This is a genomic window from Marivita sp., from assembly GCF_020055635.1.
Lineage (GTDB): Bacteria > Pseudomonadota > Alphaproteobacteria > Rhodobacterales > Rhodobacteraceae > Marivita.
In genome coordinates this window covers 1-48,093 of the sequence record NZ_JAIPUT010000034.1, presented here as the reverse complement: position 1 = coordinate 48,093, position 48,093 = coordinate 1, and the positions used below count along the sequence as shown (strand labels likewise).

Annotated in this window: 50 protein-coding genes, 2 tRNA genes and 3 pseudogenes; 20 read left to right on the top strand and 35 right to left on the bottom strand. The window is 64.2% G+C overall.

Features of this window, described 5'->3' with window-relative positions; translation table 11 throughout:
* Positions 1-128, bottom strand: a pseudogene (locus LCF60_RS15575) (IS5/IS1182 family transposase); the annotation flags it as partial.
* 377 nt (positions 129-505) lie between these two features.
* On the opposite strand from LCF60_RS15575, the gene LCF60_RS15570 reads away from it, so the two are divergent.
* Together LCF60_RS15570 and LCF60_RS15565 are read left to right on the top strand one after the other, a co-directional pair.
* On the top strand, positions 506-718 hold the full coding sequence (locus LCF60_RS15570; RefSeq protein WP_292292995.1) for a hypothetical protein: 213 nt from the start codon (positions 506-508) through the stop codon (positions 716-718).
* Positions 699-1,790: a hypothetical protein gene (locus LCF60_RS15565; RefSeq protein ID WP_292292994.1), complete on the top strand. Its 1,092-nt coding sequence runs from the start codon at positions 699-701 to the stop codon at positions 1,788-1,790. The genes LCF60_RS15570 and LCF60_RS15565 overlap by 20 nt, the downstream gene beginning before the upstream one ends.
* A gap of 115 nt (positions 1,791-1,905) precedes the next feature.
* On the opposite strand, the pseudogene LCF60_RS15560 reads toward LCF60_RS15565, so the two are convergent.
* Together LCF60_RS15560 and LCF60_RS15555 are read right to left on the bottom strand one after the other, a co-directional pair.
* A pseudogene (locus tag LCF60_RS15560) lies at positions 1,906-2,447 on the bottom strand (transposase); the annotation flags it as partial.
* Positions 2,448-2,633: 186 nt separating this feature from the next.
* A tRNA-Leu gene (locus tag LCF60_RS15555) sits at positions 2,634-2,719 on the bottom strand.
* A gap of 198 nt (positions 2,720-2,917) precedes the next feature.
* Here LCF60_RS15555 and LCF60_RS15550 point away from each other — a divergent pair.
* On the top strand, positions 2,918-3,532 hold the full coding sequence (locus tag LCF60_RS15550) for an exopolysaccharide biosynthesis protein (RefSeq protein WP_292292993.1): 615 nt from the start codon (positions 2,918-2,920) through the stop codon (positions 3,530-3,532).
* A gap of 7 nt (positions 3,533-3,539) precedes the next feature.
* Positions 3,540-4,001, top strand: a complete 462-nt coding sequence (locus tag LCF60_RS15545) for a disulfide bond formation protein B (protein ID WP_292292997.1) — start codon at positions 3,540-3,542, stop codon at positions 3,999-4,001.
* Here LCF60_RS15545 and LCF60_RS15540 read toward each other — a convergent pair.
* Complete coding sequence (locus LCF60_RS15540; protein ID WP_292292991.1) at positions 3,998-4,426, bottom strand: Lrp/AsnC family transcriptional regulator; 429 nt, start codon at positions 4,424-4,426, stop codon at positions 3,998-4,000. The two genes, LCF60_RS15545 and LCF60_RS15540, sit on opposite strands and share 4 nt — an antisense overlap.
* Before the next feature lie 116 nt (positions 4,427-4,542).
* Here LCF60_RS15540 and rocF point away from each other — a divergent pair, with 116 nt between their 5' ends.
* Both rocF and LCF60_RS15530 read left to right on the top strand, forming a co-directional pair.
* Positions 4,543-5,466 carry an arginase gene (gene rocF / locus LCF60_RS15535; RefSeq protein WP_292292990.1) on the top strand — a complete coding sequence of 308 codons (924 nt, stop codon included), beginning with the start codon at positions 4,543-4,545 and terminating at the stop codon, positions 5,464-5,466.
* 12 nt (positions 5,467-5,478) lie between these two features.
* Entirely contained in the window at positions 5,479-6,522 is a 1,044-nt protein-coding gene (locus LCF60_RS15530) for an ornithine cyclodeaminase (protein ID WP_292292989.1), read from the top strand.
* A 79-nt stretch (positions 6,523-6,601) separates the two neighbouring features.
* On the opposite strand, the gene LCF60_RS15525 is transcribed toward LCF60_RS15530, so the two are convergent.
* The 6 genes from LCF60_RS15525 to purC form a co-directional block, all read right to left on the bottom strand.
* A complete protein-coding gene (locus tag LCF60_RS15525; protein WP_292292988.1) occupies positions 6,602-7,936 on the bottom strand; it encodes a sigma-54 dependent transcriptional regulator in 1,335 nt (444 codons plus the stop codon).
* A 4-nt stretch (positions 7,937-7,940) separates the two neighbouring features.
* A complete protein-coding gene (locus LCF60_RS15520; protein ID WP_292292987.1) occupies positions 7,941-9,701 on the bottom strand; it encodes an ATP-binding protein in 1,761 nt (586 codons plus the stop codon).
* A gap of 67 nt (positions 9,702-9,768) precedes the next feature.
* Positions 9,769-10,437 carry a phosphoribosylformylglycinamidine synthase subunit PurQ gene (purQ, locus tag LCF60_RS15515; RefSeq protein WP_292292986.1) on the bottom strand — a complete coding sequence of 223 codons (669 nt, stop codon included), beginning with the start codon at positions 10,435-10,437 and terminating at the stop codon, positions 9,769-9,771.
* 10 nt (positions 10,438-10,447) lie between these two features.
* Entirely contained in the window at positions 10,448-11,485 is a 1,038-nt protein-coding gene (locus tag LCF60_RS15510; RefSeq protein WP_292292984.1) for an alcohol dehydrogenase catalytic domain-containing protein, read from the bottom strand.
* A 66-nt stretch (positions 11,486-11,551) separates the two neighbouring features.
* On the bottom strand, positions 11,552-11,782 hold the full coding sequence (purS, locus tag LCF60_RS15505) for a phosphoribosylformylglycinamidine synthase subunit PurS (protein WP_292292982.1): 231 nt from the start codon (positions 11,780-11,782) through the stop codon (positions 11,552-11,554).
* An 88-nt stretch (positions 11,783-11,870) separates the two neighbouring features.
* A complete protein-coding gene (purC, locus tag LCF60_RS15500) occupies positions 11,871-12,632 on the bottom strand; it encodes a phosphoribosylaminoimidazolesuccinocarboxamide synthase (protein ID WP_085631071.1) in 762 nt (253 codons plus the stop codon).
* Positions 12,633-12,827: 195 nt separating this feature from the next.
* Here purC and LCF60_RS15495 point away from each other — a divergent pair, with 195 nt between their 5' ends.
* The 4 genes from LCF60_RS15495 (at position 12,828) to LCF60_RS15480 (ending at position 16,239) form a co-directional block, all read left to right on the top strand.
* Complete coding sequence (locus LCF60_RS15495; protein WP_292292981.1) at positions 12,828-13,142, top strand: DUF1476 domain-containing protein; 315 nt, start codon at positions 12,828-12,830, stop codon at positions 13,140-13,142.
* Between the two features lie 75 nt (positions 13,143-13,217).
* Complete coding sequence (locus LCF60_RS15490; protein WP_292292980.1) at positions 13,218-13,877, top strand: histidine phosphatase family protein; 660 nt, start codon at positions 13,218-13,220, stop codon at positions 13,875-13,877.
* A 182-nt stretch (positions 13,878-14,059) separates the two neighbouring features.
* A complete protein-coding gene (locus LCF60_RS15485) occupies positions 14,060-15,112 on the top strand; it encodes a saccharopine dehydrogenase (RefSeq protein ID WP_292292979.1) in 1,053 nt (350 codons plus the stop codon).
* Positions 15,109-16,239 (top strand): saccharopine dehydrogenase family protein, encoded by a 1,131-nt coding sequence (locus LCF60_RS15480; protein WP_292292977.1) that lies wholly within the window; start codon positions 15,109-15,111, stop codon positions 16,237-16,239. The genes LCF60_RS15485 and LCF60_RS15480 overlap by 4 nt, the downstream gene beginning before the upstream one ends.
* A 68-nt stretch (positions 16,240-16,307) precedes the next feature.
* Here LCF60_RS15480 and purB read toward each other — a convergent pair whose 3' ends face one another.
* Positions 16,308-17,612 carry an adenylosuccinate lyase gene (gene purB / locus LCF60_RS15475; protein WP_292292976.1) on the bottom strand — a complete coding sequence of 435 codons (1,305 nt, stop codon included), beginning with the start codon at positions 17,610-17,612 and terminating at the stop codon, positions 16,308-16,310.
* A 113-nt stretch (positions 17,613-17,725) separates the two neighbouring features.
* Here purB and LCF60_RS15470 point away from each other — a divergent pair, with 113 nt between their 5' ends.
* The 3 genes from LCF60_RS15470 (at position 17,726) to LCF60_RS15460 (ending at position 19,649) form a co-directional block, all read left to right on the top strand.
* The gene (locus tag LCF60_RS15470) at positions 17,726-18,175 is read left to right on the top strand and encodes a DUF6314 family protein (protein ID WP_292292974.1); all 450 of its coding nucleotides are present in this window, start codon (positions 17,726-17,728) and stop codon (positions 18,173-18,175) included.
* A 61-nt stretch (positions 18,176-18,236) separates the two neighbouring features.
* Positions 18,237-18,398 carry a carbohydrate-binding module family 14 protein gene (locus tag LCF60_RS15465; RefSeq protein ID WP_292292972.1) on the top strand — a complete coding sequence of 54 codons (162 nt, stop codon included), beginning with the start codon at positions 18,237-18,239 and terminating at the stop codon, positions 18,396-18,398.
* 198 nt (positions 18,399-18,596) lie between these two features.
* Positions 18,597-19,649: a FliG C-terminal domain-containing protein gene (locus tag LCF60_RS15460; protein WP_292292970.1), complete on the top strand. Its 1,053-nt coding sequence runs from the start codon at positions 18,597-18,599 to the stop codon at positions 19,647-19,649.
* On the opposite strand, the gene LCF60_RS15455 is transcribed toward LCF60_RS15460, so the two are convergent.
* From LCF60_RS15455 to LCF60_RS15420, 8 genes are all read right to left on the bottom strand, one after another.
* Entirely contained in the window at positions 19,646-20,749 is a 1,104-nt protein-coding gene (locus tag LCF60_RS15455; protein WP_292292968.1) for an ABC transporter ATP-binding protein, read from the bottom strand. The two genes, LCF60_RS15460 and LCF60_RS15455, sit on opposite strands and share 4 nt — an antisense overlap.
* A gap of 80 nt (positions 20,750-20,829) precedes the next feature.
* A complete protein-coding gene (locus LCF60_RS15450; RefSeq protein WP_292292966.1) occupies positions 20,830-22,095 on the bottom strand; it encodes a glutamate-5-semialdehyde dehydrogenase in 1,266 nt (421 codons plus the stop codon).
* Positions 22,096-22,149: 54 nt separating this feature from the next.
* Positions 22,150-23,256 carry a glutamate 5-kinase gene (gene proB / locus LCF60_RS15445; RefSeq protein WP_292292964.1) on the bottom strand — a complete coding sequence of 369 codons (1,107 nt, stop codon included), beginning with the start codon at positions 23,254-23,256 and terminating at the stop codon, positions 22,150-22,152.
* Positions 23,244-24,278, bottom strand: a complete 1,035-nt coding sequence (obgE, locus tag LCF60_RS15440) for a GTPase ObgE (RefSeq protein ID WP_292292962.1) — start codon at positions 24,276-24,278, stop codon at positions 23,244-23,246. Before obgE ends, proB begins: the two co-directional genes overlap by 13 nt.
* 52 nt (positions 24,279-24,330) lie before the next feature.
* The gene (locus LCF60_RS15435; RefSeq protein WP_292292960.1) at positions 24,331-24,876 is read right to left on the bottom strand and encodes a GNAT family N-acetyltransferase; all 546 of its coding nucleotides are present in this window, start codon (positions 24,874-24,876) and stop codon (positions 24,331-24,333) included.
* Positions 24,877-24,982: 106 nt separating this feature from the next.
* On the bottom strand, positions 24,983-25,252 hold the full coding sequence (rpmA, locus tag LCF60_RS15430) for a 50S ribosomal protein L27 (protein ID WP_292292959.1): 270 nt from the start codon (positions 25,250-25,252) through the stop codon (positions 24,983-24,985).
* Between the two features lie 13 nt (positions 25,253-25,265).
* Positions 25,266-25,913 (bottom strand): 50S ribosomal protein L21, encoded by a 648-nt coding sequence (locus tag LCF60_RS15425; RefSeq protein WP_292292958.1) that lies wholly within the window; start codon positions 25,911-25,913, stop codon positions 25,266-25,268.
* 189 nt (positions 25,914-26,102) lie between these two features.
* Positions 26,103-26,924 (bottom strand): DUF2059 domain-containing protein, encoded by an 822-nt coding sequence (locus LCF60_RS15420; protein ID WP_292292957.1) that lies wholly within the window; start codon positions 26,922-26,924, stop codon positions 26,103-26,105.
* Positions 26,925-27,072: 148 nt separating this feature from the next.
* Between LCF60_RS15420 and LCF60_RS15415 the strand changes: the two genes are divergently transcribed.
* A tRNA-Ser gene (locus LCF60_RS15415) sits at positions 27,073-27,162 on the top strand.
* 19 nt (positions 27,163-27,181) lie between these two features.
* Here LCF60_RS15415 and LCF60_RS15410 read toward each other — a convergent pair.
* Both LCF60_RS15410 and LCF60_RS15405 read right to left on the bottom strand, forming a co-directional pair.
* Entirely contained in the window at positions 27,182-27,424 is a 243-nt protein-coding gene (locus LCF60_RS15410; RefSeq protein ID WP_292292956.1) for a hypothetical protein, read from the bottom strand.
* Entirely contained in the window at positions 27,396-28,274 is an 879-nt protein-coding gene (locus tag LCF60_RS15405) for a LysR family transcriptional regulator (protein ID WP_292292955.1), read from the bottom strand. Before LCF60_RS15405 ends, LCF60_RS15410 begins: the two co-directional genes overlap by 29 nt.
* A gap of 104 nt (positions 28,275-28,378) precedes the next feature.
* Between LCF60_RS15405 and LCF60_RS15400 the strand changes: the two genes are divergently transcribed.
* Entirely contained in the window at positions 28,379-29,359 is a 981-nt protein-coding gene (locus LCF60_RS15400; protein ID WP_292292954.1) for an NAD(P)-dependent alcohol dehydrogenase, read from the top strand.
* Positions 29,360-29,407: 48 nt separating this feature from the next.
* The gene (locus LCF60_RS15395; RefSeq protein ID WP_292292952.1) at positions 29,408-30,193 is read left to right on the top strand and encodes an SDR family oxidoreductase; all 786 of its coding nucleotides are present in this window, start codon (positions 29,408-29,410) and stop codon (positions 30,191-30,193) included.
* Here the strand turns inward: LCF60_RS15395 and LCF60_RS15390 are convergent.
* The 6 genes from LCF60_RS15390 to LCF60_RS15365 form a co-directional block, all read right to left on the bottom strand.
* Complete coding sequence (locus LCF60_RS15390; protein ID WP_292292951.1) at positions 30,118-30,891, bottom strand: anthrone oxygenase family protein; 774 nt, start codon at positions 30,889-30,891, stop codon at positions 30,118-30,120. The genes LCF60_RS15395 and LCF60_RS15390 overlap by 76 nt on opposite strands.
* A gap of 57 nt (positions 30,892-30,948) precedes the next feature.
* On the bottom strand, positions 30,949-31,365 hold the full coding sequence (locus LCF60_RS15385) for a DUF4345 domain-containing protein (protein ID WP_292292949.1): 417 nt from the start codon (positions 31,363-31,365) through the stop codon (positions 30,949-30,951).
* Between the two features lie 32 nt (positions 31,366-31,397).
* Positions 31,398-32,225 (bottom strand): NAD(P)H-binding protein, encoded by an 828-nt coding sequence (locus LCF60_RS15380; protein WP_292292948.1) that lies wholly within the window; start codon positions 32,223-32,225, stop codon positions 31,398-31,400.
* 103 nt (positions 32,226-32,328) lie between these two features.
* Positions 32,329-33,300: an AraC family transcriptional regulator gene (locus LCF60_RS15375; protein ID WP_292292947.1), complete on the bottom strand. Its 972-nt coding sequence runs from the start codon at positions 33,298-33,300 to the stop codon at positions 32,329-32,331.
* A gap of 167 nt (positions 33,301-33,467) precedes the next feature.
* Positions 33,468-34,223, bottom strand: a complete 756-nt coding sequence (locus LCF60_RS15370; RefSeq protein ID WP_292292946.1) for a hypothetical protein — start codon at positions 34,221-34,223, stop codon at positions 33,468-33,470.
* A 105-nt stretch (positions 34,224-34,328) separates the two neighbouring features.
* Positions 34,329-34,814 carry a nucleoside deaminase gene (locus LCF60_RS15365; RefSeq protein WP_292292944.1) on the bottom strand — a complete coding sequence of 162 codons (486 nt, stop codon included), beginning with the start codon at positions 34,812-34,814 and terminating at the stop codon, positions 34,329-34,331.
* An 88-nt stretch (positions 34,815-34,902) separates the two neighbouring features.
* On the opposite strand from LCF60_RS15365, the gene LCF60_RS15360 reads away from it, so the two are divergent.
* Complete coding sequence (locus LCF60_RS15360) at positions 34,903-35,319, top strand: VOC family protein (RefSeq protein ID WP_292292942.1); 417 nt, start codon at positions 34,903-34,905, stop codon at positions 35,317-35,319.
* A 101-nt stretch (positions 35,320-35,420) separates the two neighbouring features.
* Here LCF60_RS15360 and LCF60_RS15355 read toward each other — a convergent pair whose 3' ends face one another.
* Positions 35,421-36,167, bottom strand: coding sequence for a PRC-barrel domain-containing protein (locus LCF60_RS15355; RefSeq protein WP_292292941.1), 747 nt, complete (start codon positions 36,165-36,167; stop codon positions 35,421-35,423).
* Positions 36,168-36,404: 237 nt separating this feature from the next.
* Here LCF60_RS15355 and LCF60_RS15350 point away from each other — a divergent pair, with 237 nt between their 5' ends.
* Entirely contained in the window at positions 36,405-36,605 is a 201-nt protein-coding gene (locus tag LCF60_RS15350; RefSeq protein ID WP_292292940.1) for a hypothetical protein, read from the top strand.
* Positions 36,606-36,835: 230 nt separating this feature from the next.
* On the opposite strand, the gene LCF60_RS15345 is transcribed toward LCF60_RS15350, so the two are convergent.
* Positions 36,836-37,210, bottom strand: coding sequence for a response regulator (locus tag LCF60_RS15345; RefSeq protein ID WP_292292938.1), 375 nt, complete (start codon positions 37,208-37,210; stop codon positions 36,836-36,838).
* Positions 37,207-38,361, bottom strand: a complete 1,155-nt coding sequence (locus LCF60_RS15340; RefSeq protein WP_292292937.1) for an HWE histidine kinase domain-containing protein — start codon at positions 38,359-38,361, stop codon at positions 37,207-37,209. Before LCF60_RS15340 ends, LCF60_RS15345 begins: the two co-directional genes overlap by 4 nt.
* A 479-nt stretch (positions 38,362-38,840) precedes the next feature.
* Between LCF60_RS15340 and LCF60_RS15335 the strand changes: the two genes are divergently transcribed.
* Complete coding sequence (locus tag LCF60_RS15335; RefSeq protein ID WP_292292936.1) at positions 38,841-39,527, top strand: hypothetical protein; 687 nt, start codon at positions 38,841-38,843, stop codon at positions 39,525-39,527.
* A 7-nt stretch (positions 39,528-39,534) separates the two neighbouring features.
* Here LCF60_RS15335 and LCF60_RS15330 read toward each other — a convergent pair whose 3' ends face one another.
* The 4 genes from LCF60_RS15330 to LCF60_RS15315 are packed head-to-tail and all read right to left on the bottom strand — an operon-like array spanning position 39,535 to position 46,952.
* Positions 39,535-41,352 (bottom strand): acetyl-CoA hydrolase/transferase C-terminal domain-containing protein, encoded by a 1,818-nt coding sequence (locus LCF60_RS15330; protein WP_292292935.1) that lies wholly within the window; start codon positions 41,350-41,352, stop codon positions 39,535-39,537.
* Positions 41,353-41,359: 7 nt separating this feature from the next.
* Positions 41,360-43,426, bottom strand: a complete 2,067-nt coding sequence (locus tag LCF60_RS15325; protein WP_292292933.1) for a 3-hydroxyacyl-CoA dehydrogenase NAD-binding domain-containing protein — start codon at positions 43,424-43,426, stop codon at positions 41,360-41,362.
* Positions 43,423-44,706 carry an acetyl-CoA C-acetyltransferase gene (locus LCF60_RS15320; RefSeq protein ID WP_292292932.1) on the bottom strand — a complete coding sequence of 428 codons (1,284 nt, stop codon included), beginning with the start codon at positions 44,704-44,706 and terminating at the stop codon, positions 43,423-43,425. The genes LCF60_RS15325 and LCF60_RS15320 overlap by 4 nt, the downstream gene beginning before the upstream one ends.
* On the bottom strand, positions 44,703-46,952 hold the full coding sequence (locus tag LCF60_RS15315) for an acyl-CoA dehydrogenase (RefSeq protein ID WP_292292931.1): 2,250 nt from the start codon (positions 46,950-46,952) through the stop codon (positions 44,703-44,705). The genes LCF60_RS15320 and LCF60_RS15315 overlap by 4 nt, the downstream gene beginning before the upstream one ends.
* A 201-nt stretch (positions 46,953-47,153) precedes the next feature.
* Here LCF60_RS15315 and aroQ point away from each other — a divergent pair, with 201 nt between their 5' ends.
* A complete protein-coding gene (gene aroQ / locus LCF60_RS15310) occupies positions 47,154-47,591 on the top strand; it encodes a type II 3-dehydroquinate dehydratase (protein WP_292292930.1) in 438 nt (145 codons plus the stop codon).
* Positions 47,592-47,595: 4 nt separating this feature from the next.
* Here the strand turns inward: aroQ and LCF60_RS15305 are convergent.
* Positions 47,596-48,093 (bottom strand): annotated as a pseudogene (locus tag LCF60_RS15305) (Ppx/GppA family phosphatase); the annotation flags it as partial.

Sequence of the window (48,093 nt, the reverse complement as noted above, 5' to 3'; positions counted from 1 at the left end):
CCGTCACGCGGCGCGCGCCAGGTCATGTCCATGTCAACCCAGGTCAGCAGCGATCCCCGCTTCCGCAGCGACGCGTTGTAGCTGGACAAGTTCTTCATGCGATAGCGGGCGGGAGATGGCTTGCTCATGCCGCGCGTCTAACGGCATGGATTCGCGATGTGAATCCTCCATCGTCAGACTTTTGCAACAACGCCCACCCAAAATAAAACGGGAAAATACTTCGGCATACGCAAATTAGACCAATCTCATTTTCGAACAACGCTTACGGCGCAACAGATCTTTCTGTCAGCGGTCCAATGTTCGGAGACAACGAACTTGAAGACGATCCAATTTGATTGCTCGAAGCAGACGGACAGCACTGTCGCGCCAGCATCAGCGCTCCGTGAAACAAGTTCTTCACATCACGCAGGGTTGCATCACACAAGATGAAAAAATCAACCTCATCCGATTTCTTTCAGAAAATGAATGAACCTAATTCCTCAACTCCAGAGACCGGAGGTTCAGGATGACTATTCGCACACAACCAATAGCAGTCAAAGAGAGAACTGCTGCCGCCATGTTTGACATGACGCAAACTGAGTTCCGTGAACTCGTTTCCTTGGGAGTATTACCCCCGGCAAAGCCTATCGGAGGTACCAAACGTTGGTCTGTTGCGGAACTCAATGCGATTTTGTCCGGCGCAAAAAGAAGGCCAGAAGATGACGAAGACTTTGAATAAGAAAAAGCCTTCGAAGCCGAGGGTATCTCGGAAGCATCTAAAGTGGGTATGGCCGCGAAATGGAACCAACTGGGTTCCATACTACCGTGTCACGTGGATCGCTTCCACGGGCAAGCGCAAAGAGCGAGCGATAAAACTCAACTGGGAGGGTGACCTAAAGAAGCTCGACCAAGAATATTGGGCAGCGGATGCTGGTCGACACCCAGCACAGCACAAAGAACCGAAATACACTTGGGGAGAGTGTATCAAGGAATGGAAAGCAGACAAAAAAATTCAGATGAAACTCGCCGCCGGAACAATAAAATCATATAATCGCGAATTTAACAAGATACTTTCAAAAAATGCAGACAAACCGATGTCTACGACGACACGCGCCGCAATTCGAAAGAAGCATAACTCAATGGCAGATACACCGCGTGCCGCTGATTGGATGCTACAAGGCGTATCCTTGCTTTGGAACTACGCCAAGAATGAACTTGATTGGCCATTGGGCGACAACCCGGCGTCACGAATGACAAAATACGGAGCTCAACGAGAGTTTCCAGCGTGGCCAGACTGGTTGCTGGATGCCTTGGATGAAGCGCCCGACACCGTGCGCATCGCAGGTGGACTGATTAGATTCACCGGCCAGAGACCTTCAGCAGCGATCGGGATGCTCAAGAGTTCGTTTAAGGGCGATTGGGTCACCGTCGTTGACGAAAAAGGCGATGAGATTTTTCCGATATACTGCCCGGAACGGCTACGCAAGATTGTAGAAGATCTACCGGTGGGGCCGCGACATGTCCTTGCGAAATCGAACACTGCGCCGTTGTCCTATAGCGCAGTCGAAAAGGCGTTCAGCGCTTGGCGCGAAACCCTTACTGAGCTCGCTATGGAGCATGACGATGTTGCTAAGAAGTATAGCTTGCACGGTTTGAGAAAGCGCGCGTGCGTTGAGCTTGCTGAAGCAGGCTGCTCTGACGCAGAGATTCAGGCAGTGACCGGTCAGAGCTTGGAGATCGTGGCGAAATACAGAAAAGAGGCGAGCCGGAAAATGATGTCTCGGGCTGCTCAGATGAAGCGCTCAGAATGACGAGACATGCGCAGAAGTTGGTAACGTTTGATCAGGCGGTGGCTCGCACTTGGCGGAGCCCGTCGCGGAACTCAACCCCTTGGATGATCTCGGACAGGAGGTTCTGGCCGACGAGTTTTTGCCAGAGCCCAGCCGGCCAGACATTGAGAAAGCGCCGGTTGCCGCAGTCGCGTTTCTGCCACGCCCCTTAGTCTTTACACAAGTCGGGCTTGAGCAGGGTGACGGTCTTGGCGGACAGACCCTTGGCATTCGGACCCGGCGCTTCCAGCGCCTCGCTGAAGTCGCCACTGGACACGCCCTTTAGGTGAAGCCAAGGCACCAGCTTCTCGACTGATTTCGTGCGACGCAGATAGCGCGGCAGGATGCTGGGCGTGAAGGTGATCTTGTCATCGCCAACGCCCCGAGCCCGCACGCGCGGCACTTTCACAGGCATTGGACAGAACTCAGTCATAACCTCACGATCGTGTAAGTTACCATCACGCACCAGGCGTGCTCGTCCATCTTCGAGCGTCCCCGGAGAAGGCGTTTTGAGCATGGCCAATTCGGCATGGATCGGCTGTTCGATCAGCCTTCGCGCGCCATCGCGCAGCACTTCGGTGAACGGGTCAGACAAAATCCCAATGGATCGGGCAACTGGGTGATGTTAGTTTCTGGCATGTGGCACATCCCTTCTCAGCAGAGAATTGACGGCGACTCGACACCGCCATGATATGCCACCCCTCAGGGCATCACCAGCTTTCGCGCGTTTCTCTCAGAATGCCCGAGTGGGAGTCGTGAGTGGGAGTCAAGCAGACCTCCGACAACAGAGTTTAAGGCTTACACCCGGTAAGCGATTGAAATCATTGGTACCCAAGGTCGGACTCGAACCGACAAGGCCGTTAAGCCGGGGGATTTTGAATCCCCTGCGTCTACCATTCCGCCACTTGGGCACTGCTGCGGACGTAGCGAACTTGCGCTGAAAGGTCCAGTCCCTATCGTGCGGAATCCGGGGCCTCTGAGCACGGGTTTACGCGGTGCAACGGCGTCGTGACTTGCACCGATCCCGAGGTGCTGGCGCCCGCGCGAGCAATTTGCTACCTCCCGTGCATGACCCGTGCACGATATCGATATTTCAGGAAGAGATCCGGATGACAGCCATACCAGCCGAGGACATGGCGATCTCGGATCGACTTGACATGTTGGCCGCGCAAACCGGCGCCGAGACGGTCACCCTTGGCTGGGTGCTCGAGCAACTGAACGAACGCGCCTTCGGGCTTTTCCTGCTGGTTCTGGCCCTGCCATGCTGCATTCCGTTCCTCTATGGCATTCCGCAGGTCGTCGCATTGCCGCTCATGCTGATTTCCGTCCAGATCCTGATGGGCCGCCATGTGCCCTGGTTGCCCGCAAGACTGGCGGCGCGCACCGTATCCTCCGCCGATCTGCACAACCTTGCGCAGCGCGCCGGCCCTTGGCTGCGGCGGATCGAAACCGTCAGCAGTCCGCGCCTCGGCCTGCTGACCCGCGCGCCGCTGGACCAGGTGGTTGGAGCAGCGCTGGTGCTGTTCAGCGCGTCCATCCTCGTGCCGATTCCCGGGACGAACACGGTTCCCGGCATCGCGGTGGTCGCCATTGCTATGGGCCTCTTGCGGCGCGATGGGATCCTGGTGATCCTCGGCGTGTTCCTGGGCACATCCTGGATCGCGACACTTGTGATCGCCGGGGCGACGCTGGCCAGCCTGGTCAAGACCTGGATCGGACTCTGACATGCAGATGACACGCAGGGCGATGATGGTGGTGGCGGCCTCCGGGTCCTTGGGGTTGTTGCTTGGCGCCTGGGCGTTCCAGTATATCGGCGGGCTGCCGCCCTGTGCGATGTGCATCTGGCAGCGCTACCCGCATGCGGTGGCCGTGGTGATCGGGCTGATCGCGCTGCGTTTCGGAACGGCCACCTTGGCCTGGCTGGGCGCTGCCGCGGCCTTTGCAACCGCCGCCATCGGGGCCTACCACACCGGGGTCGAGCGCGACTGGTGGGAGGGGCCGACCACCTGTTCCTCCGGCCCCATCGGCGGGCTGTCCACGGACGAGCTGTTCGACCAGATCATGGCGGCCCCGCTGGTGCGCTGCGACGAGGTGCCATGGGAGTTGTTCGGCCTGTCGATGGCCAGCTGGAACATGATTGTCTCGCTCGTGCTGATGGGTGTCTGGATCGCAGCGGCGCGGCGGCCTGCCTAGACGCCGCTCTTGCGCGTCGACAGCAGCAGCGAGGTTTCGGATTGCGTGACCCCGTCGAACTTGCGGATGCGGGACAGCACGTCATCGAGCGCATCGAGGGTCTCGGTCCCCAGCTCGGCGATGACATCCCAGCGCCCGTTGGTCGAATGCAGCGCGCGGACCTGAGCCAGCCCCGAAAGCTGACGGATCACCCGGTCGGTTCCGCGCCCCTCGATCCCGATCATCATCAGTGCGCGCACCGGGTCGCGTGCCACGTCGTCCTTGAGCACAACGGTAAAGCCCACCACGTCGCCCGAGCCTTGCAGCCGGTCCAGCCGCGCCCGCACCGTGGCCCGGGAGAGCCCGAGGGTCGCCGCGAGATCCGAGACCGAGGCACGCCCGTTATGGCGCAGCACAGAGATCAGCCGCTTGTCGGTATCGTCCATTTTGATCCTCAGGCTTTGCAATGTGCGCAACTATACCCCGAAATGCGCAATCTGGACAGTTCCATTGCACCCATTCTGGCGCTTATACCGCAGCAACAGCAGAAAGGAGTGTGATCATGTCGTCACAGGAAATCGTCCTCGTCGGTGCGCCGATGGATTGCGGCAAGGCGCGCAAGGGGTGCCTGATGGGGCCCGACGCCTATCGCACCGCCGGCATCGCCCGGGCTCTGACAGACCTTGGGCACAATGTGACCGATCTGGGCAACGTCGCTCCCGACCCCAATGACATCGCCGAACGCGAGGGCCTGGTGAACCTGTCGGAAACAATCGGCTGGACCACCGCCCTGATGCGCAGCGCAGGCGACGCGATGCAGCGCGGTCTGCCGATCTTCCTTGGCGGCGATCATGCGCTGTCGCTGGGCACGGTGCCCGGCGTGGCGGCCCATGCGGCCAACCAGGACCGTCCGCAATTCGTGCTCTGGCTCGATGCGCACAGCGACTTCAACACGCTCGAGACCACGAGTTCGGGCAACCTGCACGGCACACCGCTGGCCTATGCCACCGGGCAGCCCGGCTTTGACGGCTTCCCGCCCCTGCCCGCCATCGTCCCGCCCGGCCAGACCTGCATCATCGGATTGCGGTCGGTGGACCTGCCGGAACGCGCGCTGATGGAGCAGATCGACGTGCGCGGCTTTGACATGCGCTCCATCGATGAATTCGGGGTTGCCGCGCTTCTTGCACCGTTCCTCGACGACGTGGCCAAGGCTGGCGGCGCGCTTCACGTGTCGCTCGACGTGGATTTCCTCGACCCGACCCACGCGCCTGCAGTCGGCACCACGGTGCCCGGCGGGGCCACCGTGCGCGAGGCGCATCTGGTGATGGAGCTCTTGTGCGACAGCGGGCTGATGACGTCGCTCGACCTGGTCGAACTGAACCCGATGCTGGACGAGCGCGGCCGCACGGCGCACCTGATGGTCGATCTTGCCGCTTCGGCCCTTGGCCGCCGGATCTTCGACCGCCCCACCCCGCGGATGATGTAAGGAAACACCCCCATGATGCCCTCGGACAAGGCCCTTGTGCCCTTCGTATCGGTCGATCACATGATGCAGATGGTGCATCGCGTCGGACTGGCGCGGATGATCACCCGCATCGCCGATGCCATCGAAGACGATTTCCGCCGCTGGGAAAGTTTCGACAAGACGCCGCGCGTGGCGGCGCACAGCCCGGTGGGTGTGATCGAACTGATGCCGACGGCGAATGACACGCTCTACGCGTTCAAATACGTCAACGGTCATCCCAAGAACACGACAGACGGCTTGCAGACCGTCACCGCCTTTGGCCTGCTGGCGGACATGCACACGGGCTACCCGGTGCTGCTGTCGGAAATGACGCTGCTCACCGCGCTGCGCACCGCCGCGATGTCGGCTCTGGCGGCCAGGTACCTAGCCCCCGAAGGGGCCGACACCATGGCGATGATCGGCAATGGCGCGCAGGCCGAATTCCAGAGCATCGCCATGCAGGCGATCTGCGGCATCACGACGGTTCGGCTTTATGACAAGGACCCGGCCGCAACGGCCAAATGCGCCGCCAACCTTGCGGGCACCGGCCTGAAAGTGGTGCCCTGCGACAGCGCCGAGGCGGCCATCGAAGGCGCGCAGATCCTGACGACCTGCACGGCCGACAAGCAATACGCGACGATCCTGACCGACAACATGGTCGGCAGCGGCGTACACATAAACGCCATCGGCGGTGACTGCCCCGGCAAGACGGAACTGGCCAACGCGATCCTGCACCGCTCGTCGATCTTTGTCGAATACCCGCCGCAGACGCGGATCGAGGGCGAGATCCAGCAGCTTGACCCCGATCACCCGGTGACCGAGGTCTGGCAGGTCATCACCGGCGCCGCGAAAGGCCGCCGCGATGCGCGCGAGATCACGCTGTTCGACAGCGTGGGTTTTGCGATCGAGGATTTTTCGGCACTGCGGGTGGTGCATGATCTGACCCGCGAGACCGGGCTGAACCTGCCGCTGGACCTTCTGGCCGATCCGGACAACCCGCGCGACCTTTACGGGATGCTGATGCGCGCGGCGGGATGAGCGGGAAGGCTTTTCGAAAAGCCTTCCTGACGCGGTTTGGAAACCGCGTGCAAAGCGCCTTCGAAGGCGCTTGCCCCGCCTAGAGATACTCGGAGCGCTGCAACCCGTACTTGGCCATCTTCTCGTTCAGCGTCCGGCGCGGCAGGCACAGTTCTTCCATCACCGACGCGATCGAGCCGCGATGGCGGCGCATCGTGTTGTCGATCAGCATGCGCTCGAACGCCTCGACATATTCCTTGAGCGGCTTGCCCTCGGTGGTCATCACCGGCTGCATGTCGTCATGGTCGGACATCAGCAGCGACGCGATGGTTCCGGTGCCGCGCCGCGATTGCAGCACGGCGCGTTCCGCCAGGTTGATGAGCTGGCGGATGTTGCCCGGCCACGGCGCCTGCAACAGCTGGGCCGCCTCCTGCGCGCTGACCTGCGGCGCCTCGCAGCCATATTCGTCGGCGAACTGGTCGGCCAGCGCCGTGAACAGCGTCAGGATGTCCTCGCCCCGGTTGCGCAGCGGCGGCGCGGTGATCTTGAGCGCCGCCAGCCGGTAATAGAGATCCGGGCGCAGCGCATCCTCGCAGGTGCGCCCTTCGTCCTGAAGGTTGCATATCGCCACGATCCGCGTCTCGGGCGGCGTTCCCTGATCGTTGATCATGGTCAGAAGCCGCGCCTGGGCCGCGTCCGACAGCGCCTCGATGTCTTCGAGCACCAGCGTGCCGCCGCGCGCCTCTTCCACCGCCGGCAGACGCATTTCCTCGGGCATCATCGGGCCGAAGAGCCGCCGGATCAGCGAATCCTCGTCCATCGCCGCACAGGAGATCAGCACGAATTTCTTGCCCGCCCGGCTGCCCACCGCGTGCAGCGCATGGGCCACCAACGTCTTGCCGGTGCCGGTTTCGCCGTCGATCAGCACGTGCCCGTCGGCCTGCCCCAGATCGAGGATGTCCTCGCGCAGCCGTTCCATCGCCTGGCTGGCCCCGATCAGCTTGCGCATCATCTGGTTGCCGTCGCCCAGTTCGCGCCGCAGCGCCCGGTTGTCGAGCGTCAGGCGGCGCGCATTGGTCGCCTTCTTCGCCAGGTCCGACATGCGGTCCGGGTTGAACGGCTTTTCCAGAAAGTCGAAGGCGCCGATCCGCATCGCCTCGACCGCCATCGGCACGTCGCCATGCCCGGTGATCATGATCACCGGCAGCGCGGAATCCGACCCCATCAGCTTGCGCAGAAACTGGATGCCATCCATCCCCGGCATCTTGATGTCGGAAATCACGATCCCCGGATAATCCGTGCCCACCGCGCCAAGCGCCTCTTCGGCGCTGGCAAAGGTCTCGGTGTCATATCCCGACAGCGCCAGCCACTGGCTGATCGACTGCCGCATGTCCTTCTCGTCATCGACGATTGCAATCTTCATGGCTTTTCCCATGGGCTCACTCCGCCGCCTGCGTTTGGTCGTTCAATATGGGCAACTGCATCTCGAACACCGCACCACCGTCTTCGGCGTTGCGGGCCAGCAGCCGTCCCCCTAGGTCGTTCACGATCCCCGAGGAAATGGCAAGCCCCAGCCCGACCCCGTCGCCCGGCTGCTTGGTGGTGTAGAAGGGCTCGAACAGCGCCTCCAGGTCCTCGATGCCATGGCCGTTGTCGCGCACGGTGAGCGTCGCGGTCTCGCCGCTGGCCAGGATGATGTCGAGCTGCGGGTCCGACACGGTCTTGGTCGCGTCCAGCGCGTTGCGCAGCAGGTTGACCATGACCTGCTCGATCCGCATCCGGTCGCCCATGACGAACACCTTCTCATCGGGCAGGATCTTGGTGATCTTGACCTTGCGCGATTTCAGCTGCGGCTCCATCATCGACAGGCTGGAGGCCAGCGCATCGCCCATATCCACGGGGAAAAACGCCTCCTGACCCTTGCGCGCGTAGCTCTTGAGCTGCCGCGTGATGCCGCCCATGCGTTCGATGAGATCGTCGATCCGGCTGAAGGCGGCGAACGCCTCTTCAGCCCGGTTGCGCCGCATCAACAGCTTGGCACCGGCAAGATAGGTCTTCATCGCCGCCAGCGGCTGGTTCAGCTCGTGGCTGACCGCCGCCGACATTTCGCCAAGGGCCGCGAGTTTGGAGCTCTGCGCCAGCGTCTGCTCGGCTACCGCGAGCGTTTCCTGCACCCGCTCCCGCTCGGCGATTTCCCGCTGCAACCGTTGGTTCAATGCGCGAAGCTCTGCCGACTCGCGCTGGAACAGCGCCATGCGCAGGGCCGTTCTGCGGCTCAGCGCATAGAAGGCCAGCGCCAGGAGAATCGCAAATCCCATGATCTCGAGCGCCAGCACCGCGTTCACCCGCTCGCGCACGCTCGAATAGGTGGTGAAGGTGGTCATGTTCCAGCCCCGGAACGGGATGCGCCCCTCGATGCGCATGACGGCTTCGCCTTGAAGATAGGCATCCGCAGGCTCTGCCGTCCAGTCCGCCGTGGCCCGGATCGCCCGTTCGATGGCCCCTTCCGGCGGCTGGCGTTCCAATGCGGTCTGCACCGTCTGCCCCCGCCAGCGGGGCTCGGTGGCAAGGATGATCTCGCCCTCGCTGTTGGTCACGAGCACGGCATCCGAGATACCCGCCCAGGCCCGTTCGAACTTGGCCAGATCGACCTGGACCACGATCACGCCGATCGACTGGCCCTGGCTTTCGATGCGGCGCGAATAGCTGAAATTGTAGCTGCCCACCTCTTCGCGCTGCGCGGTGAAGACGGTGGCATTCGACCGCAGGGCTTCGACGAAATAGGCGGCGCTGCGGTGCTGTTCGCCGAGCCGTTCGCGGTCGGTGGCGGCCACGGTGCGGCCATCGGAATCGAGCAGCATCAGCGACGCCGCGCCGATCTCGTCAACAAAAGAAATCAGACGCTGCGAACTTTGCGAAAAATCGCCGGAGTTCAGCGCCCCGATGAGCGCCGGATCCCGCGCCAGAAGCTGCGGCACGATCGCGTTGCGGCGCAGCTCCGACACCAGGTTTCCGGAATACAGCGCCAGGCGCAGATCGGCCCGGTTGCGGGTGCTTTCGGTGAACCTGTCCGTCAGGAAACGGTTCGTGACAAAGACCGTCGCCACCGCCACCGCAATCAGCAGCACAAGAGCGACCCGGACTCGCCAGGACAAGGATCCCGACCGTCGGGATTGCGAGGATGAGGTCGCGTCGGACATTCCGCGAGACTAGACGACCGCGATGCGCCGCTCAAGCGGCGCCGCGTCACATCCCCGACATTCCGCGCTAGGCAGTGGCCAGCGCATTGGCGAGGCTGGCAAACAGCGCCGCCCCATCGGTGCCGCCATGTCTTGCATCGGCGGCCCGCTCGGGATGCGGCATCATGCCCAGCACGCGGCGGTTCTCCGACAGGATGCCCGCGATGTCCGCCACCGATCCGTTGGGCGTGTCGTCATAGCGGAAGGCGATGCGGTCCTCGTCGGCAAGCCGCGCCACGACATCCTCCGAGGCGGTGTAATTGCCGTCGTGATGCGCGATCGGAACGGCGATCTGCTGCCCCGCGGCGTAGCCTGCGGTATAGACACTGTCCGTCGTGCCCACGACCAGCGGCACGGTCCGGCAGATATACTTCAACCCGGCATTGCGCAGCAGCGCGCCGGGCAGCAACCCGGTCTCGGTCAGGATCTGGAACCCGTTGCAGATGCCAAGCACGAACCCGCCCCGCTCGGCATGCGCCTTGACCTCGGTGCAGATCGGCGAATTGGCCGCGATCGCACCGCAGCGCAGGTAATCGCCAAAGGAAAACCCGCCCGGAATGCCGACGATATCGATGCCCTTGGGCAGCGCCGTGTCCTTGTGCCAGACCATCTCGACCTCGCAGCCCGCGGCGCGGAAGGCGACGGCAAGATCGCGGTCACAGTTCGATCCGGGAAAAACGATCACAGCGGCGCGCATCGGCTATCTCCTATCCGGCGAAATCGGTGATCACGGCGACGCCGGGGGCCGTCGGACCGTTGAACGCCCGCAATTCGGCGCTGGCCTCCGACAGCGCCACCTCGCGCGCGATCAGGGGCGACATATCCACCTTGTCCCGCGTGATCAATCCCAAGAGAGACGGGTACCTGTGCGACGGCATGCCCCGCGTGCCGTAAAGCGACAGGTTCGCCATGTAGACCGCGTTCATGTCGATGTTCTGCCGCGCCGAGTGGCCCACCGGCATGCCGACCTGGACATGGCGGCCGCGCGGGCGCAGGCAGCGGATCGACGCGTTCACCGTTTCCTCGATGCCAAGCGCCTCGAGGCTGACATGTGCGCCGCCGCCGGTGATCTCGCGGATCTGCGCCGCGACATCGCCGTCGCGGGCGTTCACCCCCGCATCCATGCCCAGCGACAGGGCGTGATCGATCTTGTGTTGCACCACGTCCACGACGACGACATGCGCCCCCAGCGCCCGGCCCAGGATCGCGGCCGACAGGCCCACACCGCCGGTGCCATGCACCGCCAGCCATTCACCGCCCGCAAGTGCTGCGCGACCTGTCAGCCCGTGCCATGCGGTGGTCACGCGGCAGCCCAGCCCCGCGGCGAGCATCGGCGACATGCCCTCGGGCAGCCGGGTCAGGTTATGGCCGCGCGGCACCGCGATGTATTCTGCAAAGGCCCCCGGTTCGACGAATCCCGGAAGGCGCTGGTCATGGCATGTGGTCTGGTGCCCGGATCGACATTCCGGACAGGTGCCGCAGGACAGGATGAAGGGCGCGATCAGCCGGTCTCCGACCTGCCATCCGGATGCCGGTCCGGCCTCCACCACCTCGCCACAATACTCGTGGCCGGGGATCTGCCCCGGCTTGACGCGCGGATGCTCCCCGGTCCAGCCATGCCAGTCGGACCGGCAGATGCCGCAGGCCAGCACCCGCAGCACCACGCCGTCCGGCGGACAGGCCGGCTGCGGCACATCCTCGATGGACAGGTCGTCATTGTAGCTTCGAAGAACGGCGGCGCGCATAAAGTCCCCTATGGGTCAAGGGTCGGACCGGGCCCGTGGCCGGCGAACCGGCCCGCAGCCCCGTCCTCAGAATGTTTCGATGCTGTAGCTTTCGACCACCGTGTTGGCGAGCAGCTTTTCACACATCTCGCGCACGTTGTCCTCGGTGGTGCCATCGGCAAGATCAAGCTCGATCACCTTGCCCTGGCGCACCTTCTCGACACCGCCGAACCCCAGCCCGCCAAGGGCGTGGCGCACCGCCTCGCCCTGCGGGTCAAGAACCCCGTCCTTCAGCATGACATGCACACGTGCCTTCATGATCGTCTCCGCCTTGATCGGGGGCGCGACCGTCCCCCTTCTTCTCTTTCCAAATATGCAAACGCGCCGCCCGCCACCGGGTGCCGCGTCAGTTGATCAGCTTGGGCTTTTCCATCGGCGTCGCATTCTGCGGCATCACGCCCAGTCGCCGGGCCACCTCGGTATAGGCATCGGCCAGGTTGCCCAGGTCGCGCCGGAACACATCCTTGTCGAGCTTGCGACCGGTCTCGATGTCCCAGAGCCGGCAGCTGTCGGGGCTGATCTCGTCGGCGACGATCAGGCGCTGGAAATCGCCGTCATAGACGCGGCCGATCTCGATCTTGAAATCTACCAGCTTGATGCCGACGCCGTACATCAGCCCGGACATGAAATCGTTGACCCGCAGCGCGAGGCTCAGGATGTCGTCCATGTCCTGCTGGCTGGCCCAGCCGAAGGCCGCGATGTGCTCTTCGGTGACCAGCGGGTCGCCCAGCTTGTCGTCCTTGTAGCAATATTCGACGATCGGGCGCGGCAGCGGCGTGCCTTCCTCGATGCCCAGACGCTTGGCCATCGTGCCAGCGGCAAAATTGCGCACGATCACCTCCAGAGGGATGATCTCGCACTGGCGCACAAGCTGCTCGCGCATGTTCAGACGCTTGAGAAAATGCGTCGGCACGCCGATGGAGTTGAGCCCGACCATGAAGAACTCGCTCAGCCGGTTGTTGAGCACACCCTTGCCGTCGATCACATCGCGCTTTTCCGCGTTGAAGGCGGTTGCATCATCCTTGAAATACTGGACGATCGTACCCGGTTCGGGGCCTTCATACAGGATCTTGGCTTTGCCTTCGTAAATCTTCTTGCGACGGGCCATGTGGGGTCTTTCTGTCAATGCGCCGGATGGCACGAAATCGAACGCAGCTCGCCGGTCTCATCAGCAAGACCGACCGCGTTTTGACTGCTCTTAGTGCATGCAAAGACATGCCGCAAGCAACGCGCACACTTGAACCGTCGCGCGCGTCGGGCCATACCGGTCTCAACACGCAACTTTTCCCGGGAGACCACCCTGATGTCGACATTCGATGACCGCGAAACGGCTTTTGAAAACAAGTTCGCGCATGACGCGGAAATGCAGTTCAGGGCCGAGGCCCGCCGCAACAAGCTGCTGGGGCTGTGGGCTGCGGGACTGTTGGGAAAATCCGGCGATGACGCGGCCGATTACGCCAAGGAGGTCGTGAAGGCCGATTTCGAAGAGGCGGGCCACGAGGACGTCGTGCGCAAGGTGCTGGGCGATCTGGGCGACAAGGCCACCGCCGAGGAAATCCGCGCCAAGATGGAAGAGCTGATGACCGTCGCCAAGGCGCAGCTGATGGACGAGATCTGATCGACCGGCCATCTGCACCGGCGCGTCCGACACCGGGCGCGCCTTTTTCTTGCCGAACAGCATTGTCGAGGCCGCATGTCGCATATCGTTCTGGTCCGCCACGGACAGGCCAACACCGTGGCGCGGGATGAGCATGGTTACGACCGGCTGAGCCCGCTGGGCCACCGTCAATCCGGCTGGCTGGGCGACCATTTCCGCCAGAAGGGCGATGTCTTCGCCCAGGTCTGGACCGGCACCCTGCGCCGCCATGTCGAAACCGCGGATGGCGTCGCCGCCGAAACGCCGGACCCCGTCACCCGCGACGCGCGTCTCAACGAGCTGGAATATTTCACCCTGTCGGGGCTGCTCGCCGACCAGCACGGCATCACCCTGCCCGACACCCGCGAGGGTTTCGTGCGGCACCTGCCCTGCCTGTTCCGCCATTGGCAGGACGGCAGGCTCGAAGGCGCGCCCGAAAGCTTTGCGCAGTTCGAGGACCGGGTGCGCGATGCGCTCGCCGAGATCAGCGCGCTACGCGGCCGCACATTGGTCGTGACCTCCGGAGGCCTGATCGGCATGGCGATGCGCCTGACGCTGGGGCTCGAGATGACGGCCTTCTGCAACATCTGCCTGTCGATCCAGAACACCTCGGTCAGTTCCTGGCTGCCGCTGGAAGGCCAGCTGGCGCTGACACAGTTCAACGCGCTGCCGCATCTCGACACGCCGGACCGGCTTTTTGCCCAGACCCATATCTGAGTGGCACGGACGGAATTGAGCGCGCTGTCGCGCGCGCAGGGTGTCTCGGTCCTCGCGCTTTGCGCTGCGGCCTCGGATTTGCCTCCGGCGGGGATATTTTTGAACCAGAGAAGCACGGGACGGGGCTTTTGTCTGCGAGCCGCGCTGGCTAGGGTGCGGCGAGTCGACGTGAGGGGGACAGGATGACCCATCTTTGGGTGCGCGCGGAAAGCCGTGCGAACGAGGAACGTGTCGGGATCATGCCCGAGGGCGTGGCGATCTTGCGTGCGCAGGGCATCGATGTGACGGTCGAGCACAGCCCGACGCGGGTGATCCCGATTGCAGAATACGAGGCGGCGGGCGCCACGATTGCGCCCGAAGGCAGTTGGGTCGGCGCGCCAGACGATGCGATCATATTCGGGTTAAAGGAATTACCGGATGATGGCACGAAGCTGCGGCATCGCCACATCATGTTCGGCCATGCCTACAAGGGCCAGCCCGCCGGCCAACGGCTCTTGGCGCGGTTCGAGGCCGGCGGGGGCACGCTGTACGATCTGGAATATCTCGAAGACGAGAGCGGGCGGCGTGTGGCCGCTTTCGGCTACTGGGCGGGCTATGCCGGCGCGGCGGTGTCGCTTCTGGCCTATGCAGCACAACAGGCCGGCGTGCCCTGCCCCAGGGTGAACACCTGGCCCTCTTCCGGGGCGATGCGTGACGCGGTGAAGGCCGCGTTGGCCGGTGCAACCCCGACCGCGCTGGTGATCGGCGCGCTGGGGCGGGTCGGCACCGGGGCCAGCGACCTGTGCCAGGAGGTCGGCCTGACCGTCACCCAGTGGGACATGGCGGAAACCGCCCATGGCGGCCCTTTTCACGAGGTGCTTGACCACACGCTGTTTTTCAACTGCATCCTTGCCCGCCCGGGCACGCCGGTCTTCGTGCCCGAAGGGACCTGTCACACGCCCCGCGCGCTGCGCGTCGTCGGCGACATCGCCTGTGATCCCGACAGCGATTTTTCCCCGATCAGGATCTATGACCGCGTCACAAGCTGGGACGCGCCGGTGATCCGCGCCTGCGACGACCCGCCGCTCGACGTCATGGCGATCGACAACCTGCCCTCACTCATGCCGCGCGAGTCCTCCGAGGATTTCGCGGGCCAGCTGCTGCCCCATCTCAAAACTCTGTCCGATCTCGACAGCGGCGTCTGGGGGCGGGCCAAAATTCATTTCGACGAACATATCCGAAAGGTGACGACATGACGGTACATTGGTGCGGCACGGGCCTGTCCTCGGTTCCCGGACTGCGGCGGCTGATCCAGGACGGGCACCCCGTGGTCGTCTGGAACCGCACACTGGAGAAGGCCCGCGCGGCGGTGGGCGATCTGATCGACGACATCCGCGTCTTTGATCCGGCGTCTTTGGCCGAGGCGGTTCAAGCTGGCGATGTGATCGTGTCCATGCTGCCCGGCGACTGGCATGTCGAACTGGCGCAGATCGCCATCGCCAATGGCGCGCATTTCGTGTCGTCGTCTTACATCGCGCCGGAGATGCGCGCGCTCGACCCGGCCGCCCGGCAGGCCGGTGTGGCACTGGTCAACGAGGTCGGGCTGGACCCCGGCATCGACCATCTGATGGCGCATCACCTGGTGGCGGATTACGTCAAGAGCGCCGCCTATGACATTGAGAACGTGATCTCTTTCAAGTCCTATTGCGGCGGCGTGCCGAAGGTGCCGAACGCCTTTCGCTACAAGTTCAGCTGGGCACCGGTGGGAGTGCTGAAGGCACTGCGGTCGCCCTCGAAGTCAATCCGCCACTTCACCGAGCTCGAGGTCCAGCGCCCCTGGGACGCGATCAGCCGCTATGACGCGCCGTTGCCGCAGCCCGAGACGTTCGAGGTCTATCCGAACCGCAACAGCCTGCCCTTCATGGCCGATTACCGTTTCGATCCGCGCTGGCCCGTCAAGGAATTCGTGCGCGGGACATTGCGCCTGAACGGCTGGACCGATGCCTGGGCGGATATCTTTGCCGAAGTGGGCAATGCGGATGATGCGCGGCTGACCGAGATGGCTGAGGATCTGCTGGCCCGGAACGCCTATGCCGAGGGCGAAGCGGACCGCGTCGTCCTGTGCGTCGATCTGCTGGCCGAAAAGGACGGACGGGCCGTCTGGCACAAGACCTATGTCATGGATGCGTCCGGGGATGCACGCGGCACGGCGATGGCCCGGCTGGTGTCGGTGCCGGTGTCGCTTGCCATCGAAGCGGTGCTGAAACGCGAGATCCCGCCGGGGGTCAGCCCTGCGCCGCACGATCCCAAGCTGGTGGAGCGCTGGCTGGACGAGGTGCAGACCCTGGCGCAACACCTGATGGTGGTGGATCATCTGAGGTAAGCGCCAAGGCTCTTGCAAGAGCCTTGGCAGCTTTTTGCAAAAAAGCTGGTAAGCCCGTTCGAACGGGCTTACTCCCCGAACACCCGGGCGAAGATCGTGTCCACATGTTTGGTGTGGTAGCCCAGGTCGAACTTCTCTTCGATCTCTTCGGCGCTGAGCGCGGCCAGCACATCCGCATCGCCCAGCAGCTCCTGCTTGAAGTCCGTCCGGTGTTCCCAGACCTTGAGCGCGTTGCGCTGCACGTAGCTGTAGGCGTCCTCGCGGCTGACCCCGGCCTGCGTGAGCGCCAGAAGCACGCGCTGCGACATCACAAGCCCCGGGAACTTGTTCATGTTCTCCAGCATGTTGTCGGGGAAGATCAGCATCTTGTCGATCACCCCGGTCAGGCGCGCCAGCGCGAAATCGAGCGTGATCGTGGCATCCGGCCCGATCATCCGTTCGACCGAGGAATGCGAGATGTCGCGTTCATGCCAGAGCGCCACGTTTTCCATCGCCGGGATCACCGCCGAGCGCACGATCCGCGCCAGCCCGGTCAGGTTCTCGGTCAGCACCGGGTTTTTCTTGTGCGGCATGGCCGACGAGCCTTTCTGCCCCATCGAGAAGAACTCGGCCCCTTCCAGAACTTCGGTGCGCTGCATGTGGCGGATCTCGATGGCGATGTTCTCGACGCTGCTGGCGATCACGCCCAAGGTCGCAAAGAAGGCCGCATGCCGGTCGCGCGGGATCACCTGCGTACTGATCGGTTCGGGCACGAGGCCCAGCTTGTCGCAGACATGGTCCTCGACCGCCGGATCGATATTTGCGAAGGTGCCGACCGCACCGGAAATCGCGCCTGTCGCCACCTCGGCCCGCGCATCGCGCATCCGGCTCAGGTTGCGGTCCATCTCGGCGTAGAACCGCGCGAAGGTCAGGCCCATCGTCGTCGGTTCGGCATGGATGCCATGCGACCGGCCGATGCGCACCGTGTCCTTGTGCTCGTAGGCGCGGCGCTTCAGGGCTGCCAGCAAGCCTTCGAGATCGGCGATCAGGATGTCCGACGCGCGCACCAGCTGAACGTTGAAACAGGTGTCGAGCACGTCCGAGGACGTCATGCCCTGATGCACGAACCGCGCCTCGTCCGATCCCACATGTTCGGCCAGGTGGGTCAGGAACGCGATCACGTCATGTTTGGTCACCGCCTCGATCTCGTCGATCCGGGCGACGTCGAATTCGACATCCTTGGCTTTCCAGACGGCTTCGGCGTTTTCCCTCGGGATCACGCCCAGATCGGCCATCGCGTCGCAGGCATGGGCTTCGATCTCGTACCAGATGCGGAACTTGGTGGCGGGCTCCCAGATGGACACCATCTCGGGGCGGGAATAACGGGGGATCATGCGGGCGATCCTTTCATGGGCTGGCTTGCAGATTTCGAGCGCAGTCCTAGACTGCCCGCCACAGCGCGACAAGAGAGGCCATCCCGCGTGAGACGCTTTGCCCTGCGATCCCCGTGCATCAGGCCCGCCCGACCGTGATCCTGCCACGCTTGCAGGATTTCGCCGGTCAATGGCGCATGTCCCGCGTGATCACCGATCACCGCGCGCGGACGACCGGCCAGTTCGACGGCATGGCCGCGTTCACACCGGATGACGGCGGTCTGGCCTATCTCGAGGTCGGGACGCTTTGCCTTCCGGGTCAGCCCCCCTTTCATGCCGAACGGCGCTATCTCTGGCGGCAGCGGGAATCGGCCATCGACGTGCATTTCGACGACGGCCGCTTTTTCCACTCTGTCGATCCTGCGCATCCCACCGCTTGCCACTGGTGCGACCCCGACACCTATGACGTGATCTACAGCTTTGCATCCTGGCCCGAATGGAGCAGCACCTGGGACGTGGCGGGCCCACGAAAAGCCTATAAAATGATCACTTCCTACAGTCCGACAGACCCCGGCGGCAGATAGTTTTTGCCAAATCGACAATCCCTGCTAGCTTGTTTCCCACCCAACAACAGGAGAATGACTGATGACCATCAAGACGCTTCTGACCACCTCGGCCCTGCTGATCGCAAGCGCCACAGCCAGCCTTGCCGAATGCCAGTGGGGCAAGGAACAGGTCACAATGACCTGTGCCAGCGGCACCGTCTATGACGCGGACACCAACACGTGCAAGGTCGTCACGGGCTGAAGCACCCGGTCTGACGACCCCCTGAAGGCGGCCGCTTTGGCCGTCTTTTTTCGTTTTCGACCACCGTACGGAAGTTTCGTACGGTTCGGTCGCAGGGTCCGTACGACACGGGCCGATTTTCTTTCCATCTGCCGGACGTCCGTGACACATTCTTAACCTTGCCGGCCTATCCCCGAAGGGACAGGACGGAGACGGTTGATGACACAGCTGACAACAGTTTCGGGGGCTGCGCCTTCCATCCCGGTTGCGCGCCTGTCGCGTCGGGCGAAGGCGGCCATCGTGGTGCAGTTCATCCTCAAGGAAGGGGCGGATGTGCCGCTGAACGCGCTGCCCGAGGATTTGCAGATGCAGCTGACGCAATCGCTGGGCGAAATGCGCTATATCGACCGGCAGACGATGCATGCCGTGATCACCGAATTCGCCGAGGAACTTGATTCCATTGGGCTTTCCTTTCCCGGCGACATCGCGGGCGCGCTGTCTGCGCTGGATGGCCGGATCAGCGACCAGACCGCCACGCGCCTGCGCAAGGAAGCCGGCGTACGCCAGATCGGGGATCCGTGGAAACGCATCGCCGACCTGCCGCTTGCCCGGTTGCAGGCCATCGTCTCGGCCGAATCCATCCAGGTCGTTGCGGTCATGGTTTCCAAGCTGGACGTCTCGAAAGCCGCCGACCTGCTCAGCAGCCTGCCCGGTGACGTGGCGCGGCGCATCACCTACGCCATGTCGATGACCGATGCCGTCACCCCCGACGCGGTGGATCGCATCGGCCTCAGCCTCGCCGCACAGCTTGACGCGGAACCACCCAAGGCGTTCCGGGGGCAGCCTTCGGAACGGGTCGGTGCGATCCTGAACTTCTCGCGGGCGTCGACCCGCGACGCTTTGCTGACCGCGCTGGATGAAGAGGACAAGGGCTTTGCCGAAGAGGTGCGCAAGTCCATCTTCACCTTTTCGCATATTCCCGACCGGATGCAGGCGATCGACGTCCCGAAGATTACGCGGGATGTCGATCAGGACACGCTCGCCCGGGTCATTGCCGGGGCTGTCGCGGAGATCGACAAGGCCAGTGTCGAATTCATCTTGTCCAACATTTCCAAACGGATGGCGGGCGCTCTTCGCGAAGCGGCTGAAGAGCTGGGCGCGATAAAACCCAAGGAGTCCGAGGCCGCGATGAATGCGGTTGTGCGCGCCGTTCGCGACCTCGCCGACAGCGGTGAAATCAGCCTTGTCACCCCGTCCGAGGACGACGACTAGATCTTGATCACCGACCCGCTGTCCTTGCGGAAGACGAAGCAGCGGTCGCGCCGCACGGTCAGCCACATCACGGTTCCGGGCTTGGGCAGGAACACGTTGGGCACGGTGGCACGGATGACGCTCTGGTCGTGGTCCATGCGGAACTCGACAAGGCTTTCCGACCCCATGAAGCGCGCCCGTTCCACCACGCCCCGCGCCGGGGCACCGGCCAGCGGCGTCGGGTTCGGCCCACGCCCCTGGCGGTCGAAGTCGATCCCGACATGCTGCGGACGGAAGACGATCTCGACCTCGCCGCCATCCGGCACACCGGGGGCAAGGAACTGCCCGAACGGCGTGTCGGTGAGCGCGCCGCGCACCGTGCCCGACAGCAGGTTGATGTCGGAAAAGAACGCCACCGCCGCCTTGTCGGCGGGCGCGTTGTAGATGTTGTAGGGTGCACCGCGCTGGACGATCTTGCCGTCGCGCATCAGCGCGATTTCATCCGCCATGCGCATCGCCTCTTCGGGTTCGTGCGTGACCAGCAGGACCGAGGTGCCTTCGTCTTTCAGCAAGGCCAAAGTCTCGTCGCGGATCCCGTCGCGCAGGCGGTTGTCGAGCCCGGAAAACGGCTCGTCCATGAGCATGATCGACGGGCGCGGCGCAATCGCGCGGGCCAGCGCCACGCGCTGCTGTTCGCCACCCGAGAGCTGGTGCGGGTATTCGTCGATGTAATGCGACAGCCCCACCCGTTCGAGCAATTCGCCGACGCGCGGCAGCTTGTCCTTGCGCGATCCGGTCAGGCCGAAGCCTACGTTGTCGCCAACGGTGAGGTGCGGAAACAGCGCGAAATCCTGAAAGATCAGACCGATGGAGCGCCGTTCGGGTGGTACGCGAAACACCGTGTCGCAGACAAGCTGGCCATCGACATGGATCGTGCCGCTGGTCTGCATGTCGACGCCCGCGATGATGCGAAGCGTCGTGGACTTGCCGCACCCCGAGGGGCCCAGCAGGCAGGTCACGTTGCCGGGCTGGATCACCAGCGACACGTCATCCACCACGCGCTTGCCGTCGTAGTCGCGCACGATATTGCGGATTTCCAGCCGGGGATGGGTGCCGGTCACTGCTGCCTCATGAAGTTTCCGAGTAAAAGTATCGGATTAGCTTATGTCAGGTAACAGCCCGGTTGCACGACGACAACCCCTCAGGCGCGTGTCGTTCCGTCGCCGACGACGATGTATTTGAAGCTGGTCAGCTGTTCTGCCCCCACCGGTCCGCGCGCATGCATCTTGCCCGTGGCGATGCCGATCTCGGCCCCCATGCCGAACTCGCCGCCATCGGCGAACTGGGTCGAGGCATTGCGCATCAGGATGGCGCTGTCGATGCGCTCGAAGAACCGCTCGGCGGTCTTGTCGTCCTCGGTCAGGATGCACTCGGTGTGATTGGAGCTGTAGTGCTGGATATGGGCGATGGCCGCGTCGACGTCATCGACCACCTTTGCGGCGATGATGCTGTCGAGATATTCGCAGCCCCAGTCATCCTCGCTGGCCGCGACCGTGCCGTCGATGGCGCGCAGGGTCTCGTCGGCGCGCACTTCGACCCCCGCCTTGAGCAAGGCCTTGATGACGCCCTGCCCGATCGTGTCCACCACGTCCTTGTGAATGAGCAGGCATTCGGCGGCCCCGCAGATCCCGGTGCGACGGGTCTTGGCGTTCAGGATCACGTTCAACGACTTGACCGGATCGGCGTCGGCGTCGACATAGATGTGCACGATCCCTTCGAGATGCGCGAAGACCGGCACGCGGGCTTCGCGTTGCACCAGCCCGACAAGCCCCTTGCCGCCCCGCGGCACGATCACGTCGATGTAATCGGTCATGGTGAGCATCTCGCTCACCGCGGCGCGGTCACGGGTGGGCACGAGCTGAATCGCGTCCTCGGGCAGACCGGCGGTGCGCAGGCCATCCACCAGGCAGGCATGGATCGCGGTGGAGGAGTGAAAGCTTTCCGATCCGCCGCGCAGGATCACCGCGTTGCCGGCCTTGAGACACAGCGCGCCCGCATCCGCCGTCACGTTGGGGCGGGATTCGTAGATCACGCCGATCACACCCAGAGGCGTGCGCACGCGCTTTATGTGCAGGCCCGAGGGGCGATCCCATTCGGTGATGACGGCGCCCACCGGGTCGGTCTGCTCGGCCACGGCGCGCAGACCGTCGACAATGCCGCGAATGCGGTCTTCGTTCAGCAGCAGGCGATCCATCATGGCGTCCGACAGACCCTTTTCGCGGCCATAGTCGAGGTCTCGGGCGTTCGCCTCGACGATCTCGGCGCGATGTTTCCACACCGCTTCGGCCGCGCCGATCAGGGCCGCATGTTTGCGCTCGGCCGACGCGAAGGCCAGTTCGCGCGCCGCTGCCTTGGCGCGCGAACCGATATCATGCATGAGTGTCGGGATGTCTGTGAGGTCTTTCATCGGTATCGCCCTTGCAGAAGTCGGATTTGCATATTTGGAAAGAGAAGAAGCCGATCAGATCGCCATGTCGTCGCGGTGTATTACCACGGCGCGGCCCGGATAGCCCAGAATTTCCTCGATTTCGGCCGAATTATGCCCCTTGATCGCCTGCGCCTCGGTCGCGGTATAACGCGTGAGGCCCATGCCAAGTTCGCGTCCCGTCGCGTCCTTGATCGTCACCGGATCACCGCGATCGAAGCGGCCGGACACGGCCACGATGCCGGGCGGCAGCAATGACGTGCCCCGTTCGAGCGCGCGCGCAGCGCCTGCGTCGATGGTGAGCGCGCCGCGGGGTTTCATCGCAAGGATCCAGCGTTTGCGCGCCGCGTGCGGGTCCAGTTGCGGCGTGAACCAGGTGGCGCGGGCGCCCGCCTCGAGCGCCTTGAGCGGGTTGAGGCGCGAGCCTTCGGTGATCGCCATGGCGCAGCCCGAGGCGGTCGCGGTGCGTGCCGCCATCAGCTTGGTCTTCATGCCGCCCTTGGACAGGCCGGACCCGGCATCGCCGGCCATCGCCTCGATCTCGGGCGTGATGGCGTCGATGATCGGGAAATGCCGGGCGGTCGGGTCCTGCGTCGGATTGGCGCTGTAGAATCCGTCCACGTCCGACAGCAGGATCAGCTGGTCGGCGCCGACGGTGGCCGCGACCTGGGCCGCGAGGCGGTCGTTGTCACCATAGCGGATTTCGTCGGTGGCCACGGTATCGTTTTCGTTGACGATGGGGATGACGCCCAGCCCGACCAGCGTCTCGAGCGTGGCGCGGCTGTTGAGATAGCGGCGTCGGTTGGTGCTGTCTTCGAGGGTCACCAGAACCTGCGCCGTGGTCAGGCCATGCGGATCGAGCGCTTCTTCATAGGCGCGCGCAAGCCGAATCTGGCCAACGGCAGCGGCGGCCTGGGATTGTTCGAGCGGCAGCACCGTGGGCGGCAGGCGCAGGACACCGCGTCCCAGCGCGATCGAGCCCGAGGACACGAGGATCACATCGGTGCCCCGCGCCTTGATCCGGGCGACATCCGCGGCCAGCGACAACAGCCAGTCGCGGCGCAAGGTTCCGTTGCTCTTGTCGACCAGGAGCGCCGATCCGATCTTCACGACCAGCCGGCGCGCATCGCCTAGGGTTGCCACGGCGCGGTCTCCTCGGTCGCCTCTTCGCGTCTGCGCGTTGTCTTGACGTGTTTGCGCAGGGCGCGCAGAACCTCGGTGAGACCTTCTCTGGACACGCCGGACATGAGCATGACCTCGTGACCGGTCTTGGCTTCGAGCTCTTCCTTGAGGAAAGCGCGTTCTTCGTCATCCAGCGCGTCGATCTTGTTCAGCGCGGTGATGCGGGGCTTGTCGGCAAGCCCTTCGCCGTACGCCTCGATCTCGTCGATGATGGTCTGGTAATCGTCGAGCAAGGTGCCGGAGGTGCCATCGACCAGGTGCAGCAGGCAGGCGCAGCGCTCGACATGGCCGAGGAACAGGTCGCCCAGGCCCCTGCCCTCATGCGCGCCCTCGATCAGGCCGGGAATGTCGGCGACGACGAATTCGGCATCATCCACGCCAACCACGCCGAGATTGGGATGCAGCGTGGTGAACGGGTAATCCGCCACCTTGGGCCGGGCATTCGAGGTCGCGGCAAGGAAGGTGGACTTGCCCGCGTTGGGCAGACCCAGCAGGCCGACATCCGCGATCAGCTTGAGGCGCAACCAGATCGTGCGCTCCACACCCTCCTGGCCGGCATTGGCCCGGCGGGGCGCCTGGTTGGTGGACGTCTTGAAGCGCAGATTGCCCCAGCCGCCATTGCCGCCACGGGCGAGCAGCACGCGCTGCCCCAGTTCGGTCATGTCGGCGATCACGGTCTCCTCGTCTTCGTCGAGGATTTCGGTTCCGACCGGCACCTTGAGGACGATGTCATCGCCATCCGCGCCGGTGCGCTGACGGCCTGCACCGGGACGGCCGTTATCGGCGAAGAAATGCTGCTGGTAACGAAAATCGATGAGCGTGTTGAGCCCATCGACCGCTTCGGCCCAGACATCGCCGCCATCGCCACCGTCGCCGCCATCGGGACCGCCGAATTCGATATATTTTTCCCGGCGGAAACTGATGCAGCCATTCCCCCCCGAACCGGAGCGGATATAGACCTTGCAGAGATCGAGGAACTTCATGTGTCAGCCTTTGATCGGGTTGCGCGCGGTCCATTGGCTTTGGGACGGCGCGTCAGCCCATACGTTTGAGATAGGTCCAGGTTTTGACCATTGTGTTTCGGGCGACGGAAAAGGATTCCGCATCGCCGATATATTCAAAGCCGCAATGGGTCAGCACGCGGGCCGAGGCCGGATTGTCCTGAAACACGCTGGCGAACATCGTCTCGTTGCCAAGCGGGTTGGCTTCGACGAGGGCCCGCACGGCTTCGGAGGCAAGCCCGGTGTTCCAGAACGGCGGCGCGACCCAGTACCCGACTTCGGACTGGTTGCGATCCATCCGCGCCAGCGAGATCAGACCCATGATTTCGGGACCATCCGCGGCGGTGCCGTCGATGGCCCAGACATCTTCGTCGCGTTCGGGCGGCAGGCTGCGGTCGACAAACGCCTGCGCGGCCCCCGGTGGCAGCGGATGCGGGATCGACGTTGTCATCGTCGCGACGCGTTTGTCGCTGGTATAATATTCGATCAATCCCACATCCGATTGCTTCAGGGGACGCAGGCGAAACCGCTCGGTCTCGACGAAGGGTTGCTCGAAAATGGTGACGGTCTCCACGTTCATCTGCTCTCTCCTCAACGCAGACATAGGGTGCCCCCCCCCAAACAAGTCAGGGGACCGGCAGTGCTGCCGATCCCCTCCAGATTTTTTATAAAACCTTAAGGTCGGCTTACTCGGCGGCCTCGGCCATTGGCAGTACCGAAATGAAGGTACGGCCCTTGAGGCCCTTGTGGAACGTCACGTTGCCATCGACGGTTGCAAAGATCGTGTGATCTTTCCCCATGCCGACGCCGTCACCCGGCCAGAACTTCGTGCCGCGCTGGCGCACGATGATGTTGCCGGGAATCGCGGACTGGCCACCGTAGAGTTTGACGCCAAGACGACGTCCGGCAGAGTCGCGACCGTTGCGGGATGAACCGCCTGCTTTTTTATGTGCCATTGGTCAGGTCTCCTTACTTCGATGCCAGTTCTTTGGCCTGTTCGATCCAGCCTTCACGCTCGATCCGGCCTTTGAACGACAGCTTTTCGCCGAATTCTTCGACATCTGCATCTGTCCATGCTGCGATCTGGGCAAAGGATGTGACCCCCGCCTCGTGCAGCTTCTTCTCGAGCGCCGGGCCGACGCCCGACAAGAGCTTGAGATCGTCGGAGCCGGCGGCGGCTTTCGGCGCGTCGGCTTTCTTTTCGGCCTTGGGGGAAGCGGCCTTCTTCGGAGCAGCGGCGGCAGAGGCCACGCCGGCAACCGAACCCGCGCCGACAGCAGCCTTGACGCCGGATGCGTCCGCACCGGTTTCGAGGATGTCGGTCACGCGCAGCAACGTCAGTTTCTGACGGTGGCCCACGGTCCGCTTGGAGCTGTGCTTGCGGCGCCGCTTGACGAAGTTGATGACCTTGTCGGCCTTGATCTGGTCCACGACCTCTGCCTGAACGGCAGCACCGCTCACCAGGGGCGCGCCCACGACGACCTTGTCGCCGCCAAGCATCAGAATTTCATTGAACTGGACTTTCTCGCCTGCATCGGCTGCCAGCTTTTCGACACGCAGAATATCGCCCGAATGGACCTTGTACTGCTTGCCGCCGGTTTTCATCACCGCGAACATGGTGTTTTCCTTTGTCACCCGCGTTCTGTGGCCCCGGGTCTCCGGTGTTTGTGGGGTCGCCCCCGCCTCGAACAGCGCGCCCCGTTGGGGACGTCGTTATCATCAAAAACAAAAGGCGGGACCGAAGCCCCGTCTTTCCGTGCGCGGCTTATGCTGGGCCGGGCGCGATTTGTCAACGGGCTTCGGGGCTCAAAGCTCCTGCACCTGCATTTCCCGCGCCACGGCCATTCCGAGCGCGTAGGAGATGTCGTCATACATCGTGTTGAACCCGGCAAAGAGCGCCCGGTTCAAGGCGCGGCCCGGCGCGGTGCGGGACAGGTCGGTATATTCTTCGACCACCCCGTCCTCGAGCGGCCGATAGGCCATCAACAGAAATGCGTAGACCCATTCGCGCGTGTCGACCCGGGTCTCTTCTTCCGAGGACCACACCTCGGCCAGGATGTCGCCCTCGCTCATCTGCAGCGCGCCGCCATCCACAAGCCCGAGATAGAACATGTAATTTGCATTGAGCGAGCCCACGAGGTTCGCTTCCACAAGGTCGTTCGTGTCGACGAATTCGGCAATCTCGGCGAGCGTCTCCGAATCCGTTCCTTCCAGATCGCGGAATGTCGCGCGGGCGGCGTCCTCGATCTCCGAAGCGCGCATCGCCTCGCGGGCGCTGAGCTCGAGGCGGACGATCTCCTGACCGGTTTCGGAGTCGAAAAATTCGATCAGCGGCGCCGTATCGGCATCGCCGAATTCCGAGGCGAAGGTCTCGCGGACCGTGGCCAGCATCCGGTCTTCGTCATAGATGCGCGACACGGTGGCCTGCCAGTTGGCGGTGCCGCCGCCGGGGATCATGTCTTCGGCCAGGGTGTCACCGTATTCCATGCCTTCGGCGCGCATGATCTCGATGATCTGTGGCACACCCAGCGCGTCCAGAAGTTCATCCGTCGGCGCGGCCCACGCCGGAAGCGACCATGCGAATATCGCCAGCCCCGTCGCTGCCGTCGTCATCATGTTGCGGATCATTGCCGACTCCCCGGTTGTCTTCTTCAATAGGTATGTTGCGAGCGACGGAATTCCAACCGGAAGCTGCAGGCAAGGCCCGCACAAAGAAGCGCGAAATAGAGGTTGCGCCCGCCCGACGCAAAAGCTAAACGCCCCTCCAGACCCCCGCGGAGAGGTGCCGGAGTGGTCGAACGGGGCGGTCTCGAAAACCGTTGACCCTTCACGGGGTCCCAGGGTTCGAATCCCTGTCTCTCCGCCACTACGTCTGGGCCAGCAGGCTAGAATTTCTCATCGTATTCAATACGCCAGGCTTCAACCGCCGGTCCCCAGCCCGGCGGGCGCTCTTGAAATCCTGCAAATCCGTCAGACCAGTGGCCAACCGAAAGCATTTCATGCCGGTGCGCCCACAGGATCTTGGCCCGGAAAAACGCGACCAGCGTCGCGGACCGCGCCATCATCGCGAAACCATCCGTGGCGAATCCCCGGCTCTTGTCAGCCGATGAAATCGGCGCGCCGCTCAAGCAGGCTTTCGTACAGGAAATCGACGAAAAGCCGGACGCGTTGCACACGGCGCAGATCACCATGCATCAGCACCCAGGTCGACCGGCTTTGATCAAGGGCCGTCCCGGGGACCCGCTGCAATTCGGGAAAGACGCTCTGCACCCAAGCGGCGAGGAACGTCATGCCCGCCCCGGCCCGCGCGAGGTGCAGGTGCATGGCCGGATCGGGGATGGCATGGCGCACCGTCGCGCGCGAAAACGGCGAAGCGGCGATCATCGCCTGCAGTTCGGGCACCTCGCCGTAGCCGAGCCATGTCAGACCTTCTCCACGCGGCCCGGCATCGTGCAGCATGCGGTCGATATAGCTGCGCGCGGCGAAAACGCCGATCGACAGCGGGAACAGCTTGCGGCCCACGGCGTCGCCGGTCAGGTCGCGGACATGGCGGATCGACACGTCGGTCTCCAGCTTCTCGATCGAGTCGATCTCGTAGGACAGGTTCATGTCGATGTGGATGTCCGGATAGAGCGACAGGAACTCGCCGAGGACCGGGGCCAGCAGGAAATGCGCTGTCATTGGATCGACCGAGAGCCGGATGCGGCCCGACGCCTCGCTGTCGAGCCCGCGCACGGCGTTGAACCCCTGCCGCAACGCGGTCTCGGCCTCGAGCGCCTGCGGCAACAGCTTGCGGCCCGCCGCCGACAACTCCAGCCCGCCCGCGCTGCGCCGAAAAAGCTGTACGCCCAGCTGCGCCTCCAGCCCTTCGACCTGCCGGCGCACGGTCGCATGCGTGCCGCCGGTCTGTTCTGCGGCTGCGCGCAGGGAGCCTGCACGGGCGACGGCAAGAAAGGCGGGAAGAGATTTCCAATCCATGGGTGCGGTTCACTTTCGAACCGATGCGGTTCATTTTGGTCAGTTTCTGGATTGATTTTGGCTCGGTAAACACTCCTCGTCAACAGACCCGAAGGATGACCCCAATGACTGCCACCCTCACCGCATGGAGCGTTCGGCGCTACGGCGCACCCGACATGCTCGCGCCCGTCAGCCGCCCCATCCCGACCCCCGGCCCCGGCGAGGTGCTGATCCGCATCCGCGCCTCTGCCGTGTCGCGCGCCGACGGCATGATGCGCGCGGGCACCCCGCGCTTTGCGCGGCTGTTCCTTGGCTTGCGGCGGCCGCGCCAGAATCTCGTCGGCACCTGCCTGTCTGGCGATGTGGTTGCCGTCGGCGACAGTGTGACCCGTTTCGCAGTCGGCGACGCCGTTTTCGGTGAGGCCGGGCTGAGCTTTGGTGCCAATGCCAGCCATATCTGCCTGAGCAAAAACGCTGTGCTGATGCCGAAACCCGCGAGCCTGTCGCATGAGGAAGCCGCCGTCATGTGCGACGGGCCGCTCACCTCGCTGAATTTCCTGCGCGAGGTGGCTGAACTGCGCGCCGGGCAGAAGGTTCTGATCCTTGGCGCTTCGGGCAGCCTCGGCAGCGCAGCGGTGCAGATCGCCGCCGTGATGGGTGCCGAGGTCACCGGCACTTGCAGCGCCCGCAATGCAGGCATGGTCGCCGCGCTTGGGGCAGGCCGGGTCATCGACTACATGACGGAGGATTTCACAGCCGGGTCCGACCGATACGACGTGATCTATGACACGCTGGGCGTTTCGTCCTTTGCCGAGGCCAAGGGCAGCCTTGTACGGTCCGGCCGGTACGTGTGCCCGGTCCTGGGACTCGGCATACTCGGCGCGATGGTCCGCACCGCGATTGCGGGCACGCGCAAGGCCCGCTTCTCGGCAACAGGGATGCTGAAGCCGGATGTGCTTCGCCTGATGCTCGGCACGCTGATCGAGCTGGCCGACGACGGCAAGCTGGCCCCGGTCATCGACCGCGTCTATCCTTTGGCCAATCTGGTTGAAGCGCATGTGCACGTGGAAACCGGGCACAAGCGCGGAAACGTGGTCGTCGTCTGACGTTTGGGCTCGATCATCTGAACAGGACATGAATGGAAGGAGAACCTTATGGCACGATTGGGCGGGAAGCTTTGCATCGTCACGGGCGCCGGTCGCGGGATCGGCGCGGCCATCGCGCGGGTTTTCGCCCGCGAAGGGGCCAGGGTGGTCGTGACGGACAAGGTCGAAGACCTCGCCGCGTCGGTCGCGAGGGACATCGGCGGGGATCATCTGCGTCTCGACGTGGCATCAGAGGCGGACTGGGACGACCTTGCCGCAGCCTGGCCCGCGTGCGACGTGCTGGTGAACAACGCCGGGATCACCGGCTTCGAAGAGGCCATCCGTCCGCACGATCCCGAGCATGCCACCTTGGCGGACTGGCGGGCCGTCCATGCGGTGAACCTCGATGGCACATTCCTTGGCTGCCGCTATGCGATCGGTGCGATGCGCGCCGGGGAATCCGGATCGATCATCAACATCTCGTCCCGCTCCGGGCTTGTGGGCATCCCGGCGGCGGCGGCCTATGCGTCGTCCAAGGCCGCCGTGCGCAACCATACGAAGTCGGTTGCGCTCTATTGTGCCGAACAGGGGCTGAACATCCGCTGCAACTCGATCCACCCCGCCGCCATCCTGACGCCGATGTGGGAGCCGATGCTGGGCGACGGACCGGACCGCGACGCCCGCATGGCAGCTTTTGTCGCGGACACTCCGATGCGCCGGTTCGGCACGCCGGAAGAGGTCGCGGCCATCGCCCTTCTGCTTGCCTCGGACGAGGCTGCCTACATGACCGGAACGGAACTGACTGTCGACGGCGGGCTGCTTGCGGGATCGGCCGCAGCCCCCAAGGCGGACTGAACGCGGACCCGCCTGCCCCACGCAATTTCCGAAGGACTGACACCAGGGCCGATCTGCGGCTGTAGCCCGCCCTTTTGCGCCGAAACCGATGCGCTGGCCTGGCCCATTTCGTCATCACCTTTGCCGGGTCGGGTGCGGAGCCCGGAGCCCGCGGCCTCTTGAGCGGGTCTTTGAAGGTGAGCCTGCGCTTGTGCCACCCGCAGCTGAGATTGGGTTGACCAAAGCAGGCCGACAAGCAGCAGGGCTGCGGCAGCGCAGCAGGCCAGTGTTCTGACACTGTTCCAGAAGGTCCAGCGCGGCAGGTAGGTGCCGGTCCAATAGGCGCGCGTGGCCTCCGAAGTCAGGTCCATGCTGTCGAGGGCCTCGTTCATCGGCACGTTGAAAAAGACCGTCACGGCGAAGCAGCCGATCAGGTAGGCCAGCCCGGCAAGCAGGATCAGCGCGCCCGACGGATGGGTGAGGTTGACCGCTCCGTAGCCTGCAACGACAAGCGACAGGGCCGCCATCCCCAGAAAAAGGGCCATGAAGACCCAGCGAAAGACCTCGCGGTTGATGACCTGCATCGCCTCCACGCCACCGACCCCGCCGGTCAGCGACAGCGACCGCATGATGAAATCTGAGAAGGCGAGGAAGACGCCGCCGACCAGCGCATAGGCGAGGATGGCGAACTGCATCAGGATGAAGAAGAACGGGGACATGAGAAGGACTCCTTGATGTGCGGACCGCGGCGGACCCGGCCCGCCGCGGTAAAGTGTTCAGCGCAGGGCGAGACGCGATCCCGCGCGCCCGATATCGGGCCGGAACGCAAAGAGGCAGAGCGCCGCGACCGCCAGTTCGAAGCCAAGCGCGGCCAGGATCCCTGTCGAGGGAATGCCGTCGAGGGCGAGGCCGACGAGACGTCCGGCGGGAAAGCCGAGGAACACGACGAAGGCCGCGACAAGAGCCACCCCGCTCAGGGCACGCCGGACGACACCCGCCAGCATGACGGCGCCGAGGGCGGCCAGACCGGCACCGGGCGCGCGCAACTCGCTCAGAAGGCTCGGGTCGGACCCGAGCGCGATCCCGTAGCTTTCGTAGAACGCGTGCGGCGTAATGGTGATCGCGGTGCCGATGCCGAGCGCCGAGACACCCGCAATGCCGAGCGCGATCTTCTGAAGACGTGTAAGGGTCATGGTATGTCCTTTCGATAGGGATGTGTTGCGGATCAGGCGGCGCTGGCCCAAGCGCCCGCGCGGGCCGCGCCTCTGGCGAAGTCGGCGAAGTCGCGCGGCGGCCGGCCGAGGGCGCGCATCACGCCGTCGGTTGTATGCGCGTTCCGCCCGTCCAGCGTCTCGCGGGCGATGGCGGTGAAGACGTCGGCGACAAAATCCCCGCCCGATTGTGCGACGTGGGCATGGAAGTCCTCGAAGCTGATGGGCAGGTACCGGATCGGTCGGCCAGTCGCCTCTGACAGGTCCCCGGCCATGTCGGCGAAGGTCATCAGGCGCGGGCCGGTCACCTCGTAAAGCTCGCCCCGGTGGCCTTCCTCGGTCAGGGCAGCGACCGCGACATCGGCGATATCTTCGATGTCGATGATCGGCTCGGCGATGTCACCGCCAGGCATTGGCAGCACTCCGGCGAGGATCGGATCGCGCAGGTAGCCCTCGGAAAAGTTCTGCGCGAACCATGCGGCGCGGACGATGGTAAAATCGACGCCCGAGTTGCGCACGATCTCCTCGCCCAGCCGTGCATGGTGCTCGCCCCGGCCCGACAGCACCACGAGGTGCGCGACGCCGACATCCTTTGCTGTCTCGACGAGCGACTCGAGCTTCTCGACCGCGCCGGGAAAGGCCAGATCGGGGAAGTAGGTGACATAGGCCGCGCGCGCCCCGCTCAGGGCTGGAGCCCAGGTCTCGGGCGCCTCCCAGTCGAAGGGCGTGGCGGAATTGCGAGAGCCGCGGCGGACGGCGTGGCCCCTGGCCTCAAGCCGGGTGGCGACGCGCGATCCGGTCTTGCCGGTGGCTCCGATGACGACGATGGGTTGGTCTTGCATGGGTCTCTCCCTGGTTCATGTTGACGACCAAGGGATAGGCGATTGCCGCGGCATGCGTATTGACCGGCGTTGCCAGCGTTTTGACCGCCGCCGCCAAGGCGGATCACAGGCCCGCGCGTGCCTTCCGGTAACTTGCCGGCGTCATGCCGACCCAGCGCTTGAAGGCACGGGTGAATGCACTTTGTTCGGAAAACCCGGTCAGGAACGCGATCTCGGCCAGCGAGTGCCCGTCTTCGCGCAAGAGCCCTTCGGCCAGTTCACGCCGGGTTTGTTCGGTCAGGGTCTGGAAGCTCATCCCGTGCTCGGACAGCCGACGGTGGAAGGACCGTGCACTGAGCCCGAGGCCGCGCGCGATGTCGGCCATCTTGGGCGCACCCTCGCTGAGCGCCTGGGCGATGGCATCCTTCGTCTGGCTGACCAGTGTCACCTCTTCGGAGATTTCAGCCAGCTCTGCCTCGAGATGCGAGGCGAGATACCGGGAAATTCCCGCATCACCAAGGATGTTCGGCTGTGCAAGCGTCTCCGGCGAGAACAGGATGGCGTCGATGTCGGATCCGAAACAGACCGGGCATCCGAACCAGTCCTCATGTGCGGCGACCGATCCGGGGGCTCCATGCTGCACATGGACCTCCAGGGGTGTGACAGGGTCCCGGCTGACCTGCCGGGCGAGCGAGACCGAACTCGCCAGCGTCGCTTCGTTCGACAGCCGAAGGCCCAGGCGTCGCGCGCCCGAGCGGTGCAGCACGAAAAACGTGCCGCGCCGATCGGGCCGCAATTCGTAATCCACGACGCTGGTCCAGAGCCGCGCGTAGCGTTCGACCCGGGCATAAGACGCACCCAGCGTGGTGGCCGCCTTGAAGGCCAGTCCCAACGCGCCATACTCGTCCAGCCGCATGGACGCACCCACGCGCAACGGCAGGTCGGTGACATCCGTCAAACCCGCGATCCGTTCGAGCAGATCGTAATAGGTCGTATCGGGCAGCATCGCCTTTGGATCCCACGCCCCGTCAGGATCGAGGCCGATGGACGCCACAAGCGCGCGCGCGTCGAGGTCCGCCCCTGCCGCGGCCACCATCTTTCTTGCGAAGAGAGACGTGACATACCCCATGTCAGGTAACTTACGTCGGGCGACGCCTGGCACAAAGTCCTTAAAGGCCGGTGTTATTTCAAGGCGTCCGGGCTGGCCACCGTCTCTGAGTGAGCGGTCTCAAAGCGCTCTACGGATCGGCAGCGATCCTGTCTTCACGACAACGATTTTTTCGGAGACGCCATCGCGAAATAGGGGAATTCCACCCCGATGATGTCAATGGCCTCGACCAGCTGTTTCCGGAAGACCGGCTTGCGCAAGGTGGCATCCCCAATCGACTTCCTGTGGCTCGAGAAATCATTTCGTGCGACGGTATTCGTCACGAGCAAGACAGGCATGCCCGGAAGATCGTTCCTGAAATCAATGAGATCGTCTACCGCGGTGTCAAGATCAGGGGCGGCTTCAAGATCGAACAGCACAAGCGTCCAGTCTCCAGGCTGAGCTTTCACGCATGCCAACATTGCATCTGCGTCCGTGCAATGGTGAACCTCCCCGCCAAGTTCGGCGAGAACATTCGCAATGCTGCGGCTCTGCCCGGTGTTCGGCGCGATCAGGCCCACGCGCACCGCGTTTTCAAAGGCGGCGTCGCTCGGATAGACCCGCCAGAGTCCGGATTCTTCCAGGTTTTCCTGGTCAAGCTCCGGGATGGGCAAACCCATCCTGTCATTCGATGACACCTGCCAGTAGCCGAACGCCAGAACGAAGAGGATGACCAGGAGCTGCACGCCGATGGTGATCACCAATGCCTGACCAAACGGCACGCCCCCTGTGGCGAGTCCTATGAATGAAATGATCCCGGCGGGTATGCTGGCCAGCACGCCCGTCACCCCAAGACCGGGCAACCCAGCAGACCCCGGCTTCAGCGCCGGGAGAAGGTCCTGATCCATTTTGAGGGCGTGACGCGACTTCATGACTGATAAGCGCTTGAGCGGCACTTTGTTTCCAACGACCTGACGGGCAATGAGCGGAGATATGCCGACGACGCCTTCGCCATGTGCGCGGACGGATGTCAGACGCTACTCGCTACCCTCGGCATAAAGATGCAGCACGTCCGGTTCCATGACCCCGCCGACGGTGCTGAAGCGATCCCCCGCGGCCTTGAAATCTTCGATGCCGAGCCTCGGAAAAACGAAATACTTCCCCGCCACTTTGTCCTGCGTCGCTGCAAAGATCACGCGCTGGATCCCGGCGAACCGCATCGCCGCCAGGCACATTTCGCAAGGCTGAAGCGTCGAGACCAGTGTGCAGTCAGACAGATCCTTGCGCCCCAGTTGCGCCGTGGCCTGCGAGAGTGCCACCATCTCGGCGTGGCGGGTCGGGTCGGTTTCCTGATCGACCTGGTTCTCTGCGGTGACGACAACCGCGTCTTCGCGCAGGATTGCCGCGACGATCCCGGTTCGTCCGGAGACCCGGTGCGCATCGAGAGCACGTCTGATTGCTTCCCGCAGCGCATCGCGTTCTGCCTGCGTGACGTCGCTCGTCTTGAGTTCGCTCCCGGACATGCCGCCTCCTTTCCCAGCGCCGGCTACGGAACCTCGCACGGGCGGGATCGGTTCCCTGTGCAGGACTTTCCGCAACAGAAGCATACCCATGCCCAAACTCGACTCGATACTGGAAACGGCGCTTTACGTGGACGACATGGATCGCGCGACCGCGTTTTACGAAACCGTGATGCAATTGCCGTCACTGATGAAATCGGACCGGCTTTGTGCCTATGACGTGAACGGCGCAAGCGTCCTGCTGCTGTTCATTCGTCATGGCACGTTGGAGCCCGTGGATACCGGTCGCGGGATCATCCCGCCGCATGATGGCATGGGACGGCTTCACATGGCCTTTGCCTGTTCGCATGAGGCCCTGCCTGACTGGGAAGATCACCTGGCCGCCCACGGGGTCGCCATCGAAGGCCGGACAGGCTGGAAGCGCGGTGGGACAAGCGTCTACTTCCGCGATCCCGATGCCAACCTTCTGGAACTGGCCACCTCGCCCGGGCTTTGGCCCGGCTTCTGATCTGGGCGCACAGTCGGCCCGACCGACCTCGGAACCAGTGACCTGCCCTACCCGATCCGGTCTTGCGCCATAAGGTGAGTTGTTCGGGCTCAACCCCGGGCCTACTCGGCCACGCGGGACTGCAGGTTTTCGTAGTCGAATTCTTCGATCGTATCCACTTCGCTCGCAAAGTACGGGATGTCATATCTCATCATGCCACCGCGATAGGTATATGGAGAATAGGGATATGCATAATATCCGGGCCGTCCGTATGGAGCCGCATCGCTGACGATGGCCGAGATCGACCCGTCGAGAATGATCAGATCGGCGACATATCCATAAGGCGTGTCGTCCGACAGATAGGCATAATCCCCCATGAGGTCCGTCGCCTTGAAGATACCCGAGCCGGCGGCAAGGTCGTCACTGACGGGCTGGGTGGTCCCGGTATCGTCGGCAGTGACGACCTGCTCGTCATCCGGATACCCGCCGAAGACATCATAGTTGACGACGGTGTTCTCTGTGACGGGAACCTGCACTTGCTGGATGCCAGACTGCATGGTCACGTCGTCCCACGGGACATGGACATGCGTATCGGCAATGTCCCAGAAGCCGCCGACCTGTGCGATGATGCCAAGCACCTCGCCATCGTTGCTGAAGATGACGTTCTCGACATCGCCGATCACCTCACCGTTGTCCCCGATGACCTCGGTCATGTCGAACATGTTCTCGACGCTCCAGCCCTCGGCATAAAGCGTGTCGTAGCGCCATTCGGCCAGGACCCGTACCGTGTCATCCTGGGCAAGGGCCGGGCCTCCGGCAACCAGCGCAAGGGTGCTTGCTGCAATTGTTCGGCGTGCAAATCGTGTCATGTGCTTACCTCCTCGGTCTGTCTTGTCCCTCCATCGAAGAACCGATTTGCGCCGTTGTGGTTCCTGTGGCGCCTCCAACCGCACCTCAATGGTCGCCCCCAGCTTACTGACCGACTGGGAAAGTCGAAGGCCGGTCCCGACCGGCAAACCGACTTCGGCGCAGGAACCAAGCCGGGCCGGAGATCGTTTGACGTCAGATCCTCAATCAAGACGCGCTGGATCGAAAGGAGGTCTGTCATGTCCCATGTTGCCTCGGAAGAACCCGACCCCCCGCGGCCGCCATCCGAGATACCGGACGATCTGCCGCCCGAGAACGTGCCGGAGCCGCCGGTGGAAACACCACCGGACATTCCGCCCGAGGATGTGCCGGAGCCCCCGTCCGAACAGCCGCCAAGCATTCCGCCCGAAGTGCCTGAACGCGAAATACGGACAGGCTGACTCTGCCCCCGCGGTGATCTCGACGGCACGGTCTTGATTGTCCGGGTCGACCACAGCCGGCACGGCAGGGCGCGCGCGTGATGCGATTCCCCGGTCATGCGAAGAATACGGAAGGCCGATATCCGCGCTTCTGTTGACGCCGGTACATCCCGGCGACACAGCGGCCGGGTGCACCGCATGCGTGGCTCTCAAAATGTCATGCGCCGACATCCGGACGCGCCGACCGCGCGTTATCGGACAAGACCGGCGAGCGTTCGTTCAAGCTCCCTTTCGTCGATCGGCTTGATCAACATCGGCGCGTCGCAAAGCGCTCCGGTGAGATGGCTTCGCTGATAGGCCGTCACGACGACGAATGGGCATCCCCGTTTTTGCAGGGCCGCGGCAATCGGTTCCGACGTTCCGTTCAAAATGTGCACATCCAGAACAGCGCAATCGGGGGGATCGGTCGAGATCAGTTCCAACGCCGCCGAGGCGGATGCGACCGGCCCCATGACCGAACATCCGAGGCCCTCGATGATATCCTGGACGTCCAGCGCAATCAGCCATTCATCGTCAACGACGAGAACCCGCTTGCCGGACAGTGTAGCTCGCATGTCATGGTTCATGTTTGGTCACCTTCCAATTGAAACCGAAGGCGGTAGGTCAGTCCGCGGCGGGCGTAATCCAGTTCCGCCTCGCCGTTCAGTTCATGAGCGACGACATCCTCCAGCAGCCGGGTACCGAACCCCTTTCGTTCCGGTGGCGTGATCTCGGGTCCGTTCGCTTCCTGCCATGTCATCGAGAGGCGGCGTTGGGTCTCTTCCGCATCCTCGATGTGCCAGTCGAGCCGTACGGAACCGTCGGGCACGCCGAGCGCCCCGTGCTTCATCGCGTTGGTCGCCAGTTCATGAAGCGCCAGACCGAACATGCGCGCCTGCCGGGCCGACAACCTGACCGACACTCCGTCGATCACGAGCCTTGCAGGTCCGTCCTGCCTGTAGGGGGCGAGAACCTCCCGCGCCAGAACCTCGGGATCGACCCGTTCATCGGTGCTGGCGAAGACAAGTCCTTCGGCGACGGACAGCGCGTGCAATCGTTCGATGAAGGCGGCGCGAAACTCCTCTGCGGTCCGACCTTCCGCCGAGGTCCGCGAGGCCAGGGCGCGGACGAGTCCGAGGACGTTGCGGACCCGGTGTCCAAGCTCCCGCGCCAGCAGTCCCTGCTCGCGCACAGATCGGCGCAGCTCGTCATGGGTGCGGAGCCGCTCGATCGCCGCCGCGAGCAGGTTCGCGTAGGTGCGAAGGAACGCGACTTCATCATCGCCGAAATCGCGCCGTTCCCGCGCGTCCACTTCCAGAACCCCGAAGGCCGCGTCTTCGCCCGCGATGACGACGTTGACCATGCTCATCACCCCGTGGCGGCGCAGAACGTCCGGCGTCTCGAAGCGATCCTCCAGATCGAGATCCGGCGAGACGACCGGGCCATCGGCCTTGAGGGCATAGCCGCCCGGAGACTTCTCATGGTCCCCGAAGGTTTCCCGGCCCACGACCCCCTCCTGCCAGTTGACGCCGCTCCGCACGAGCATCTCGCCCCGCTCCGGGCGGTGTTCCAGCACTTTCACGAGCGGCACACCAAGCGCTTCGGACACCAGTTCGGTGGCCCGGTGCAGCAACCCGTCCATGTCGTCGCAGCGAAAGGCGAACAACCCGAAATCGGCGAGCACTTCCCGTTGCCGCCGCAGTTGCTCATGCGCCTTCTGCGGTTCCGATGCCGTCATCCGAAACCTCCTTTGCGATACAACGCCCGATCCTTGCTGTCGGGTCCACCAAGCCAGCACATTTTCGAGCACGCGAACTTCGGTCGGGCTGCTCGACCGGACCCGGCGGACGGCAACAAAACCTCCCTCATGATTCGAATTCATCCTGCAAGTGGTCGGCATTCTGGACGACCCCTTCGCCACCTGACGACGTCGGCGCGCGAGGGTTCGCAGGTCATGCGTCGCGTCCGGCTTATGAATGTGCGTCGTGGTCAGGGCGCGATGCATTGCCATTTCGCAACGTTTCGGCGATCACATGGATGTGCCGCTAACCGGCCATCCGCTACTAAAGCTATGCGGACTTTTCGATTTACGGCGTCCACGCTCGGGAAAATGCGTGTCCCGGAGGATTTCAATGACGTGCATCTCGATCCCCAGGCCCCCGGCCCTCGCCCGTCCTGCTGACCGACCATGGCGCCTTGGCCGCCGCCGGATCCCGCATGGCGAATGATCCGAAGGCCACGGGCCTCCGCGCCCGCTGTGGCGGCGCGTGCCGGGTGGCTGTCAGGCTATCTGTCGTCCTGCTACTCGCGTTCGGCCTGCACCTCCTGATGGGTTGGATCACCGGCCTTGCCCTGTTCGAAAATGAGCGGGTCCGGATCGGAATGCTGGTCGTCTTCCTGCTGGCCTATGCGCTTTTGATCTCGGTCCCGTTTGTGCCGGGCATCGAGATCGGGCTGTCGCTCATGGTGATGGAAGGCGCCTGGATCGCGCCGTTCATCTACATCTCGACCGTTGCGGGCCTGACCCTGGCCTATGCCGCCGGCGAATGGGTGCCCTATGCGCGGCTGCGCCGGGTCTTCGACGATCTGCATCTGCGCAAGGCATGCCGCCTGCTTGACGCGGTCGAGCCACTGACACGCGCCCAGCGGCTCGAAGCCCTGCACGCCCGGGCGCCCGTCTGGCTGCGGCCGGTAGCCTCCCGGTACCGCTATGCCCTGCTCGCGATCCTCGTGAACATGCCCGGCAACGTGCTGCTGGGGGGCGGTGGCGGCCTCCTGTTCACCGCCGGATTGAGCCGGGTGTTCCTGCCGGTGCAGACGGTTCTCACCATCCTGTTCGCCGTGGCGCCGGTTCCGCTCGCGGTGGGCCTTCTGAAGATCGACCTCGGCACCCTTTTCGACTGACCGCCGGTCAGGACGCTCCCTGCGCCTCGCGACGAAGCGCGCCGCGCAGGGCAAGCGCGTCGAGACTGCGCGCCCTCTCAAACCCCATGCGCGCCATCAATGCGCGCTCTTGCGGATGCGCCCGCGCGCCGAACGCCGCCCACAGCAATATCAATCGGCCGCGCGAAGTGGCCGCCTCGTGCTGCAACCTTTCAAGCGCCGGCAGAAGGCTGCGCTCGGTCTCGTCGAAATCGGTTCCGAACGGAAAGGACGGAAGCCGGTCGCGATGCCCGTCAAGCCATTCGGCCAGCCGCGCGGGCCGGTTGTGCCGCGCGTCCTCAGGCAGTTCAAAATCGCCCGGCAGCTTGCCCGCCGATTTCGCCCTTGCGATCATCTTGTCCTGAAAACGGCTGTCGGCGATGGCGATCAGCCGGGCGATCACGGTCGCGTCGGGCTGACCACGCAGGTCCGCGACGCCGTATTCGGTGACCACGATATCCCGCATATGGCGCGGAACCGTTGTCGCCGCGACCTCCCAACGGATGTTGCTGACGGTCTTGCCATGGGTCTTTCGGGTCGATGGCAGCGTGATGATCGACCGTGCGCCGTGCAGGGCGAAAGCCTGCTCGACGAAGTTGAACTGCCCGCCGACGCCGCTGACGACCTGCCCGTCGGAACGCGCGTCGGACATCACGTCTCCAAGGCAGGAAACCTGCATCGCGCCGTTGACGAAACGCGCATCGACGCGGGCGGCGCGCTTGGCAGCCTCGTCACCGTAAAGCTGGTTGGTAAAGCTGACGGGTTGCATCGCGATCCTTGCACCGGTCTCAGGCGGCATCTCGCGGAGGCGGCGATAGACATCCCGGGTTTCCACGAAGAACCCGGCATTGATCGCCACCCCGTCGACCTCGCGCCGCACCACGCCTTTTTCGAACAGATCCAGCAATCCGCCGACAAGCATCTCGGTGACCGCGTGCAGGCCGATCTCGAACCGCCCGTCATCCGATCCCTTGACGGGAAACGGGCAATCCGAGCGGATGGCCCCAACCGCGCCGCGATCCCGCAGCAAGAGCGCATGCGCCACCGCGTCTCCGATCGACCCGATGCCGATCTGCAAGGTGCCGCCATCCGGGATCAGGCCCGAAACGTGAAGCCCGATGGCGTGGGCGGCATCGCTGACCGGGCGGCGCACCGCCGAGAAAAGCTCGAAGCTGTCGCCTGTGTCGAGGACCACCTGCGCCTCGTCCCCGGCCAGGACCGCAGCCTCGCCTTCCATGAAAGGCAGCTCCGGATGCGGTTCCAGCGCCGCCAGAAAGTCGATCTGTCCTGCGTGGCGCAGCCTGAACAGGTCTGCGGAAATGTCGGTGTTGCTCGACAGGCTGAACTGCCCGTCCCGTTCGGCGACAAGCTGCACCAATACATTGGGCTTGCGATTCACCAGCACGTCCAGCGCATGGGTGTAATTGGCCGAGATATACCGCTGCTGCATGGGGGCGACACCCAGCCAGCGACCTGCCAGAAGGAAGAATTCGGCCACCTCGATATTCGCGGGCAACCGGTTTTCGCGCATAAGCCGTGCGTAAAGCAGTTCGGGATAGGCTCCGAAAAGACGGTCCATCGCCGGTTCGAGAAACCGTCTTTCCATGTCCGAAGACGGCTTTGGCCGTTCCAGGGTAAGCGCGGTGAAGATCGACAACCGGATCGACGGATCCTCGCAGGCGCGCGCGACCAGCGCGTTGATCAACGTGACCGGCTTGCCAAGGCCAAGCGGCAGGGCGACGCGGATGTCGCCCCCTGTCGCTGCGATGATCTCGTCCGCGGCGGCTTTGGGGTCGGTCGTTCGCATTGGCCTGTCAGTCGTCGGTCCAGCCGGGATCGGGGGCAAACCGGTCGCCGTGACGGTCGGCAAGCGCCTGCAACGCGGTCCTGATGTCGTCATGGCCCCGCGCCTCGGCATAGTGCATCGGGCCGCCCCGGAAGGGCGCGAAGCCGGTCGCGAAGATCATCGCGCCATCAACCTCGTCCGCATTGCGAGCGACGTTCTTGCGCAGGCATTCCATGCAGGCATCGAGCATCGGCAGGATCAACCTGTCGGTCAGGTCGCCTGGGCCGCTATCCTCGCTATCCGGACGCGGGGTGCCTTTGGACCAATCGTAAAAGCCCTGCCCCGCCTTCTTGCCGGTCTGTCCCGCCTCAACCTTGCCACGCAAGCGCGGGCTGATCTCGGGCATTGGCTTGTCCAGCGCCCCCTTCAGGCTTTCGGCCACGTGCAGGCAGATGTCGAGCCCGACCTGATCGGCCAGCGCCACCGGCCCCATCGGCATCCCGAAGCGCATCGCGGCGGTGTCGATGACCTCTTGCGAAACGCCTTCGTCGATCAACACCATCGCCTCCATCAAATACGGAGTCAGGGCGCGGTTCACCAGGAATCCGGGGTAGTCGGAGACCGGAACCGGCAGCCTGTCCAACGTGCCGCAAAAGGCCGAAAGCCGCTCCGCGACGTCAGGGTCGGTGCTGTCGTGGCGCACCACTTCGACAAGCTGCATCTTCGACACCGGGTTGAAGAAGTGAAGCCCGGCAAAACAGGACGGATCCGGCGCGCCCTTGGCAAGATCGGCAAGCCGCAGGCTCGACGTATTGCTGGCCAGGATCGCGCCTTTCTTCATGCGCTCACCGGCATCGGCATAGATCTTTTCCTTGAGGTCCGGGTCTTCCGGCGCGGCCTCGATGACCAGATCGGCGTTTTTCAGGCCATAGCCGTTCGGATCGGGCATCAGCCGGTCAAGCACGTCCCGGGTCTCGACTGCGGAAAGATGCGTGTCCTTGCACAGCGCGGAGGCGGCCTTGACCGCCTTGCCGAGCGGCTTGAGATCGACATCGCCCAGCGTCACGCGCTTGCCCCGGATCGCGGCCCAGGCGGCAATCTCTGCCCCCATCTCGCCAGCCCCGATCACATGCACATAATGGATCCCGTCTTTCCCCTTGGCGTTCTCCTTGAGCCCTTGGCGCAGAAAGAACACCCGGCGCAGGTTGCGCGACGTGTCGGTGCCCAGAAGGTGGGCGAAACTCTCGATTTCGGCCGATTGCATCTTGTCCGGATCGTCGCCGTGCTCTTCCCAGATGTCGATGAGCGCGTGTGGTGCCGGGTAATGTTCTTGCGGGGCTTTCTTTTCGGTCTCCCGGTGCATGCGCTGTGCCGCGAGGCGGCGTGCCTGGTCCACCTGAAAGGCGCGCGCCTTCAGGCCCGGCCCATCCCGGTCGACCTTGCCGTCGATGATGGCGTCGATGGCGGCGCGGACATGGCGTTCCTCGGTGACGACATCGGCGATTCCCAGCGATTTCGCCTTTCCGGTATGCGCCGTCTTGCCGGTCAGCATCAGCGTCATGGCCTCCAGCGGGTCGATCAGACCCGTGAGGCGGAACGTGCCCCCCAGACCGGGATGCAGACCCAGGTTCACCTCGGGAAAGCCAAAGCTGGCACCATCCACCGCGATCCGCCAGTCGCAGGCCAGCGCCAGTTCGAACCCCGCGCCAAGCGCCGCCCCGTGCACCACCGCGACGGTTGGACAGCCAAGCGCCGTAAGCCGGTCGAGAACCGCGTGGCCGCGCCTCAGAAGCTCGGCGGCACCGGCATCGCTCAGGTCAGCGAAGCTGTCGATATCGGCCCCGGCCGCAAAGCCGTTTTCCTTGGCCGACCGGATCACCAGCGCGCGTGGCGTGTCCTGTTCCAGGGCCTCCAACTCGGTTTCCAGCGCCGCGATCACCGCCTCGGACACCGTGTTGGTGCCCGTGCCCTCGCAATCCAGCGCCAGCCAGACAATCCCGTCAGCCTCGCCCCGCCGCCAGGGATGGGCGGTCTCGTGGGCCGGGCCAAGTTCCATCTTCATCTCGCCCAGATGCTCAAGTACCGGTCCCGTCATGTCGCCTCCAGCAGCATCGCGCCACCCAGGCCGCCGCCGATGCATTCCGTCGCGATGCCCTTGACATCGCCGCGTCGCTGCATCGCGTTTGCAAGATGCAGCACGATGCGGTTGCCGCTCGTTCCGACAGGGTGACCCAGCGAAATCGCGCCCCCGTCGACATTCAGATCGTCCCGGTCGATCTGTCCGAACGCCTCTTCGAGCCCCAGCACGTCGCGGCAGAAATCCGCGTCCTGCCACGCGGCAAGACAGGACAGGACCTGTGCCGCGAACGCCTCGTTCAGTTCCCACAGGTCGACATCGGCAACACCAAGCCCATTGCGCTGCGCAAGCGGAGTCGAACACAGGACCGGGCCGAGGCCCATCACCGACGGATCAAGCGCCGCCCATTCGCTGTCCACGATCCGGGCCATCGGGGTCAGGCCATGTGCCTCGACCGCCTCTTCCGACGCCACGATCACCCATGACGCGCCGTCGGTGATCTGGCTCGCATTGCCGGCGGTGACCTTGCCGAACGGAGGCTCGAAGGCCGGCTTGGGCTTTGCCAGCCCGGCCATGTCGCTGTCGGGCCGAACCCCGGTGTCGTGGTCATAGGCCGCGCCGTCCCGGTCGAATGCGGGCATGACCTCGTCGTTCAGCCAGCCTTCGCTCTGCGCATGCGCAAGCCGGTGGTGGCTTTCCATCGCATAGGCATCGGCGGTCTTGCGGTCGATGTCGAACCGGTGGGCCAGCACTTCGGCGGTCTGCCCCATGTTGAGCTCGGTGATCGGGTCGGTCAGCCCGCGTTCCAGCCCGACCACCGGCTTGAGATAGTGCGGCTTGATCCCCGCCGCGGCCTTGGCGCGCTGCATCGGGGACTTCGCGGCGCGCAGTGCCCCCATCCATTCCACCGCCTCCTGGCGCAGCACCAGCGGCGCATGGCTGAGCGCCTCGGTGCCACCTGCGAGGATCATCTCGTGTGTGCCATCCTGGATATAGCGGAAAGCGGTGTCGATCGACTGCATCCCCGACCCGCAATTGGTCTGCACCGTGAAGGCGACCATCTCTTCGCCCATCCCGAGCCGCAGAGCCGCCACCCGCGCGGGGTTCATCTCGTCCGCTATCACATTGACGCAGCCAAGGATCACCAGGTCGAAGATATGCCGGTCGAACGGCTGACGGGCCAGAAGCGGCCGACCGCACTGCACCGCCAGATCGACCGGCGTGAACGGGCCGGGCTTGCCCTCGGCCTTGAGGAAGGGCGTCCGCGCCCCATCGACGAGGTAAACCGGTCGTGTCATTCCGCTGCCACCTTGTTGTCCTGATCCTTGGCAAGCCCGGAAAAGTAGCGGGCCAGCGCCTCGGGGGTGAAATCGTCCACGGCGATCACGCTGGCCACCGCGCGCTCCATCTCCCGGATTTCGGCGTGATCGGACTGCGACAGCAGCCCGGCTTCAAGCGCGCTGTCGGGGCTGTGTCCGGCCTCGCGCAGCGTCTTCATCACCGGCTCGAGCGCGGTCACCTTCGCCCAGGCGTCGTTGAGCTGGGCAATGCCGTCGCGGGCGCATCCGGGGTGAAGCCGCCCGACGATGCGATCCCGCGTATCCGACGGTGCATAGACCAGGTCGGCGCAGGTTTCGGTCAGCGCATCATCCGGTCCACGCGCCGCCCCCCCGGGCAGCGTCATCGCCCGGCCCAGCCAGGCCGCCCAGCGGGCGGGCAGGTTTTGCAGCACATCGTCCATCGCCGCGCGGATATTGCGGAACGCGCTTTGGGCAGCGTAGCGCAGGACAGGCAGGTCCGCCTTGGGGCGGCCATCGTCCTGCCAGCGTTTCAACGCGGCGGACAGGATATACATTTCCGACAGGATGTCGCCCATCCGCCCCGAGATCATCTCCTTGCGCTTCAGCCCGCCGCCAAGCGTGAGGAAGGCGATATCGGCGACCAGCGCATAAGACGCCGACCAGCGCGACAATTCGCGGTAGATCGGTGCGGCGTCACCCGAACGAAACGGCGCGGTGCCCATCCGCGATCCGGACCACGACCGCAGAATGCTGCGTCCGGCGGTGCGAAGGCTGTGGCCGACATGCGCCCAGAACGAACGGTCGAAGGCATCGAGACTTTCGGCCTCGTCGTCGATCTGAAGCGCTTTCATCTCGTCAAGGATATGCGGATGCGCGCGGATCGACCCCTGCCCGAAGATGATGAGCGACCGGGTAACGATGTTGGCGCCCTCAACGGTGATCCCGATCGGAACCGCGCGGTAAAGCGGCAGCAGGTAATTCGACGGCCCGTCGATCACCGCCTTGCCGGAATGCACGTCCATCGCGTCGTCGATCGCGTCGCGCATGCGGAACGTCGCGTGGGCCTTCATGATCGCCGAGATCACCGACAGCGCACGCCCCTCGTCAAGCCCGGCACAGGTCAGCCGCCGCGCGCTTTCCATCGCGTAGGCATCCGCGGCCAGGCGGGCGGTGCGCGCCTGGATACCGCCGAATTTCCCGATGGGCAGTCCGAATTGCTGGCGGATGCGAGAATAGGCGCCCGTCGTGTGGGCGGAAATCGAGATCGCGGCGCAGGCCATCGACGGCAGCGAAATGCCGCGCCCGGCGGCCAGCGCGCTCATCAGCATCATCCAGCCCTGCCCGGCATAGTCCGGCCCGCCGATGATGTGGTCGAGCGGGATGAACACGTCCTTGCCGGTGGTCGGCCCGTTCATGAACATCGTGCTTGACGGGATATGCCGCCGCCCGGTCTCGACCCCCGGCAGATCGGCAGGCACCAGCGCGCAGGTGATGCCCAGATCCTCGGACCCGCCCAGATGGCCGTCCGGATCGCGCAGCTTGAACGCAAGGCCCAGAACGGTGCAGACCGGCGCCAGCGTGATATAGCGCTTGGCCCAGTTGAGCCGGATGCCAAGCACCTGTTCGCCCTGCCAGTCGCCCATCTCGATCACGCCCTCGTCGAGCATCGACGCCGCGTCCGACCCGGCCTCGGAACTGGTCAGACCGAAGGCCGGAAGCTCGCGCCCGTCGGCAAGACGCGGCAACCAGTGGTCCTTCTGGGCCTCGGTGCCGAACATGTGCAGCAATTCGCCCGGTCCAAGCGAATTGGGCACCATCACGGTCACCGCCGCCGCCACCGACCGGGTCGAGATGTAGCGCACGATTTCGGAATGGGCATAGGCCGAAAAGCCAAGCCCGCCGTGATCCTTGTCGATGATCATGCCGAAGAATTTCTTGCGCCGCAGGAAGTCCCAGACCTCGGGCGGCAGATCGGCGTCGGCGTGGTTGATCGTCCAGTCGTCGATCATCGCGCACAGCTCTTCGCAGGGCCCTTCGAGAAAGGCGCGCTCTTCATCGGTCAGTTCGGGCGTGGCCACGTCGAGCAGCTTGTCCCAATCGGGATCGCCCGAGAACAGCTCGGCCTCCCACCAGACCTCACCGGCGTCAAGCGCGTCGGCCTCGGTCTTCGACAGGGTCGGCAACGCTTTTTTCGCCCAGGCATGAATGGGCCGCGTCAGCCAGGTCTTGCGAATGTCCGCCATGGTGCTCCCGCGTGTCTGTCGATGCGCGACAATGCGCATGGCGGATCAACGTGAATCGGGCCGTGCTGGTTCCCCCGCCGCCGCTCGCGGGACTTTGCCGCTGTCACATTCAAGGCACCCGGTCGCGGCCGGAACAGGGGCGCGGCTTGCACCCGTCACGTCAAGCTGGCACAGCTACCGCACCACGTTTGGAGCCGCGCCATGACTAAGACCGTCTTTCTGATCAACGGACCCAACCTTAACCTGTTGGGCAAACGGCAACCCGCGATCTACGGTGCCGACACGCTCGAGGATGTGGCAAAGCGTTGCGAGGCGTTGGCGAAACCGGCCGGGCTGGGCCTGCGGTCGATGCAATCGAACCACGAAGGCCAGATCATCGACTGGATCCACGAGGCGCGCGACAGCGCCGAGGCGATCATCATCAATCCCGGTGCCTTCACCCACACTTCGGTGGCCATTCTCGACGCACTGAACGCCTTCGACGGGCTGGTATTCGAGGTCCACATCAGCAACGTGCACAAGCGCGAGGCCTTCCGGCATCATTCCTTCGTGTCGGGTCGCGCCGACGGGGTGCTGGCCGGGTTCGGCATCGAAGGTTACGAACTGGCGCTGCGCCGGGTGATCAGCCTTCTGGGCTGACGCCTCAGAACGCGCCGTCCTCGAGCACGCCATCGGCGGACATCTGGGCATAAAGCAGCCCTTCGCGCAGGCCCCGGTCGGCGACGGACAGGCGGTCTGTCGGCCAGCACCGCAACAGCGCCTGAAGGATCGCCGCGCCCGACATGATCAGCGCCTGCCGGTCCAGCCCGATCCGCGGATCGGCGCGACGCCCCTCGGGGCCAAGCCGCAGGTAGCCGGAAATGACCTTCTCGATCTGGTCCGAGGTCATGCGCAGCCCGTCCACCTTGGTCCGGTCATAGCGCTTGAGGCCCAGATGGCTGGCCGCGACCGTCGTCACGGTTCCGCTGGTGCCGACGATCTGGAACCCCTCGCGCGCCTGCTCGTCCTTGTAGGGCGCGAATTCGGCCAGGTTTTCCTCGAAATACCAGCTCATCAGCGCATAGCGGGCAGAATCGCTTTCCACGTCCGAAAACTGATCGCGCAGGGTCGCCACGCCAAGCGGAACGCTGATCCAGTCCAC

Coding starts and splice junctions, on each gene's coding strand:
- LCF60_RS15570 (WP_292292995.1), top strand. CDS start 506: ATGACTATTCGCACACAACCAATAGCAGTCAAAGAGAGAACTGCTGCC.
- LCF60_RS15565 (WP_292292994.1), top strand. CDS start 699: ATGACGAAGACTTTGAATAAGAAAAAGCCTTCGAAGCCGAGGGTATCT.
- LCF60_RS15550 (WP_292292993.1), top strand. CDS start 2,918: ATGACAGCCATACCAGCCGAGGACATGGCGATCTCGGATCGACTTGAC.
- LCF60_RS15545 (WP_292292997.1), top strand. CDS start 3,540: ATGACACGCAGGGCGATGATGGTGGTGGCGGCCTCCGGGTCCTTGGGG.
- LCF60_RS15540 (WP_292292991.1), bottom strand. CDS start 4,426: ATGGACGATACCGACAAGCGGCTGATCTCTGTGCTGCGCCATAACGGG.
- rocF (WP_292292990.1), top strand. CDS start 4,543: ATGTCGTCACAGGAAATCGTCCTCGTCGGTGCGCCGATGGATTGCGGC.
- LCF60_RS15530 (WP_292292989.1), top strand. CDS start 5,479: ATGATGCCCTCGGACAAGGCCCTTGTGCCCTTCGTATCGGTCGATCAC.
- LCF60_RS15525 (WP_292292988.1), bottom strand. CDS start 7,936: ATGGGAAAAGCCATGAAGATTGCAATCGTCGATGACGAGAAGGACATG.
- LCF60_RS15520 (WP_292292987.1), bottom strand. CDS start 9,701: ATGTCCGACGCGACCTCATCCTCGCAATCCCGACGGTCGGGATCCTTG.
- purQ (WP_292292986.1), bottom strand. CDS start 10,437: ATGCGCGCCGCTGTGATCGTTTTTCCCGGATCGAACTGTGACCGCGAT.
- LCF60_RS15510 (WP_292292984.1), bottom strand. CDS start 11,485: ATGCGCGCCGCCGTTCTTCGAAGCTACAATGACGACCTGTCCATCGAG.
- purS (WP_292292982.1), bottom strand. CDS start 11,782: ATGAAGGCACGTGTGCATGTCATGCTGAAGGACGGGGTTCTTGACCCG.
- purC (WP_085631071.1), bottom strand. CDS start 12,632: ATGGCCCGTCGCAAGAAGATTTACGAAGGCAAAGCCAAGATCCTGTAT.
- LCF60_RS15495 (WP_292292981.1), top strand. CDS start 12,828: ATGTCGACATTCGATGACCGCGAAACGGCTTTTGAAAACAAGTTCGCG.
- LCF60_RS15490 (WP_292292980.1), top strand. CDS start 13,218: ATGTCGCATATCGTTCTGGTCCGCCACGGACAGGCCAACACCGTGGCG.
- LCF60_RS15485 (WP_292292979.1), top strand. CDS start 14,060: ATGACCCATCTTTGGGTGCGCGCGGAAAGCCGTGCGAACGAGGAACGT.
- LCF60_RS15480 (WP_292292977.1), top strand. CDS start 15,109: ATGACGGTACATTGGTGCGGCACGGGCCTGTCCTCGGTTCCCGGACTG.
- purB (WP_292292976.1), bottom strand. CDS start 17,612: ATGATCCCCCGTTATTCCCGCCCCGAGATGGTGTCCATCTGGGAGCCC.
- LCF60_RS15465 (WP_292292972.1), top strand. CDS start 18,237: ATGACCATCAAGACGCTTCTGACCACCTCGGCCCTGCTGATCGCAAGC.
- LCF60_RS15460 (WP_292292970.1), top strand. CDS start 18,597: ATGACACAGCTGACAACAGTTTCGGGGGCTGCGCCTTCCATCCCGGTT.
- LCF60_RS15450 (WP_292292966.1), bottom strand. CDS start 22,095: ATGAAAGACCTCACAGACATCCCGACACTCATGCATGATATCGGTTCG.
- obgE (WP_292292962.1), bottom strand. CDS start 24,278: ATGAAGTTCCTCGATCTCTGCAAGGTCTATATCCGCTCCGGTTCGGGG.
- LCF60_RS15435 (WP_292292960.1), bottom strand. CDS start 24,876: ATGAACGTGGAGACCGTCACCATTTTCGAGCAACCCTTCGTCGAGACC.
- rpmA (WP_292292959.1), bottom strand. CDS start 25,252: ATGGCACATAAAAAAGCAGGCGGTTCATCCCGCAACGGTCGCGACTCT.
- LCF60_RS15425 (WP_292292958.1), bottom strand. CDS start 25,913: ATGTTCGCGGTGATGAAAACCGGCGGCAAGCAGTACAAGGTCCATTCG.
- LCF60_RS15420 (WP_292292957.1), bottom strand. CDS start 26,924: ATGATCCGCAACATGATGACGACGGCAGCGACGGGGCTGGCGATATTC.
- LCF60_RS15405 (WP_292292955.1), bottom strand. CDS start 28,274: ATGGATTGGAAATCTCTTCCCGCCTTTCTTGCCGTCGCCCGTGCAGGC.
- LCF60_RS15400 (WP_292292954.1), top strand. CDS start 28,379: ATGACTGCCACCCTCACCGCATGGAGCGTTCGGCGCTACGGCGCACCC.
- LCF60_RS15395 (WP_292292952.1), top strand. CDS start 29,408: ATGGCACGATTGGGCGGGAAGCTTTGCATCGTCACGGGCGCCGGTCGC.
- LCF60_RS15390 (WP_292292951.1), bottom strand. CDS start 30,891: ATGTCCCCGTTCTTCTTCATCCTGATGCAGTTCGCCATCCTCGCCTAT.
- LCF60_RS15385 (WP_292292949.1), bottom strand. CDS start 31,365: ATGACCCTTACACGTCTTCAGAAGATCGCGCTCGGCATTGCGGGTGTC.
- LCF60_RS15380 (WP_292292948.1), bottom strand. CDS start 32,225: ATGCAAGACCAACCCATCGTCGTCATCGGAGCCACCGGCAAGACCGGA.
- LCF60_RS15375 (WP_292292947.1), bottom strand. CDS start 33,300: ATGGTGGCCGCGGCAGGGGCGGACCTCGACGCGCGCGCGCTTGTGGCG.
- LCF60_RS15370 (WP_292292946.1), bottom strand. CDS start 34,223: ATGAAGTCGCGTCACGCCCTCAAAATGGATCAGGACCTTCTCCCGGCG.
- LCF60_RS15365 (WP_292292944.1), bottom strand. CDS start 34,814: ATGTCCGGGAGCGAACTCAAGACGAGCGACGTCACGCAGGCAGAACGC.
- LCF60_RS15360 (WP_292292942.1), top strand. CDS start 34,903: ATGCCCAAACTCGACTCGATACTGGAAACGGCGCTTTACGTGGACGAC.
- LCF60_RS15355 (WP_292292941.1), bottom strand. CDS start 36,167: ATGACACGATTTGCACGCCGAACAATTGCAGCAAGCACCCTTGCGCTG.
- LCF60_RS15350 (WP_292292940.1), top strand. CDS start 36,405: ATGTCCCATGTTGCCTCGGAAGAACCCGACCCCCCGCGGCCGCCATCC.
- LCF60_RS15345 (WP_292292938.1), bottom strand. CDS start 37,210: ATGAACCATGACATGCGAGCTACACTGTCCGGCAAGCGGGTTCTCGTC.
- LCF60_RS15340 (WP_292292937.1), bottom strand. CDS start 38,361: ATGACGGCATCGGAACCGCAGAAGGCGCATGAGCAACTGCGGCGGCAA.
- LCF60_RS15335 (WP_292292936.1), top strand. CDS start 38,841: ATGGCGAATGATCCGAAGGCCACGGGCCTCCGCGCCCGCTGTGGCGGC.
- LCF60_RS15330 (WP_292292935.1), bottom strand. CDS start 41,352: ATGCGAACGACCGACCCCAAAGCCGCCGCGGACGAGATCATCGCAGCG.
- LCF60_RS15325 (WP_292292933.1), bottom strand. CDS start 43,426: ATGACGGGACCGGTACTTGAGCATCTGGGCGAGATGAAGATGGAACTT.
- LCF60_RS15320 (WP_292292932.1), bottom strand. CDS start 44,706: ATGACACGACCGGTTTACCTCGTCGATGGGGCGCGGACGCCCTTCCTC.
- LCF60_RS15315 (WP_292292931.1), bottom strand. CDS start 46,952: ATGGCGGACATTCGCAAGACCTGGCTGACGCGGCCCATTCATGCCTGG.
- aroQ (WP_292292930.1), top strand. CDS start 47,154: ATGACTAAGACCGTCTTTCTGATCAACGGACCCAACCTTAACCTGTTG.